This window comes from Amycolatopsis sp. NPDC051106 (assembly GCF_040682775.1).
GTDB lineage: Bacteria > Actinomycetota > Actinomycetes > Mycobacteriales > Pseudonocardiaceae > Amycolatopsis.
This window is the reverse complement of the sequence record NZ_JBFBBQ010000058.1, coordinates 1-54,052: the sequence shown is the minus strand read 5'-3', so window position 1 is coordinate 54,052 and position 54,052 is coordinate 1. Positions and strand designations below refer to the sequence as shown.

Below are 54,052 nucleotides of genomic sequence, written 5' to 3'. Positions count from 1 at the left end.
GTGGATCCTTGACCGGCTCGAGGTCGCCGGCGACCGTCGCGTCACGCGGTATTGGCAGTTGGTGGCCACCATCAACGGCCGGCCTCCGCTCCCGGACCTGGAACCGGTGTTCACCTGGTTCGGCCGGGCACTGCGCGCTCGTCTCGCGCGCTGACTCAGGCCTGGCCCTCGGGCAGGCAGACGTCGTCGCCCGCGTAGGTGGCGAGGCGTTCGTCGAAGCCGTCCGGGGCCCCGGGTCTCCGGAAGTCCGGCGCGTCCGGCTGCCCTGGATAGCCGTCGCCGTAGAGACCGCGAACAAACGCCACGACCGCGTCCGGCGTCGGCAGCACGTCTTCGCCGAGGTACGCGAGCACCACCGCGTCGTCGCCGGCCGCCGACTCCACCGCGGCGGCCCAGCCGTCGCGCTCGTCCCACAGCAGCGCCGTTTCGTGGTCCGGGAACCGCGGGAGCCGCTGCTCCAGCGCGAGGTACGCCGTGGCGGGCACGTCCACCTCGCAGAACCAGGCGGGCGAGTCCAGCTCGGCCGCGACGGCCAGCAAGTACTGTCTCAGCCCGCGCGCCGCCGCGCCGAGCCCGTCCCGTTCGATCACCACGAGCCTGTCCTCCGGTCGGTACCCCCGGCCGGGTGGTACCCCACCGCCTCCGTGGTCAACCCCGGTCCTCCCCCAGGTGGAGCAGCAGGTCAAGGACCTCTTCGTCACTCGTCTGGCGGAAATCCGCGTACCACTGACCGACCGCGCGAAACTCCGGCGGTTCGGCCACGCAGACGACGTCGTCGGCCTCGCTGCGCAACCCCGCCGCCGCGCCGGGGGCGCCGACGGGCGCCGCGAACACCAGTGATCGGGGATTCCGGGCCCGCACGTCGCGCAGCGCCGCCGTCGCGGTGACGCCGGTCGCTAGCCCGTCGTCGACGAGGATGACGTCCCGGCCGGCGAGACCGGGGGTGGGCCGGCCGTCCCGGTAGCGCTCGAGCCGCCGGCGCGCCTCCGCGCGTTCCCGGCGCTCCGCCCGCGCCATCCGCGCCGCGGTGAGCTCGAGCCCGCGCAGGATCGCTTCGTCGTAGATCGCCGGGCCGTCCGGGGTCACCGCGCCGACGCCGAACTCGCGCCGGCCGGGTGCGCCGATCTTGCGCGCCACCGCGACGTCCAGTTCGGCCCCGAGCCGCCGCGCGACGACGGCGGCCACCGGCACACCGCCGCGGGCCAGGCCGAGCACGAGCGGAGCGGACCAGCTGCGGCGGACCAGCTCTTCGGCCAGCCGCCGGCCGCCGTGCTCGCGGTCGGCGAAGACCCGCTGGCCGTCCATTGCCCGCTCCCTCCGCATCGGTCGCCAGGATAAACCCGCGCCCTTGCGAGCGACGTGCGTGATTTCCTGTCCGAAACCTGTCTTGGTAAGGACTGGACCAATATTATTAGGGCCCGAGAATGGAAGCATCTCCCTTCAGCGCGGAAGGTGACAGATGAGCTTCCTGATCCCCCTGCTGACCGTGGTCCTGGCGGCCACGCCGACACCGGCCCCGAGCCCGGCCGCGGCCGCTCCGCTCGCGGCGATCTGCGACAAGTACTGCGACGCCAGGGATCCCGCCCTCTCCCCCGGCGACCGTGAAGGCGCTTCGGCGTCCATCAGTGGCCGGCGGCTCTCCCTGCACCTCGACGACGGCGACGACATGGGCTGGGCGGCGATCACCGGGGGTGCGGCCGGCGACCACGTCTGGCTGGACCGCTCGTTCGACGCCGGACGGACCTGGGCGTCGGGCAGCAAGCTGGGCGACACCGCGACACCGTCGGGTTCGACCGGCTGGCGGACCCTGATGTACAACGCCGACGACTGGGCGAACAAGGGCGTCGGCCTGCTGCGGGCGTGCGGGCAGCCCGCGGGTTCGGGGAGCATCGCCTGCACCGGCTGGGCGCGCCCGACGTGGAACGCCTGGGACCGGCGCACCGCCGGCGCCACCGCGCTGATGGAGCGCTACAACCTCGGCACCGGTCTCTTCGACACGACCGGCTGGTGGAACTCGGCCAACGCGCTGACCGCGATCATCGACAACGCCCGGATCAGCGGGATGGGCAGCTACCGCTACGCGATCGACACCACCTACACGAAGAACCTCGGGGCCCAGGGCGGCCAGTTCCGCAACGACTACCTCGACGACACGGGCTGGTGGGGCCTGGCGTGGGTGGACGCGTACGACCTGACGGGCGACAGCAAGTACCTGAACACCGCGCGCGCCGACGCCGACCACATGTACGCGTACTGGGACGGCGTCTGCGGCGGCGGGGTCTGGTGGAGCACGAGCCGCACCTACAAGAACGCCATCCCGAACTCGCTGTACGTCCAGCTGAACGCGGCCCTGCACAACCGGATCCCGGGCGACACGGTGTACCTGGCGCGGGCCCGGGCGGGCTGGACCTGGTTCGCCGGCAGCGGGATGATCAACGGCTCGAACCTGGTCAACGACGGGCTGACCACGTCGACGTGCGCGAACAACGGCCAGGCGGTGTGGTCGTACAACCAGGGCGTGCCGCTGGCGGCGCTGACCGAGCTGAACCGCGCGACGGGGGACGCGAGCCTCCTGACGAAGGCCCGCGCGATGGCGAACGCGTCGACGACGAACGGCTCGCTGAACCCGGGCGGCATCCTCCGCGACCCGGGCGAGACGGCCGGGGGCGGCGGCGGGGACGGGCCGACGTTCAAGGGCGTCTACGCCCGGGACCTGGCGGCGCTGAACGCGGCGTTGCCGGACCGTCCGTACACGAGCTACCTGCAGCGCCAGGCGAACTCGGCGTACGCGAACGACCGCACCGGCGCGGACGCCTACGGGCTGATGTGGGCGGGCCCGTTCGACCAGTCCGACGCCGCGCGCCAGCAGAGCGCCCTGGACCTGATGAACGCGGCCCCCTGACCGCGTGATCCGGGCCGGAACTCGCGTGCTCGAGCCCGGATCCGGCGTGATTGGAGGCGGAACTCGCGAGTCACGGCTTCAATCACGCGAGTCACGGCTTCAATCACGCGAGTTCCGGCTTCGATCACGCGAGTTCCGGGCTGCCCGGGCGGGCGGACCCGCCCGGGCACCGGCTCAGAGGGTCTTCTCCAGGCGGCTCGCCAGGAGCTTGATGAACCGGGCCGGGTCACCCAGCTCGCCGCCCTCGGCCAGCAGCGCCATGCCGTAGAGCAGCTCCGCCGTCTCGGCCAGCCCGGCGTCGTCCGGGCGGGCGGTGTGCGCTTCCCGGAGGCCGGTGACCAGCGCGTGCTCGGGGTTCAGCTCCAGGATCCGCTTGATCGGCGGCAGCTCCTGCCCCATCGCGCGGTACATCTTCTCCAGCGTCGGCGACAGGTCGTGCGTATCCCCGACGATGCACGCCGGCGACGTCGTCAGCCGCGACGAGAGCCGGACCTCCTTGACGTCCTCGCCCAGCGCCGTGCCCATCCACGACAGCAGGCCCTCGAAGTCCTTGTTCTGCTGCTCGCGCGCGACCTCGGTGGCCTTCTTGTCCTCGTCCGACTCGAGGTCGACCTGGCCCTTGGCGATCGACTGGAACTGCTTGCCGTCGAAGCCCGGCACCGCGTCGACCCACATCTCGTCGATCGGGTCGGTCAGCACCAGCACTTCGTAGCCCTTGGCGCGGAACGCCTCCATGTGCGGCGAGTTCTCGATCGCGGACCGCGACTCGCCGGTCATGAAGTAGATGTGCTCCTGACCGTCCTTCATCCGCTCGACGTACTCGCGCAGCGAAGTCGGCTTCTCCGCGTCGTGCGTCGAAGCGAACGACGAGATCTCGAGGATGGCCTCGCGGTTCTCGAAGTCGTCGAGCAGGCCTTCCTTGACCGCGCGGCCGAACTCGCGCCAGAACGTCGCGTACTTCTCGGCGTCGGCGCTCATCATCGTCTTGACCGTCGAGAGGACCTTCTTGACCAGGCGACGGCGGATCAGCTGGATCTGCCGGTCCTGCTGGAGGATCTCCCGCGAGACGTTCAGCGAAAGGTCCTGCGCGTCGACGACGCCCTTGACGAACCGCAGGTACTCGGGGACGAGCGACTCGCAGTCGTCCATGATGAAGACGCGCTTCACGTACAGCTGGACGCCGCGCTTGCGCTCCCGCAGGAACAGGTCCATCGGCGCGTGCGAGGGCAGGAACAGCAGCGCCTGGTACTCGAACGTCCCCTCGGCCTGCAGCCGGATCGTTTCCAGGGGGTCCTGCCAGTCGTGGCTGACGTGCTTGTAGAACTCGTGGTACTCGGCCTCGGTGACCTCGCTCGACGAGCGCGCCCACAGCGCCTTCATCGAGTTGACGGTCTCGGTCTTCGGCTCTTCGCCCTCGCCGGCCTCGGCCGCCATGCGGATCGGCCAGGTGATGAAGTCGGAGTACTTCTTGACGATCTCCCGGATCTTCGCCGGGGACGTGTAGTCGTAGAGGTGGTCCTCGGCGTCCTCGGGCTTGAGGTGCAGGGTGACCGCGGTGCCCTGGGGCGCGTCTTCGACCGGCTCGATCGTGTACGTGCCTTCGCCGGTGGACTCCCAGCGGACGCCCTCGGTGGTGCCCGCCTTGCGCGTCACCAGCGTGACCTTGTCGGCGACCATGAAGCTCGCGTAGAACCCGACGCCGAACTGGCCGATCAGGTCCTGCGACGCCGCCGAGTCCTTGGCCTCCTTGAGCTTGGTCAGGAAGTCGGCGGTGCCGGACTTGGCGATGGTGCCGATGAGGGCGACGACCTCGTCGCGCGTCATGCCGATGCCGTTGTCCCGCACCGTCAGGGTCCGCTCGGCGGGGTCCGTCTCGAGCGCGATGTGCAGGTCACCGGTGTCCGCGTCGAGGTCCTTGTCGCGGTACGACTCCAGCCGCAGCTTGTCCAGGGCGTCGGAGGCGTTGGACACGAGCTCCCGCAGGAACGTGTCCTTGTTCGAATAGATCGAATGGATCATCAGCTGGAGCAGCTGACGCGCTTCCGACTGGAACTCGAGCGTCTCGATCGGGGTGGTCACTTCCAGTCCTTTCCGGGGCGGGGTGCCGAGTAGGCCGATCCTACCGAGGCGGTCCGACATTCCCGGTGCTCACCCGGTCGTGCACTTTATGAACGCAATGTAGGTGGGTCCCGCGTCGCGGGGTGATGCTGGCCACGCCCCGCTGCCGATCAAGGAGGATCGAGTGCCCGGACCCCTGCCCCGGTGGGCGGCCGCGTTCGCCGCGGCCTGTGCCCTGACCACCGCCTTCGCCGCTCCCGCCGCCGCGGCGGGCGTCGTCGACCACCCCGTGCGCACCACCGGCTGCGGCCGCGCCGCCCCCGTGCCGTCCGGGGTGACGACCACTCGGCACGTCGTCTCCGGCGGGCTCGAGCGCGAGTACACCGTGCACCTGCCGGCGCACTACAGCCCGCGCCGGGCGTACCCACTGGTCCTGTCGTTCCACGGGCACAAGCGCACGTCGCAGTACCAGGAGGAGCTGTCCGGCTTCTCGGCCCTCGACGCGATCTCGGTCTACCCGCAGGGCCTGATCGGCACCGACGGCGAGTCGGCGTGGACCGGCGCGCCCTACTCGGCGGCCGCCGACGACGTCCTGTTCACCAGCGACCTGCTGAACTCGCTGCAGCGCGAGCTGTGCGTCGACAACGACCGGATCTTCGCCGCCGGCAAGTCCAACGGCGGCGGGTTCGTCGGCGTGCTGGCCTGCCGGCTGCCGGGCCGGATCGCGGCGTTCGCCCCGGTGTCGGGCGCGTTCTACCCGCAGGGCGGTGACTGCCGCCCGAGCCGGCCGGCGCCGATCCTCGACTTCCACGGCACCGCCGACACGACCATCCCCTACACCGGCAACCCGGCGAAGGGCCTGCCGGCGATCCCGGATTGGCTCGCGGCTTGGTCCACAAGGGACGGTTGTTTCCCGGAACCCGTTTCGTGGACGCCGGTCCGGGGCGTGGTCGCGCAGAAGTGGCTCGGCTGCGACCGGTGGAGCACCCTCGAGCACTACCGCGTCGAAGGCGCCGGGCACGTCTGGCCGAGCACCGGGCCGAACAACGACTCGGCCACGCCGGCGGTCATCGACGCGACACCGGTCATCTGGCGGTTCTTCCGCACGCATCCCCTGCGGTGAAACACGATTGACGCACGTCGCGCCCCTCGGCGACGATGACGTGCACCAGGCAGAAGCCGCCCGCCGGACCAGCCGACGGGCGGCTTTCGCGTCATCGAAAGGGGTTCACCATGCGCGTACTGGTGCTCAACGCCGGCTACGAGCCGCTGCAGACCGTGTCCGTTCCGCACGCCATCCGGATGCTGGTGCGGCACGTCGCCGAGATCCACGAGGCCGAAGACGGTCTCGCGTACGGGTTGTTCCCGCGCCCGAAGATCGTGCGGTTGCTGCGGTACGTGGTCATGAAGTGGCGATATACGCAGCCGCCCCGCTGGTCCCGCCGCGGGGTGCTGACCCGCGACGGCCACCGCTGCGCGTACTGCGGCCGCCGGGCCACGACGATCGACCACGTGACGCCGCTCAGCCGCGGCGGCGCGCGGACGTCGTGGCTCAACACGGTCGCCGCCTGCGGGGGCGCGTCCCGCAGCTGCAACGCGCGCAAGGCCGACAAGCTGCCGGCCGAGGCGGGGATGACGCTGCGGTTCACGCCGTACGTGCCGACGTGGGACCAGCTGCACGCGCCCGGCGCCTGACGACCCGGCGTGGTCGGCAGGCAGGCCGGAGGTCGCGAACGACCCGTTCGCGACCTCCGGCGCCAGGGATGAGTCATTCGCGGTGCCCGGCGTTCGTCGGCGCCCCGGACCGCGGGTCGTTAAGCTCGAACCGATCGTCCCCCGCATCCGTGTGTTCCGGGGGAAGGCCGGGAGGTCGTGTGACCGACGCAGGACAGCTGATCGCCGGGCGCTACCGGCTGGACGAGCGGATCGGCCAGGGCGCCATGGGCGTCGTCTGGCGTGCCCGTGACGAGCGGCTCGACCGCGTCGTCGCCGTCAAGCAGCTGGGCTACGACCCGGCGATCGGGCAGGCCGCCGGCGACCAGGCCGCCCTGCGCGCGCTGCGGGAGGCCCGGCTGACCGCGCGGCTGCGGCACCCGCACGCGATCACCGTGCACGACGTCGTCGAGGAAGGCGGCGAGCCGTACCTCGTGATGGAGTACCTGCCGTCGCGCAGCCTCGCCGACGTCCTGCTCGACCGGGAGCGCCTGCCCGCCGACGAGGTCGCGCGCATCGCGGTGCAGGTCGCGTCCGCGCTGGCCGCCGCGCACGCCGAGGGCATCGTGCACCGGGACGTCACGCCCGCCAACGTCCTGCTCGCCGAGGGCGGGGTCGCCAAGATCGCCGACTTCGGCATCTCCCGCGCCACCGGCGAAGGCACCGTGACCGGCGGCGGCTTCATCGCGGGCACGCCGGCCTACCTGTCCCCCGAAGTCGCCGGCGGCGGCGAAGCCGGTTTCCCGGCCGACGTGTTCTCCCTCGGCGCGACGCTCTACCGCGCGCTGGAGGGCATGCCGCCGTTCGGCAACGACGACAACCCGATCGTCCTGCTGCTGCGGGTGGCCCGGGAGGAGCCGATCCCGCCGCGCCACAGCGGCCCGCTCGCCGAAGCGCTCGGCCGGCTCCTGCAGCGCGACCCGGCGCAGCGTCCGTCGATGGCGGAGGTCCAGGAGCTGTTCGAGGCGGTCACCGGCGGCCGTCCGCTGCCCCCGCCGCGTCCCCGCCCCCGCACCGAAACGCGCATGGTCCGCCTCCCCCGCCCGCGCCGGCGGGCGGTGCTGGCGTCCGCGGCCGGAGCCGTCCTGCTGGCCCTGGGCGTGGTGATCGGGACGGCGCTCGTGCCGGACGGGAACACCCCGGTCGCCGCGCCGGCGTCGTCCACGCCCCCGGTCACCTCGCCCCCGGTGACCACCACTCCGGCCGACCTGGGCTGCTCGGCCAGCTACGCGGTGACGACGTCGTGGCCGGGCGGCTACCAGGTCCAGGTGACGGTCCGCAACGACCACGGCGCCGGCCTGCGCGGCTGGAGCGTCCGCTGGTCCCTCCCCGACGGGCACCACATCGCGGGCCTGTGGAACGGGACGTTCACGGTCGAGGGCACGACGGTGACCGTGGACAACGCGGACTGGAACGCGAAACTCGACGCGGGCGGCTCGACGACGTTCGGCTTCAACGCGGTCACCGGCAAAGGCGACGCCACCGCACGACCGCAGCTCACCTGCCGGACGGTCTGACCATCAGAGCAGGCCCGCCTCGGCGAGCTTTTCCTTGATGCGCAGCAACTCCTCGTCGTCGAGGGGAAGCTGCGGCGGCGCCATGACGGCGTTGTCGATGAAGCCGCGCAGCTTCATCGCGGCCTTGAACGCGCCGAGCCCGGCCGAGCCGCGGCCCATCCGGCTCGGCGGCGCCACCGACGTGATCGAGAACAGCTTCAGCAGTCGTTCCTGCTCGCGGCGGGCCGCGGCGAGGTTGCCGGACTTGAAGTGGTCGTGGATCAGCACGTACCCGACCGGGTCGACGTTGCCGAGGCCCGGGACCGCGCCGTCGGCACCCATCGCCAGGGCCGCGTCCACGACGAGTTCGGAGCCGGTGAACACCGCGAAGGAGTCGAGGCCGCGTTCGCGCTTGCCGAGCAGCACGGCCCGGAACGCGGCTTCGTCACCGCTGGAGTCCTTGAGCCCGGCGAGGACGCCGTCGGTGGCCAGGTCGAGGACCATCCCGCCGTCGAGCTTCGTGTGCACCGCGACCGGGATGTCGTAGGCGACGATCGGCAGCGCCGTCCTTTCGTGCAGCAGCCGGAAGTGCCGGTCGACCTCGGCGACGTGCGTCCGCGTGTAGTACGGCGCGGTGACGACTACGGCGTCGGCCCCGGCGGCTTCGGCCGCCTTGATGTGCTCGGCGACCCGCAGTGTCGTCATGTCGATACAGCCGGCGAGCACCGGGACGCGCCCGGCGACCTGGTCGACCGTCGTTTCGACGACGACGCGGCGCTGGGCGTCGGGCAGGAAGGCGACCTCGCTGGAGGAGCCCAGGACGAAGACGCCGTGCACACCGGCGTCGAGCTGGAACTCGACGTGGCGGCGCAGCGAGTCGGTGTCCACGCTGAAGTCGTCGTTGAACGGCGTGCACAGCGGCGGGACGATTCCGGCGAACTTCGGCATCAGGCGCTCACTCCGGCAGGGATCTCGGGATGGATGCAGCGGTAGGTGTGGCCCCCGCCGGCCGTGGCCGGCGCGGGTAGCTCGGCCGCGCACTCGCCGGTCGCCTTCGGGCAGCGGGTGCGGAACGGGCAGCCGCTCGGCGGGTGCGTCGCCGACGGAACCGGCCCGGTGAGCACGATCGGCTCGGCCGGGTGGAGCAGGCTGGGCGTCGCGGAGAACAACGCCCGCGTGTAGGGGTGGCGGGCCTCGGCGCCCACCGGCGCCTCCTCGACGATCCGGCCCAGGTACATCGTGACGATCCGGTCGCTCATCTTCGACACCGTCTGGATGTCGTGGGAGACGAAGACCATCGCCAGTTCCAGCTGTTCGCGCAGGTCGAGCAGCAGGTTGAGGATCTGGGCGCGGACCGAGACGTCGAGGGCGGACGTCGGCTCGTCGGCGACCAGCAGCGCGGGCCGCAGGGCCAGGGCCCGCGCGATGGCGACGCGCTGACGCTGGCCGCCGGAGAGCTGGCCGGGCACCGCGTCGGCGGCGCTGGCGGGCAGGCCGACCAGCGCCATGAGCTCCCGGACACGCTCGTCGCGCTCGGCCGGCGTCCCGACGCGGTGCACGTCGAGGGGGTCGCGGATGATCTTGGCGACGGCGAGCCGCCGGTTGAGCGCGGTCGAGGGGTCCTGGAAAACCATGCCGACCTCGCGGCCGGATCCCTCGTCGAGGGGCTTCCCGCGGAACCGGACCGTGCCCGCGGTCGGGCGCTGCAGGCCGACGATGACCTTGGCCAGGGTGGACTTCCCGCAGCCGGACTCCCCGACGACGCCGATCGTCTCGCCGGGGTTCACGACCAGGTGGGCGTCGGTCAGGGCGTAGACGTGGTCGTGGCCGAACAGGCCGCGGCCGCGGATCTTGTGCACGACGTGGACGCCGTCGAGCTCCAGGAGGTTCACGCCGTCACCTCCTTCTCGCGAGCGACGTCGACCGCCGGGAAGTGGCAGGCGACGAGGTGGTCGACCGGCTCGCCGAAGCGGACCGGGGTCTCGTCGTGGCACTTGGCGCGGGCCGCCGGGCAGCGCTCGGCGAAGCGGCAGCCCGCCGGGAACTCGGCCGGGGCCGGGACGACGCCCTTGATCTGGGTCAGCCGGGCCTCGCTGGCCTCCAGCGACAACACCGCGCTGAGCAGGCCGCGCGTGTAGTGGTGCCGGGGCGAGCCGACGACCTCGGCGGTGGCACCCAGCTCGGCGACCTGGCCGCCGTACATGACGACGACGCGGTCGGCGATCTCGGACACCAGCGCGAGGTCGTGCGAGACGAGGACGAGCGCGAAGCCGAGCTCCTCCTGCAACCGCAGCAGCAGCGCCATGATCTGGGCCTGGACGGTGACGTCGAGCGCCGTCGTCGGCTCGTCGGCGACGATCAGCTTCGGGTCTCGCGAGAGCGCCATCGCGATCAGCACGCGTTGGCGCTGGCCGCCGGACAGCTCGTGCGGGTACGCGCGCAGCGTCCGTTCCGCGTCCAGGTTGACCAGTTCCAGGAGTTCGGCCGGGGTGCGGGTGCCGCCGCGGCGGGTGAACTGCTTGAGCTGGGCACGGATCGTCATCGCCGGGTTGAGGGAGCTCAACGCGTCCTGGTAGATCATCGCGATGTCGTGGCCGAGGTGCCGCCGGCGCTCGCCCGGGCGCAGCGCGAGCAGGTCCCGCTGGGCGAACCGGATCCGGCCGGACACCTGCGCCGTCGCCGGCTGGAGGCCGAGGATCGACAACGCCGTGAGCGTCTTGCCGCACCCGGACTCGCCGATGAGACCCAGGACCTCCCCGGCGCGGACGCTGAAGGACACGCCGTCGACGACGTCGACTCCCTCGTGGCGGCCGGGGAACGCGATCCTGAGCCGGTCGACCTCCAGGACCGTCTCGCGGTGGTCGAGGGACCGGGCGGTGCGGGCCAGCCGCTCCCCCGCTTCCCGCAGGCCGGCGATGGGCAGGACGGGCGCGGTGTCGGCGTCTTCCCGCTTCGCGACCGCCTTCGCGACTTCGGCCGCCTTGACGGCGCGGGCCGACGGCGCGGCCCAGGCGTCGGAGATCCGCTCGGACAGGATGTTCAGCGCGAGCACCGTGACCAGGATGAGCAGGCCGGGGAACAGCGTCGCCCACCAGCCGCCGGTCAGCACCAGGTCCTTGCCGTCGGCGAGCACCGAGCCCCACGACGGGTCCGGCGGCTGGATGCCGGCGCCGATGAACGACAGCGACGCCTCGAACACGATCGCGTCGGCCACCGTGACCGTGCAGTACACCAGCACCGGCGCCGCGCAGTTGATCGCGACGTGCCGGGTCAGCACGAAGAACCGCTTCGCCCCGATCACGCGCTCCGCGGCGACGTAGTCTTCGCCGTACTGGGCCAGGACATTCGCCCGGATCACCCGCGCCACCGGCGGCGTGTTGAGGAACCCGATGGCCAGGATCAGCACGAGGATGCCGTGGCCGAACACGGCAACGAGCACCGCGGCCAGCGCGATGCCGGGAAACGCCATGACGACGTCCAGCACGCGCATGACCACGGCGTCCACCCGGCGGTGCGACGTGGCGGCGAACGCCCCGATCACCGCCCCCGACACGAGCGCGAGCGCCACCGCCCCCAGGCCGATGGCGAGCGACCAGCGCGTGCCGGCGACGAGCCGGGAGAAGATGTCCCGGCCCGACGTGTCCGTGCCGAACCAGTGCGCACCGCTCGGACCGCCGGTGTCGGTGCTGAGCGCGTCCGGGTTGTGCGTCGCGACGAGCGTGCCGAGCACGGCGACCAGCAGGAGGACGCCGAGGATCGCGAGCGCGGGCCAGGCCGCGCGCAGGCGCCTCACGCGTGGCTCCGCAGGCGCGGGTTCGCGATCAGGTACAGAACGTCGACGATCAGGTTGACCAGCACGAACCCGATCGCGATCGTGATGACGAAGCCCTGCACCTTGGCGGTGTCGCCGTCGGTGACGGCCTGGATCATGTTCTGCCCCATCCCCGGCAGCGCGAACATCGTCTCGATCACGACCGCGCCGCCCAGCAGGTAGCCGACCCGCAGGCCGAGCACGGTCAGCGGCGTGACCAGGGCGTTGCGCAGCACGTTGCGCCCGACCACGACCACCGGCGGCAGGCCGCCGCCGCGCGCGGTGCGGACGTAGTCCTTGTCCAGCTCCTCGACCATCGACGTCCGGATCACCCGGGTCAGCTGCGCGGCCACCGGCAGGGCGAGGGAGACCGCGGGCAGCGTCAGCGAGTTCAGCCAGCCGCCGAAGGAGTCGGCCGGGCTGACGTAGCCGCTGGTCGGGAACAGGCCCTGGCCGACGGCCAGCCACTGGACCAGCAGCAGTGCCACCCAGAACGCCGGCGCGGCGACCCCGGCCAGGGTGACCACGCGGATCGCCTTGTCCGGCCAGCGGTCGCGGTACAGCGCCGACGTCACGCCGAGCACGAGCGCCGTCACCAGCGCGATGACCAGGCCGAGCAGGGTCAGCTGCACGGTCAGCGGCAGCGCCGTCGCGATCGTGTCGCCGACCGGCTGCTTGGTGATCACGCTGGTGCCGAAGTCGCCTTGGACCAGGTGCCAGACGAAGTGGACGTATTGCAGCGGCAGCGGGTCGAGCAGCCCGTTTTCGAGCCGGAACTGCTGGAGCTGCTCGGCGGTGGCGTTCGCGCCGTCGAACGCCGCCAGTGCCGGGTCGACCGGCGCGAACCGCATCACGATGAACACGAACAGGATCACGCCGAGCAGCAGCGGGATCAGGGCGAGGATGCGGCTGAGCAGCATCCGCACGACGACGGCCACGGGTGTTCTCCTCCTAGACCGGCTTGGCCTGGTTCAGGTAGATGCCCGGGTAGCCCTGGGCGCGCACGCCGGAGATCGCCTTCGGGTCCCACGCCGTGCCGAGCTGGGTGAACACCACCGGGTAGATCACGGCCTGTTCGGAGATCAGGTCCAGCAGCTGCTTGTTCAGCGTCGTCCGCTTGGCCTCGTCCGTTTCGGCCGCGGCCTGGTCCTGCAGCGCGAGGAGGGACTGCGCGTCGGGGCCGGTGAAGCGGGCGTACTTGCTGGTGAGGATCGACTTCGCGTCGTAGTAGTAGCGGATCATCAGGTCGGGGTCGTTGCCGAACTGCAGCGGGTTGTTGGTCGTGGCGACGACCTGGAAGTCGGTGCCCGCGTCCAGCTTGGAGAACAGTGCCTTGGTGTCCTGGGAGTCCAAGGTGGTCTGGACGCCGATCGCGTCCCAGCCCTCCTTGATCACCTTGACGCAGTCGGCGACCAGCGACGTGTTCGTGGTGGACAGCGTGACCTTGAGGTTGCTCACGCCGGCCTGCTGCAGCAGCTGCTTCGCCTTGTCCGGGTTGTAGACGAAGTCCTGCGACGCCGGCTGCGATGACGGGAGCTTCGGGTTGATGAAGGACGTGCCGGGCGAGCCGGCGCCCTTCAGCCCGATGTCGATCATCTTCTGCTTGTCGATGGCGTAGTGCAGCGCCTGGCGCACGAGGTTCTTGTCGAACGGCGCGTGCGCGGTGTTGAAGAGCAGGAAGAGGTTGTTGCCGCCGTCGGCGAACTCGACCGTGCGGCCGGCCTTGCGCAGCTGGTCGGCGTTGGCGGCCGGGATGTTCTCGGCGATCTGCGCGTCCGGCTTGGCGCCGGAGATCGCGGCGACGCGGGGGGCGGAGTCCACGATGGACTTCCACAGCATCTTGTCGTAGGCCGCCGGACGCGGGCCGTTGTAGCCGGCGAACTTCTCGAAGCTCGTGTGGCTCAGTGGTGCCTGCTCGACGACCTGGTACGGGCCGGAGCCGACGACCTTGCCGCCCTTGGCGTCGTCCCACTTGCCGTCGTAGACGTGCTTGGGCACGATCTTGCAGCACTGGATCCGCTGCAGCGCGTACGGGAACGGGAACTTGAGGACGAACTCGACCGCGCGGTCACCGGTCTTGCGGACTTCGGCCAGCCAGTGCGAGAAGAAGCTGTGGATCAGCACGTTCTCCTTCTCGTCGAGCGCGCGGGCGTAGGTGAAGACGACGTCGTCGGCGGTCACCGGCTGCCCGTCGTGCCACTTCGCGCCGTCTCTCAGCTCGAACTTCAGGCTGGTACCGCTCGTGTCGGCGGGCAGCGCCTTCGCCAGGCCGGGGAAGGGGGCGCGGGTGATCGGGTCACCCTCCACGAGGGACTCGTAGCAGTGCAGGATCGCGGCCATCGAGAACGCGGAGGCGGTCTGCAGCGGGTCCCACGTCTGGTTGTTGCCGTAGCCGATGACGGCGGTCAGCGAGCCCGCCGAGCTGCCGGTCTTGTTGGTGGACGCCGGCCCGCCGCACGCGGCGAGCACGGTCGGGAACGCCAAAGCCGCCCCGGCGAAGGTGGTGTAGCGCAGCAACTGGCGGCGGCTGAGCGACGGGCTCTGGGACATCGCTGTCTCCTGCGGGCCTCGAACGGTAGGACATGGGACGTCCTATGACCGGCGTGAGCCTAGGATGGCTTCGCGTGCCGGTCAACCCTTCTGGACGTATGACGTAGGATGTCCTCTCACGACGCATCCGGGGAGGACAGCAGTGGCCCGTCCGCAGCGCAGCGAAGAGATCACCAAGCGCATCATCGACCTGATCGTCGAGCGGGAGCTCCCGCCGGGCGCACCCATGCCCACCGAGCTGAGCCTGATGGAAGACATCGGCGTCAGCCGCAACTCCATCCGCGAGGCGATCAAGGCCCTGCAGGCCCTCGGCATCGTCGAGATCCGGCACGGCTACGGCACGTTCGTCGGCTCCGCCGGGTCGGAATCGCTGCAGACCTGGCTGCTGTTCCGCACCCGCGCGCGCGGTGCCACCGACGTCGGGCGCCTGCGCGACCTCCTCGAGGTGCGGGAGATGCTCGAGACCGAGCTGACCCGCCGCGTCGCCACCGACCACCGGCCCGGCCTGGTCGAGGAACTGCAGGCCTGCGTCACGCGGATGAAGCGCAAGGGCCCGGACGCCGCCGAGGCCGACCGCGAGTTCCACGACCTCATCTGCGCCGAGGCGGGGTTCGACCTCGCGCGCGAGCTCACCGGGCTGTTCTGGGACGTCTACCGGATCGCCGAAAGCGAGCTGGGCGGGCCGGCGTCGTCGGCGACGGCCACCGCGAAACGGCACCAGGCGATCGTCGACGCGCTTCTGCTCCGTGACGCCGACGCTGCTGCCGAAGCCGTGCACCGGCACTTCGACGAGGTCCGCAAGCGCGCGAAAGCCGGTCCGTACGGGGGTTTCGGCGTCGCCCGGCCGGTGCCCGCGACGCATTCCTGACTCTCGGTCGTTGACCCGTTCGGGGTAACTTCCGGAAGTTCGAGAACCGGGCTCAACGGGTCCGGCGTCTGGCTCGTCAGTGATGGTGATCAACCACCACACGGAGGTGCCAGTGCGAAGAACACTTTCGGCGTTCGCGGTCCTGCTCGCCGGTTCGGCGGGATTGGCCGGGCTCGCCCCGCCGACCGCGGTGGCCGCTACGACAGTGTCGTCAGCGGCAACCGCCACTTTGCCCACCGGTGACCGGGTCACCGTCCGGACCACCGGCGACGGCCGTCCGGCGTACGACGTCCAGCCGGCCGTGGAGAAAGGCATGGCACGGGCGCTCGTGCACCTGCGGCTGGGCGAACGCGACTACGAGGTGCCCGGAACCGCGCTCCCCTACCTGGGGCGCGGGCTGGACCTGAGCCTGTTCGACGTCCAGGCGCTCCTGGCCGGCGCGGCGGCCCCGGTCGACCCGGCGGCGTTCAGCGCCGCCCTGGCGAAGCAGTTCAAGGAGGACAACGCGAGGGGCCACTTCGGGGGTCAGGGGCTCTTCGCCGGGGGAAAGACTTTCGCGCTCTCGGGGGCGCCGACGCGGCGGGCCGTGCAGCCCCGCTCGGTGCTGCGCACGGTTTCGGTGGACGCCAAGGACATCGCGGGCAAGCCGGCCGACACCGGTGTCGCGTTCCTGTACAACACCGACGACGGCAACCTGCTCGACCCGAACGAGAGCCTCAACTACTTCTCGGGCGGCACGGCGAAGTTCAGCGCGCCGGACGGGAACTACAGCGCGCTCGGCCTGTTCTGGACCGCCGACGCCGACGGCAACCCGACCGAGGTGCGGTTCAGCGCGCAACCGGAGTTCGCGGTGAAGGCGGACAAGACCGTCCGCGTGGACGCTTCGCGCGCCTCCAGCAAGGTGACCTGGGTGACGCCGCGGCCGGCGCTGCTCGACGACACCGGCTTCCTGTTCCGCCGGGCCGCGAAGACCGGGCCGGCGCTGCTCGTCGACTTCGACGCCGGGCCCGGCGTGCCGATCTCCGTGTCGCCGACGGCGGTCCCGGTCCGGACCGGCGCGCTGCAGACGTACCCGTACAGCAGGCTGGTGTCCCCGCCGGGGCCGGGCACGCCGTACGAATACGTGCTTCAGAAGGCGAGCGTCGGCACGATTCCGCAGCAGCGGTACGTGATCACGGCGAAGGACGTCGCCGCGGTGAACGCGACCTACTTCAGTGAATACGCGACCCTCGGCCGGCGGCAGCGCAGCGGGATGTTCTCCTTCGAGGACATCAGCGGCCGGGTCTCGCACCCGATCGAGCTGCCCCGGAAGCAGACCGAGTACGTCTCCGCGGCGCCGGACCTGCGCTGGTTCGGCGGGTTCTCGAAGTACATGCCGCCGGGGCCCTTCCCGGCCTGGGCCGGGGGCCAGTACGAGCCGTTCCACGCCTACACCGGGGGCACCACGGTCACGGAGGACTGGAACAAGTTCCCGCTGCACCCGGCGGGCGGAGTGGCCCTGCTGCCGCTGTCCGACGGCAGCGCGCCGGAGATCCCGGCCGCGACGCGCGCCGGCGACCTGCTGCGGTTGTCGATCACGCCGTTCAGCGACAACCAGCCCGGGCACACCGGGTTCGGCTTCTCCGGCGAGCGGACGGACACGATCACCGGCCACTACACGCTGACCCAGGACGGCGCGACGATCGCCGAGGGCAGCCCGGTGGGGGCGACCGAACTGGCGCTGGAGCAGGAGGTCGCGGCCGGGCCGTCGACGCTGGGGCTCACGGTCGACGCGGGCCGCACCGGCCCGATGTACCACCAGAGCACGGCCACCCACACCGAATGGACGTGGAAGTCCCAGCACACCGACGGCACGCTCCCGCCGGCCCTCTACTGCGCGCGCGGCGCCGAGGGCCGGGACCGGTCGTGCGCGGTCGAACCGATGCTGACGCTGGGGTACGCGGTCGGCGGGCTGCGACCGGACGGGTCGACGCCGTCGGGTCCGCAGAGCCTGGACCTCACGGTGGGGCACCTGCAGCTGAGCGCGGGGTCTCCGGTGACGGCCGCGACGGTGCAGTACTCGACCGACGGCACGACCTGGCAGGACGCGACCGTCACCCCTCGCGGCGACGGCGTCTTCCACGCGGACTTCACCGCGGCCACGGACGAGTACCGCGGCACCGACGTCTCCCTGCGCGTCACGGCTTCCGACGCGGCCGGGGCGACCGTGGCCGAGTCGATCACCGCCGCCTACCACGTCTACGCGTCCTGAAGGGAAGGTCCACTGTGCACAGATCGATCATCGGCGTGCTGAGCGCCGTGGTGGTCGCCGTGGGGGCCTTCGCGCCGGCCGCGTCCGCCGCACCGGAACCGCGGGCGGCGTGTCCCGACCCGGGTGCCGGCCTGCTGCGCTGCCTGACCACGTACGCCCCGGTACGCGCCTTGGCCGACGGTCCGGTCGGCTGGGGCGCCGACGACCTGGCGTCGGCGTACCGGCTGCCTTCCGACGCGGGGCCGGACACGGTCGTCGGCATCTCGATCGCCTACGACGCGCCGAACCTGGAGGCGAACCTCGCGGCGTACCGGGCGCAGTACGGCCTCCCCCCGTGCACGACGGCGAACGGCTGCTTCCGCAAGGTGAACCAGCAGGGCGCCGCGGCTCCCCTGCCGGCCGCGAACTTCGGCTGGGCACTGGAGTCCACTTTGGACGTGTCGATGGTGTCGGCGGCGTGCCCGTCGTGCCGGCTCCTGGTCGTCGAAGGCAACACGCCCGGGTTCGCCGACCTGGCGGAGACGGAGGACACGGCGGTCCGGCTGGGCGCTTCGGTGGTCTCGAACAGTTACGGCGCGCGGGAAAGCGGCGCACCGCTGGCGTTCGCGAGCCACTACCGGCACCCGGGTGTGACGGTGGTGGCGTCCTCGGGCGACGCGGGCTTCACGGCGGCGAGCTACCCGGCGGTCCTGCCGACCACGGTGGCGGTCGGCGGGACGACGCTGGCCCGCGACCCGTCCTCGGCCCGCGGCTGGACGGAGTCGGCGTGGCAGTACGGCGGCAGCGGCTGCTCGGCGTACCTCGCGAAGCCGTCGTGGCAGAAGGACACCCACTGCGGCAAGCGAACGGTCGCGGACATCGCGGCGGCGGCGGAGGACATCGCGATCCACTACACGGACGCGGGCGGCTGGCTCCCGGTGAACGGCACCAGCGCCTCGGCCCCGTACATCGCGGGTTTGATCGCCCGTTCGGGCCACGCGGGAACGACCCAGCCCTCGACGATCTACGCGAAGAAAGGCTCATTCACGGACATCACGGCAGGCAACAACGATCCGACCGGCGGCGGGAAGAAGTGCGGCAGCGACTACCTGTGCGTAGCGGGCCCGGGCTACGACGCCCCGACGGGAGTCGGCGTCCCCCTCGGCCTCCGGGGCTTCTGAAGTCCGTGAAGGCCTCCTTACCGGCTCCTATGGCCGGTAAGGAGGCCTTCACGGCCGTTCGGTGCCCGGCCGGCACAACCCTCGCTCGTACGCCAGCAACCCCGCCTCGGTCCGGTGCGCACACCCCAGCTTCCGCACCACCTGAGCCACCAGCCCCCGCACCTCCGGCTCCGCCGCACCCAGCCGGCCCGCGATCTCGGCGTTCGTCAACGCGGACCCGATGCCGACCAGCACCTCCCGCTCCCGCGCCGACAGGCGATCCACCCCGGCCAGCCGCTCGTCCCGCGGTCCCGACAACCGCGTCGCCGCCGAGACCAGCCGGCGGGAGGCGTCCGGGGAGAGCACCACGTGCCCGTCCGCGGCCAGCCGGACCACCTTGATCAGCTCGTTGCGCCGGGCCGAGCGCAGCAAGTAGCCCGAAGCCCCGTCGCGCAGCGCCCGCAGGATCCCGGCGTCGGAGTCGAACGTGACCAGCGCCACCACGGCCGGGCGGCGGAAGACCGGCCCCAGCGGCGCCAGCCGCAGGTCCAGCAGCACGACGTCCGGCAGCCGGCTGCGAAGGGTCGTCCGGGCCGCCGCCGCGTCCGGGGCCGAGCCGACCACCTCGATGCCGTCGGTCTCGGCCAGCAGGGCGCCCAAGCGGGCCCGCACCGCCGGGTCGCGCTCGGCCAGCAGCACCCGGACCGGCGGCGGTGGCAGCACCCTCAGTCCTTGGGCCGCAGGCGGATCAGCGGCAGGTCGGTCCGCGACGCGCCCACCAGGTCACGCCCGCCCGGGCCGCGCAGCCGCAGTTCGCGGAACCGCACCGAAGACAGCTGCGCCGCTTCGATCGGGTACACGTCACCGTAGCGCTTGATCTTCTCGACCAGTTCCTTGCCCAGCAGCTCCACCAGGCCCGCGTGGCGGCTCGAGCCGCCACCGAGGGGTACGTCCAGCTGCCTGCGCACCTCGGGAAACCGCTGGTCCAGTTCGACGGCCAGCTGGTGGATCGTGACGTAGGCCGGGCCGAACTCGGACGCGTCCGGCCCCGGCGGGATCTCGGCCAGCACCTTGATGAGCTTGTCGTCCATTCCGAGTTTGTCCCACAGGGTCACGTTTTCCTCCTGTCGTGGCCGCCGCAGGTCTACCAGAGGACCGGGACGCGGTCCACTCCCCCGGTGACCCGGTTCGTCCGGACCGCCAGCTCCTCGGCCGGCACCGCGAGCCGCAGCCCCGGGAACCGGCGGAACAGCGAGCCGAACACGACACGCAGCTCCGTGCGGGCGAGACTCGCGCCGATGCAGAACCAGCCGCCGTAAGCGAACGCCACGTGCGCATTGGGCTTGCGCTCGGGGTCGAATTCCGCGGCGGCGGGGAACACCGACGCGTCCCGGTTCGCCGCTGCCAGCGAAAGGACGACCGCGTCGCCCCGGGCGAGGGTCACCCCACCCAGCGAGACGTCGTCGTGCGCGTACCGCAGCACGCCGAGCCCACCCGGCGCGGACAGCCGCAGGATCTCCTCGACGACGCCGTGCGTCCGGCCCTCGGGGTCGGCGGCCAGCGCGTCGCGCCGCGCGAGGTCGGTGAGCAGGTACAGGACGCCCAGGTCGATCCGGTTGGACGTCGTCTCGTGACCGGCGAAGAGCAGGCCGGCGGCCAGCCGGGCGAGGTCGTCGTCGGTGAACCCGGGGTCCTCGGCCTGCGCGCGCACCATGTCCGAAACGACGTCCTGACGGGGTGCGCGACGCTTGGCGTCCGCCAGCCGGCCCATGTACGCCGCGAACTCGTCGAGCGCCGCTTCGGCGCCGGAGCCGATGTCCATCCGGCCCATCCGCTCGGACAGCACGCGGAACGTGTCGCGGTCCTCGTACGGGACGCCGAGCAGTTCGCAGATCACCAGCACGGGCAGCGGGAACGAGAGGTGTTCGTGCAGGTCGACCGGCTCGTCCGCGCGCCGGGCGCGCTCCATGGCGGCGAAGCAGCCGTCGGCCAGCTCCTGGACGTGGCCGGCGAGCCGCCGGATCCGGTTGGCGGAGAAGGCCGGAACCAGTATTTTCCGCATCCGCGCGTGCTCGACGTGCTCGGTTTCGTGGTCACCCTGCGGCCGGCTGAGAATGGCCGCGTCCGACAGCGCCGACGCGGTTTCCGGCGCCGGGTGCGAGCGGCCGAAGCGCGGGTCGGTGAACACCGCGCGGACCTCTTCGAACCCGGTGACCAGCCACGCCGGGTCGCCGGTCGGGGTGGTCACCGCCACGACCGGCCCCTGCCGCCTTAGCACCTCGAAGAGCGGGGCGATCTCCAGGACGTTCGGCCGCTCGAACGGCAGGCGCGGCGTGCCGGTGGTCATCGGGGTCTCCTCCCGGGTGCGCGGCCGGTCGGCGCGGACACGGGCGGCCCGGTCACCGGCCGCTCCCCCCGGTCCCCCTGCGTTCCACGGTACCGAGAAACCCGCGCGACGGCGGGAACCGCGCGATTCCCCGCCCTTTCGGGCCAACGCCCGAAACTGTCGGTCCCCTCCGCTAGCGTGGATACCGGGGGCCGGAGGCACGACCTACGGCAGTTTCCAAGCCTGCGTAAGCGCGATCGGCAGGTCGCTCAGCTTGTCCAAAGTGGACCGGGACGCGTCGTCCCGGGAAAGCCGGGTCGTAACGGAGTAGCTCAGTCCTTCCCGCGGCCCTTCAGCTGGCGCAGGCCGACGACGATCACCGCGAGCAGCCCGACGACCCCGACCACAACCCAGATCCAGCCGGGGATGCCGCTGGTGTCGACCGCGGTCGGCGCGCTGGGCGCCTGGGCCTGGGCGGACGCCGTCGGTGCCGGGCTCGCGGAAGCCGGCGGCGAACTCTCGGCCGTGACGCTGAAGTGCACGGTGCCGGTGAGGTTGTCGCCGTCCTTGGCGATCACCTTCCAGGTCAGCGTGTAGGCCTGGGCCGGTCCGGACGGCGTCACCGGCGCGGTCACGACGGCGCCGGCCACCACCGGCGTGCCGACCTGCCAGGCCGTACCGTCGCGGCCGGTGACCTTCAGCGCCTCCGGCGGCAGGGTCACGGGCTCGCCGAAGGTCAGCCGGACCTCCGCCGGCGCGGCCGCGAGCGCGGCGCCTTCGGCGGGTGAGCTGGACTCCAGCTCGGTGTGGGCCGAGGCCGGCCCGGCGAGCACGACGAGCCCGATGAGGGCGGCGAGAACGGCTCCGAACGCACGACGCGGGATCATCCGGACATCCTGCCCTATCCGGCCGTGCAGTCTTCGTGTCCACCCGTGCACCCGGGTGGGGGTCCCTTCTCATCGCGGCGCGCATTGGCCAGGATGGACGCCTGGGTGGCAAGGGAAGGACCTCCATGGCGACTGTGCGCGACGAGGCCGACGCGCGGCGGCAGCTGCGTGCCGAGCACCAGCGTGAGAAGGACGAACCGAGGGAGCGCGCCTCGGGCGTCGAGAAGCCGCAGGGCGCCGGCGCGGCCGCGCTGGTCGCCGACGGCACCGACGTCCTCGAGCTGGACTACGCCGAGATCGACGCCGCCAAGAGCGCTCTCGACGCGCGGCACCAGGAGCTGTCCGGCTACCTCGAAAGCGCCCGCGAGCTGGGCACGCCGCTCGCCGACGGCAAGGGCCCGGTCTCCCATTGGATGCGCCGCTCGTTCGGGCTGCGCGGGGGCGCCGAGGCCGGCGGTGTGCAGGCCGCACTGGAGTCGTACCTGGCCGAGCTCGCTTCGCTGCGGCAGGCGCTCGACACCGTCGCGGCGTCGCACCGGAGCAACGACGAGGAGGCCGCCGCGTCCCTCCGGGTGGGTGAAACCGATGCCTGAGTTCCACTCCACGCACCACCAGCCGACGGCGCGCGAAAAGGCGAAGGCGCGGCGGGTGCGTCGAGAGAAAGCCGTCAACAACCGCGAAGACTCGTTCGGCAAGATCAACTGGGACAGCTACGACCACCGCGAGCTGTGGGACATGGTCCAGTCGGCCGACCCGCCGCGGCTCGGCGAGCAGGCGCACCGGTGGGCCGAGCTCGCCCGGGGCGTCGACACGGCCACCGGCGACGTCCACACGCTGGTGCAGAAGCTGCTGCTGTCGTGGCGCGGGCCGTCGGCGGCGCAGGCGGCGGACTCGGTGCAGCGCCTGACCGGCTGGGCGAGCACGGCGGGCGAGAACGCCCGGCACATCGGCGACGGCCTCGACACCTACACCTCGGCGATCGGCGAAGCCCGGCGGAAGATGCCGGAACCGGTGCACTACTGGGCCGAGCGCTGGTTCAAGGAGGGGTACGCGGTCAAGCGGCTCGACGGGCCCCAGGGCACGTACATGCTGGACGAGCTGCTCGACGACAAGCTGCCGACGAAGAAGCAGGCGGACGACGCGAAGGCCGAAGCGGTCCGCGTGATGGAGCAGTACGAGAGCGCGAGCCACGACGTCCGCCACCGCCTCCCCCCGGCGTTCGACACGGCACCGCAGGTCAGCGCGGCGGGCTCGGACCCGGTGGCGCCGCGGGTGCCTCATGCGCCTGTGGTCGAGGCACCGCCTCCCGACCGAGAGCCGGACGCCGTTCCGGACCGGGTGCCGGACGACTCGACGTCGACCGCGTCCGTGGTGCCGCCTGTGTTCACCGGCGCGGGGGTACTGCCCGCCGCCGGCCTCGACGGGGTGATCGGCGCGGGCGGGCCGGGGACGGTGTCCGGGCCGGGTTTCGCCGGCTTCGTCGGCTCGGGTCCGGCCGGTGCGGGTGCGGGTGGTGCGGGTGCCGCGGGTTCGCTGGGCGAAGGCGGGCGGGCCGGCGTGGGGCGCTTCGGGACGGCGGCATCGGGCTTCGGCCCGGGGCCGGCCGGTGGGCGCGGCGCAGGAACGGGGTACGGGATGTACCCGCCCGGCCAGGGTGCGCGGCGCGAGGAGGACACCGAGCACCGCGACAAGTACGCGGACGGCTACGACCTCCTCGACGACCTACCCCCGGCGTATCCCCCGGTGTTCGGCGAATGACCGGCGGCTTCCACGCGGACCCGGCGGCACTGGACGCCCTGGCCCTCCGCCTCGAGGACACGGCGGAGGAGTACGGCGCGGCAGCGAGCGAGGTCGAGACAGCGCCCGGCGACCTCGGCCCGCCGGCGGTGACCGGCGCGCTCGCGGTGCTGGCCGGCGAGTGGTCGGGCAGGATACGAGCGGTGGAAACGGACTTCGCGACGGCGGCGGGCAGCGTCCGAGCGGCCGCGAAGGCCTACCGGGCAACGGATGCGGCCGCGGCCGAGGAACTGGGCCGAGCCGATGGCTGACCACGTCGCGACCACTGGCCGCCCGCGTTTCGGCTTTCCCGCCGGGCTGCCGGTGCCGAGCCGCCGACCGGCCGGGCACACTGCCATCCACGAACCGGCCGAGCCGATGGCCGCCCACCCCGCGACCACCGCTCACCCCCATTTCGGTTCGTCCGCGCCACGGGAGCCGAGCCGCCGATCGGCCGACCACACCACCACCGAGCCGACCTCGCCAGCGGGCGACCCCACCGCAACAGCCGCCGACGAACCCGGCCATCCCCGTGTCGGCTCTCCAGCCGAGCTGTGGGTACGCAGCCGCCGATCGGCCGGGCACCCCGCCGCCGAGCCGAGCGCGCCTGCAGCCGACCCCACGGCAACGGCCGCCCACGACCACCGCCCACCGTCGGATCGGCTCTCCCCAGCGCTGCAGGTGCCGAGCCGCCGATCGGCCAGGCACGCCGCCGCCGAGCCGAGCGCGCCGACGGCGCACCCCGCCGCCCACGAACCCGGCCGTGCCGATGGCTGAGTTCCGCGGCCTCGGTTTCGACCCCGTCCCCGGCCGTCCCGACGCCGTCTCCGAAGCCGCCCGCCACTACTCCGCCGCGGCGACCCGACTCGGCGAAGCCCCTTCCCCGGCCGAAATCCCCGAATGGGCCGGCCGATCCGCCCAGGCACTCGCCGACCGCGCCGGACGCGCCGCGGCCGGCCTCGACGCCGTCCCCGAAGCCCTCCGCGCGGCCGCCGCGATCCTCGACGACTGGGCCGGCACCCTCGTCGCCCACCACCGCCTCGCCGACGGACTCGACCGCCGCGCCGCCGCCGCCCGCCAAGCCCTCACCACCGCCCAGGACGACGTCGACCACGCCGAAACCGAAGCGCAGTTCTCCCCCGCCACCCAGCCGAACCTCACCGCGGCCCGAGCCCGCCTCACAGGAAAACAAGACGCCCTCGACCGCGTCCTGGCCGAAGCGCGCGAGCTGGAACGCGCCCACACCACCGAAGCAACCCGCGTCGCCGACCGGCTCCGAGCCCTCGGCGACGGCGCTCCCCTGCCGAGCGCCCCGGACTTCCCGAGTGTCACCGCCCAGCTGGAGACGTACGCGGCCATCGGGCGCGAGCTGGGCGTGACCGTCGCGAAGACGCCCGTCGTGCCGGTGACGCCGCCCCCCGGCGCGGTCGGCGCCTTCGCCGCGGCCCTGGGTGGCCGGTGAAACTGCCCGCCGTTCCGGGGATCACCCCGGTGAGCCTGCACTCGGTCGAGCGCACCACCGCCGAGCTGCACGCGCTGATGGCGCGCCTGCGCGGCCCCGACGCCGCCCGCGACCTCGGCCTGGAGGCGGCGGCCGTCCAGTGCGCGGAGATCGCCCACGACCAGCGCGCCGGGCTGCTGGCCCTGGTCGAGCACCGCGACGCCGATCCCGCGGTGCTCATCGCCGGGGTCGTCCCGATCGACGGCACCCTCGACGAAGCCGCGGACCTCGGCCACTTCGTCGCCGACACGACCCCCGGCATCCGCGAGGTCAGCCACGCGCGGACCGGCCGCGGCTACCCGGTGGTGATCGTCGAGCGGATCGGCCTGTCCGGCGCGCAGCTGCAGGCCGTCGTCCTCGATCCGGATCGCCCGCGCGCGGCCGTGTTCACGCTGCACTCCCCCGGTGGCCGCGGCTGGCTGGAGGTCGCCGGCCTGGCCGGGACGCTCGTCGCCGGCGTCGACCTCACCCCCGCAGCGCCCGCTCCCGGAACTCGCGCGGCGTCCGGCCCGTCGCGAGACGGAACGTCCGTGAGAAGTGCGGGGCGCTGGTGAACCCGCAGTCGCGCGCGATCTCCGCGATCCCGCGCGCCGCCTTCGCCGGGTCCGCCAGCAACGCCTTGGCGCGCTCGACGCGCAGCCCCTTCAGCCGTTCCGACACGCCCTGGCCGTCGTCGAAGAGCTGGTACAGCCGCCGGCGCGAGATGTACAGCGCTTCGGCGATCTTGTCCGCGCTGAGCGACTGCTCGCCGAGGTGCGCACGCATGTACTCCAGAGCTTCGCGTCTTCGCGCCGCCAGAGCGTCGACGCGGTCGAGCTCGACGCGAAGCGCGCTACGCAGCACCAGTTCGGCCAGGCCGAGCAGGTGGTGGGCCAGCCCGTGCGGGTCGAGCCGCGGGCCGGCCGCCAGGACGTGGGCCACCGCGCCGGCGAACAGCGACCGCAACGGCGCGTCGACCTCGACCGGCCGGAACATCAGCGGACGCAGCTCGGCGAACGAGATCGACAGCTTCGCCGCGGCGACGGTCAGCATCACGACGCCGGACGGCAGCAGGTGCAGCGTCGCGTCGGCGTACGTGAGCTTCGCGCCGGATTCGGCCACCGCGCGCGGGACGGGACAGCGCAGCAGCAGCTGGATGCCTTCGGGGTCGCTGCTGCCGCCGAGGATCGCGGCACGCGCGGCCGCGGCACCGGAAGCGCGGACGACGAGGTACCCGCTCGCGGGGACGTCCATCGGCTGCGGCTCGACCATCGGCACCATCGTGCCCGATGGCGGCCGCGCACCACGGGAAGGGGGACCATGGCGCGGCGCACCGCGACGGCGGCCGGAGTGATCCTGTCGCATCTGGAATTCGATCTCCTCTGGGCGGATCTGGGACCGGGCGGGCCGCCGCCGTACCCGTTCGACGTGCCGGCGCACGGCGCCACCCACGCCGAGCGCGACGACCTGGGCGTGCGCGTCTTCGCCGGGCTGGCGGAGGCGGGTCTCACGGACGGCGACGACGTCGACCCGGGGCTGGCGGACCTGTTCGCGCTGCTGGGTTCGCCGTCGCTGAGCGTCGACGCGCTGGTGCTGGGCGAAGCGCCGTGGCGGCTGCTCGCGGCGGTGCGGGGCGCGGCCGGGGTGCTCGCCGTGCTGGACGAGCGCGACCTGGTGCTGGAGCCGCTGCGCCCGGCCGACCTGGTTCCCGCGGTGGCCAGGATGCTCGGCGACGTCGAGGCGGGCCCGGGCGACCAGCTCCGGCTCCCGCGCGCGGCGTACTCGGCGGCGATGGACGCGTACGCGCGCAGCGGGTATGACGCGTTCGAGCGGGCGCTCGGCACGGCCGGGATCACCGGCCGCGCGGTCCGGCCGCTGGCGACGCTGGTGACGGCGGAGCGGTACACGGCGGGCCAGCTGGCGGCGACCGGCCCGGCCGGCCGCACCCCGGTCCTGGCCTGGTTCGACACGGCGGCCGGTCGCTACGCGGTGACGCCGGAGGACGTGGCCGGCGAGCCGTGGGTGATGATCACGCCGGCCGACGGCGCCTGGCTGGCCGACCGCCTGGCCCGCATGGTCGACGACGCCCGCTGACCCGAGTCTGCCGCGCCGGTCAGGTCGCCCAGGTCGCCGGCAGGAACTCCTCGGGTCCGGGATCAGGCCGCGGCCTGATCCTCGGTCCGCCCACCGCGCCGGACGAGGTCGCGGGCCGCGCCCCGATCCGCGGGCCGGCGACCTCGTCCGGCAGCAGGCCGCCCAGCACCTCGCGTCCCTGCCGCAGGGCGTCCGCGCCCGCGTCCGAAGCCAGCCGCCGGATCACCCCGGCCAGCTCCCCCGGCGACCGGTTCAGCGCCCACCGGTCGAACCGCAGGTCCACGAGCGCCCCGTGCAGATCGACCACGACGGAAACCCCGTCCTCGGCCGCGGCCGCGCGGATCGCCGCCAGCCGCGCCCCGAATCCCGGATCCGGCGCCGCGAACGCGTCGTCGGCCAGTTCGAGCGCCGTCTTCTCGGGGTTCATTGCGCCCGCCAGCTGTCCGGCGTGGTCTCTTCCGCGGCTTCGCCCGCCGAGGGCAGGCCGAGCGCGTCCACCTCGTCATGGGTATGCCACAGCGAAGCCGTGGCCCGCGCCGACGCGGCCGCGGCCAGCACGAGGATCCGGCGCGCCAGCTCGTCCGGCTCCAGCCTCAACGCCGACGCCTCCAGCGTCAGCTCCTGCAACGCCCCGCCGGGCGCGACCTCGACGGCGACCGTGCGGTCGGCGGCTTTTCCGGTGATCACGGGTGGACCCCTCCGTAGAACGTCGACGCCGAGAGCGTGTGCGTGTTCCGGCGGACGGCGTCCCCGGAGTTGCCCTCGATCATCGTGACCTGGTTCCCCTCGACCTTCTCGACGATGCCGATGTGCGTGCTCGTCGCCGTGCTCTGCGGGCCGGTGCCGAAGATCAGCACGTCCCCCGGCCGCGCTTCGTGCAGCGCGTGCTTGCCGTACGCGTGCCCGTTGCGCTCGCCCCAGTGGAAGACGTCGCCGCTGAAGGGCAGCACCGGGATCTTCACGCCGGCCTTCCGCCACATCGCCGTCGCGAACGACGAGCACCAGGCGGCGGTCGGCCCGTACGGGTTCCGGTTGCTGCCCGGCGGGTTCTCCCGGACGCCGAGCTGCGTGCGCGCCGCGTGGACGATGTCCTTGCCGCGCCCCGAAGCCTTGCTCGGGTGCGTCGCCTTCGCCGGGTGCGCGGTCTTGTCCAGGACGCCGTCGTGGGCCAGGTCCTTCCGGAGTTCACGCAGTTTCTTCGCCGCCGCCTTCAGTTCCGCGTCGACGTGCCGCAGCGTCGACGCCGACTGCCGCGTGTACTGCGGTGCCAGGTCGGCGGCGTGGCCGACCGCGCGCATCAGCGCGGCCTGCGTCCCGGCCGCGACACCCGCGTCGAGGACTTGCTTCGCCTTCGCGGTGTACTCGTCGACCAGTCGCTGCACGGCCGTGTGCCCGGAGTCCACTGTGGACGCCACGTGGGCGACGACCTTCTCCGCGGCCGCCCCGGCCGCGCCGGTGATCCGAAGCTCCTTCGTCAGCTTCGCGCTGTTGTGGCGGAAGCCGTCGGCGCCGTGGCCGTGCCAGCTCTCGAGGACGGTGGCGCTTTCCCGGTGGTAGGCGTCGTGCTGGGCGTCCAGCGCGCCGGCCACCCGGTGCAGGGCGTACTCGGCGCGGACGGCGTCCTCGGCCTTCCCGGCGAGCTTGTTGCGGTGCGCGACGAGGTCCTTCGCGAAGGAGTGCGCGAGCGCGGTGGTGTCCATGTCAGCTCCGTCGGGCGTGGTCGTTCAGGGCGGCGGCGGTGGCCGTCTCGTGGTCGCGATAGGTCTTGGCGGCCTTCCGCGCGGCGGTGGCCAGCCCGTCGGCGTGCGTCCCGACGCCCTTGACCTGGTGCTGCAGGGCCAGCCCGAAGCCGGCGAGCGCGTCGGCGAAGCCCGACTCCTCACCGATCTTGCCGAAGCTCTCGCGGCCGATCTCCCGGACGTCGCGCAGCTGCCCGGTCGCGGTGCCGAGTGCGTCGGCGACGTGCCGGGTCCGGCTCACGTAGGAGTGCAGCACCGCGTCGTCGACCCGCAGCGGGTCGCCGCTCGCGCTGCCGGTCCCGGCGGACTTCCCGTGGTGTTTCGTGACGTCCTGGGCGGCCCGGCGAGCGGCCGTCAGGTGGTGCTTGTAGGCACCGTTCGTGTACGTCGACCAGGGCGTGAAGTCGTGTCCGTCGCTCGAGATGCTGTTCGCGACCCGGGCATTCGTGTCCGGATCGAACAGCTGGTCGTCCGACTTCAGGTGGTACTGGTGACGCCGCTCGGGGCCGAGCGCGCCCAGCATGTTGATCTGCCACAGGCCGTAGGAGTCGTCCGGCGGAGTGGCGTTGTGCGCGGTCGTCCGGCCGCCGGACTCGGCCAGCGCGACGGCGACCGCGGTGGTCAGGCCCTGGCCGCGGAACCCGGCCTCGTAGGCGTGCCGGGCGATCTGCTCGGCGCTCAGCTTCGTCATGGTTCGACCTTGACCGCCCGGGTACTCCCGGCGGTAGCCGCGGTGCACGCAGGGACAACCCGGGTGCACGCGCGGCTCAACCTCCGGGGCCGCTCAGCCGTACTGCTCTGAAGAGAGGTCCCGCGAGGAGGAACGCATGCGAAGCGCCGGGGTGCTGACCCTGCTGGGGTTGGCGCTGGTCACGGCGTCGTGCGCGGCACCGCGCACGACCACGCCGAGCCCGATCGCCGAACCCGCGCCGCTCGTGCGGGCGACCACCTCGGCTCCGCCCACCACCACCGCACCGCCGCCCGCGCCGCCGTGCGCGGTGACCACCGGCGCGTGCGTGAGCCTGGCGCAGCGCCTGGCCTGGCTGCTGCGCGACGGCGAGGTCGTGCGCGGTCCGGTCCCGGCCGGCTTCGGCCCGCCGGACCAGGCGACCCCGGCCGGGTCGTTCCACGTCGTGTGGAAGGACCGCGAGCACACCAGCAGCGTGTACGGCACGGACATGCCCAATTCGGTGTTCTTCGCCGCCGGCGGCATCGCCTTCCACGCCGGGCCGCTCGACGCGCCGTCGCACGGCTGCGTCCACCTCACCGACGCCGATTCGGCCGCGTTCTTCGACGGCCTGAAGGTCGGGGACGCGGTGCAGGTCCTGTAGCGTTCGTTCCTTGCTGGACACTTCGACTGTCGTTTCGCGGCTGCGCGCCGCGGGCTGCGTGTTCGCCGAGGACGAGGCGGACCTGCTGATCGCGGCCGCCGCGACGCCCACCGAACTCGACTCCCTCGTCGAGCGGCGCGTCGCCGGGCTGCCGCTGGAACACCTGCTCGGCTGGGCCGAGTTCCACGGCCTCCGGATCTCCGTGCGGCCCGGCGTGTTCGTGCCGCGCCACCGCACCGAGTTCCTGGTCGACGTCGCCGTCTCGCTCGCGCCGCCGCACCCCGTGGTGCTCGACCTGTGCTGCGGCTCGGGCGCGCTGGGCGCCGCGTTCACTGCCGCGCGGCGGCCGCGTGAGCTGCACGCGGCCGACGTCGAGCCCGCGGCCGTCGCCTGTGCCCGAGTAAACCTGCCCGATGCCTTCGTTTACGAAGGCGACCTCTACGACGCGCTGCCGTCGTCGCTTCGCGGGCGAGTCGACGTCCTCATGGCGAACGTGCCGTACGTGCCCTCGGACGCCGTGGCGACCATGCCGCCGGAAGCGCGGCTGCACGAACCGCGCGTCGCGCTCGACGGCGGCACGGACGGCCTCGACCTCGCCCGCCGCGTCGCCGCGGGCGCGTCGCGGTGGCTCGCGCCGGGCGGGACCCTGCTGGTCGAGTCGAGCGAGCGGCAGGCGCCCGTCTTGAGCGGCGTGTTCACCTCCGCCGGGCTGATGCCGCGCGTGCACGAGTCCGAAGAGCTGGGTGCCACCGTCGTCACCGGCACCGCGAACCCGTGATCTCACGTTCCGGCGTCCGCGGACGTCTACCGGGTGTGACCGTGAAACCGTTCGAGCAAGTCGTGGCCGAGCACGGGCCGATGGTCCTCCGGGTCTGCCGGGCCGTGCTGGGTCCGGCGGACGCCGAAGACGCCTGGTCGGAGACCTTCCTGGCCGCGCTCAAGGCGTACCCCGAGCTGCCCGCCGACGCGAACGTCCAGGCGTGGCTCGTCACGATCGCGCACCGCAAGGCCATCGACGTCACCCGCGCCCAGGCGCGCGGTCCGCTGCCGGTCGGCGAGATCCCGGACCGGCCGGGCCGCCCCGACTCGTGGACCGGCGACCTGTGGGACGCGCTCGCGAAGCTGCCGGACAAGCAGCGCAGAGCCGTCGCCTACCACTACCTGGCCGGGTTGCCCTACCGCGAGATCGCGGAGATCACCGGCGGCACCGCGGACGCCGCCCGCCGCGCGGCCGCCGACGGCGTCAAGACCCTGCGAGCCACCTACCCCTTGGAAGGAGCGCACTCATGATCGACGCAATCTGGTCGGTCCCGGTGGAGGCCCAGGTCCTGCCGCACCACATGCATGAACGGCTCACGGCCGAAGCGGAGCGCGAGGGCCTGCTGGACGTCGCCTACCGCACGCTCGACACGCCGGTCGGCTCCCTGCTGCTGGCAGCGACCGCCCAGGGTCTGGTCAAGGTGGCCTTCGACCGCCAGGACCACGACGCGGTCCTGGCGGAGCTCGCCTCGGCGATCAGCCCCCGGATCCTCCGGGCCCCGGCCCGCCTCGATCCGGTGGTCCGCCAGCTGGACGAGTACTTCACCGGCGGCCGCCGCTCGTTCGACGTCCCGCTGGACTTCCGCCTGGCCCGCGGGTTCCGCCTGTCGGTGCTGGAGCACCTGCCGGAGATCGAGTACGGCCACACCGAAAGCTATTCGCAGGTCGCGACCGCCGCGGGCAGCCCGAAGGCGGTCCGCGCGGTCGGCACGGCGTGCGCGCTCAACCCGCTGCCGGTGGTGGTGCCGTGTCACCGGGTGGTCCGCTCGGACGGCTCGTACGGCCAGTACGCCGGCGGTGAAGAGGCGAAGCGGGTGTTGCTGACGATGGAAGCGGCTTAGCTTCCGAACCAGTCCCCCGGCTGATCTCACGTTTCCCGCCTCCGCAGCGTCTACCGGGTATGAGCACTTTCGAAGAGCGCGTCGCCTCGGCCGACTGGGACGCGGTGGCCGCCGAGGTCGACGACTACGGCTGTGCACTCCTGCCGCAGCTGCTCACCCCGGCCGAGTGCGCGAAGCTCGTGGCGCTGTGGGACGAACCGGACCACTTCCGGGCAACGGTCAACCTGCGCCGCCACCGCTTCGGTGACAACGGCGACTACCACTACTTCGCCGCGCCGTTCCCGGAACCGGTGGAGCGGCTGCGGCAGGCGCTTTACCCGCGCCTGCTGCCAATTGCCCAAGACTGGTACACCCGCCTCGGCCGCGAGGCGGACTGGCCGTCCACTTTGGACGAGTGGTTGGCGGTCTGCCACGACGCCGGCCAGAAACGGCCGACCCCGATCCTGTTGCGCTACGAGACAGGCGGCTGGAACGCCCTGCACCGCGACCTCTACGGCGACAAGGTGTTCCCGCTGCAGGTCGTGATCAACCTCAGTGACCCGGGCACCGACCACACCGGCGGCGAGTTCCTGCTGGTCGAGCAGCGGCCACGGGCGCAGTCCCGCGGCACCGCGACCCTCATCCCGCAAGGCCGCGGCCTGGTGTTCACCACCCGCGACCGCCCGGTCCGCTCGGCCCGCGGCTGGTCGGCGGCACCGGTGCGGCACGGCGTCTCGGCGGTGCGTTCGGGCCGGCGACACACCCTCGGCCTGGTCTTCCACGACGCGACATGACCGACGCGGAACTGGAGGCGCTGGTGAAGGTGCTCGGCGAGGCCAGGCACGCCGTGATCGGCACCGCGGCCGACCCGGCTTCTCGAGCCGACGGCGCGCGGATCGCGGCCGCGTGGGGCGGTCCGGTCCTGGCGACGGTGACCTGGCCGGAAACGGCGGCGTCCTGGTTGCGCCAGGCCCGGCGGTTCGCGGCGCCGGACCCGGACATCTGGGTCGTGGCCGCCACTCCGGCCGGCTGGGCCGGTATGACGCGCCGGCTGCTGATGTCGACGAAGTGGAGTCCTCATCGGACGGTCGTCACAGCGGCTTTGACGGATTCCCGCCTGCCCGGCCTACGCGGCGTCCGGGCGGACGGCACTACTTGGGAGAACTGATGAAGCACACTCTGGTGGATTCCCCGATCGGCGAGCTCACCCTCGTCGGCGACGGCGACGGCGATGTCGTGACCGGCCTGTACTTCCCGCACCACTGGACCCGCCCGGACCGGAGCACGTTCGGCCCCTGTGACGCCTCGGCGTTCCCCGAGGCCATTCACCAGCTGAAGGAGTACTTCGCCGGACAGCGCACGGAGTTCGAGGTGCCGATGCGGGCCGACGGCCCCTCGCTCGACCGCGCGGTGTGGACGGAGCTGGCGACGATCCCGTACGGCTCGACCGCGACCTACGGCGACCTCGCGAACGCGGTCGGCGGTCTGCCGCACGAGGTCGGGGCAGCGGTCGGCCGGAACCCGTTGAGCATCCTGGTGCCGTGCCACCGCGTCGTCGGGAAAAACGGAAAGCTGACGGGCTACGCGGGCGGGCTCAAACGCAAACAGTTCCTGCTGGAGCTGGAGCGCCCACCGGCCTCGGAGCGCGGCCAGCTCTGGTGAGTCACAAGTGGCTCAGAAGCATGGTGGCGCCGAGCCCGGTCATGGTCACGGCGATGACGACGTCCAGAACACGCCACGCGACCGGCTTCGCGAACACGCCCGCCAGCTTCTTGGCACCGAAGCCGAGCGCACTGAACCACACGGCGCTGGCGACCCCGGCGCCAAGCCCGAAAAGCCACCGCCCATCGCCATGGGCGACGGCGACCGAGCCGAGCAACAGGACGGTGTCCAGGTAGACGTGCGGATTGAGCCAGGTGAAGGCAACACAGGCCAGCACGGCCTTCCGCAGCGGCGTCCGTTCATCGCCGACGGTCATGACCGAGCGCCGAAAAGCCCGCCGCGCGGCCAGCGCGCCATACCCGAGCAGAAAGACCCCACCCCCGACGGCGATGACCCCGATAGCGGTCGGCCACTGCTCGATCACGGCCCCGATCCCGCTGACCCCGAGCCCGATCAGCACCAGATCCGACACAGCACAGATGACGACGAGCGGGGTGACGGCACCACCGCGCAGCCCTTGCTGCAGGAGGAAGGCGTTCTGTGAGCCGATGGCCACGATCAGGGACAGACCGGTCCCGAAGCCGGCGAGGAGCAGTGGAAGCACCCGACCACGGTACGGCCGCCCCGTTGGATTACTCCAGCTAAAGATTCTTACGTAACATTAGCGCTCGTGATGTCAGATCTCCCGCTGGACCAGGTCAGAACCCTCCTAGCCGTAGTGGACGAGCAAAGCTTCGACGCAGCGGCATCAATCCTGCACGTAACACCCTCCGCGGTCAGTCAGCGCATCAAGGCCCTGGAGCAGCGCACAGGCCGCGTCCTGCTCCTGCGCACCAAACCGATCTCCCTGACGGAATCAGGCCAGGTCTTAGTCCGCTTCGCGCGCTCACTGGCCCAGCTGGAGCAGGACGCACTGTCCGAGCTGGGCCTGGACTCGTCAACGCGCACGCTGTCGATAGCGGTGAACGCGGACTCGTTGGCAACATGGTTCCTCCCAGCCCTATCCCGCCTCCCGGCATCACTCTCGATCGCCTTCGACCTCCAACGAGAGGACCAAGACCACACGGCGTCACTCCTCCGCGAGGGCCTGGTGATGGCAGCGGTAACGGCCTCACCCCAGCCGGTCCAAGGCTGCGCCTCAGTCCGCCTGGGCCGCATGCGCTACCGGGCAATGGCGTCGCCGGCATTCATCTCACGCTGGCTTTCCTCGGCTCCCCTGGCATCGTCCCTCCCCACCGCCCCAGTAATCATGTTCGACCGCAAGGACGACCTCCAGGACCGCTTCCTGCGAAGCTTGACGCGTCGCCGAACCTTCACGATGGTCCGCCACCACATCCCGGCATCGGAGTCTTTCGTAGACGCGGTAGCAGCCGACTTGGGCTGGGGAATGGTCCCAGAGATGCAGGCAGCACCCCGCGGTGACGCCTTGGTGGACCTAGCCCCGGATCGACCACTGGACGTACCGCTGCACTGGCAGCAGTGGAAACTGGACTCCCCAGCCCTCGCGGCTGTAGCGGAAGCAGTAGCCGAGGGCGCGAAGACCGCACTTCGCTAATTTGTCACATTCACCGCTGAAGCACCGCAGTAAGAACGACTATTTGATCTACGCCATCAACTGGCACCGAAGTTCGATACCAAGGATGTCCTGACCTCCGGCGACGCGCGCGAACGCCTGGCAGTGGTTCGACGGTTCGACGACGCCGGCTCCGAGTGCCACTGAGGGTCACCTAGCAGACTTAAACTGTCGCCGGTTCGCGATATACTGCGTCGCATGCCGAAGAAGCGTCGGAAACCGAGGAAGTCTCGACTCTCGGAGGCGGCACCGTACAAGAATCCGCCCATACCGCCAAGAATCGAACTCGGCCGGCCGCTGTGGCCCGCGCGAGGCGCAGGCTTCCAGGCGATCATCGAGCGCATGGTGGAAAGCGGCCACCATGTCCCAACCTTGACGCCTGAATTGCCCCAGAACTACTCGTCGCCGTTCGAGGCGGAAGTTGATTCACCGCGTGCACCACTACAGTCCGGTTGGTACCAGGACGACCGCTTTGCCGCACCCCTCTACGTGTGGGTACACGCTTTGGAAGAGTTGGCGTCCGAATACCCGGACGAGATCGATACCTATCGCCGTGGAATAGCGGCCTACCGAGCCCACTCCATCTGGACCTCGGACCGCGGCGAAGCAGCGCACGCGTCCGCCGAAGTAATTGCATCATGGACACCCATAGTGGCACCTGATCCCGCCGTCGTCGCCGCGGATCGCTATGCCCCATCGAATCCTCGCTATCGAACTCAAGCTTTTGAAGAGATACCTGCCGACATGCCAGACAGGATCGCTGTGATCGACGTCGACTATGGCCGAGTCAGAGGCCAGCGTATCCCTGAAAAGTGGGACATCGATGTCATCGGTGTGTTGACCGTGGCACGCCATACAGAATATCGCCCAGTCGAAGCGTCCTACTGGGAACAGACCGCCTTCCACACGATCAGGCCAAATGAAGTCGGCACACTGGCGACAATCACAGATGAAGTCGACCTGATCATTGGACACAACCTATTCGACGGTGATTATCGCTGCCTTCGAACTTATGCCGATCAACTGGACTTAGCACCTCTCGTTGCCAAGACCGTGGACACCCTTTACGCGGCACGCCAGATACTTTCCGGCGGCATGCGCAAGCCTGCGGGACTGGACCTCACTTCCCTTGCCGCGGCACATCACCTTCGAGCACGCGCAAAGAAGGAGTCTCGAACCGCCGCCCACCGCGGGATAAAAACGTATCTTGACGCCGAGCAGAGCTGGTTCTTCCAGCCCATCAGCGACGACTGCGAGTTGACCCTCGAACTCTGGCTCGACATGATATGCCATCGTCGCATCCGAGTACCATCGCCGGCAGAAGCCGACAGTGTTGTGGAACATCAATTCGACCAGGCAGCCACCAAGTCGCTTCAGAGCCCGCCATTGACGTTCGAAGAATATGTGCGACGACTCTCCACCACGGGAACCGTTTACCGAATGGAAGGCAAGGCAAGAGAGGAATCCGTAGCGCGCATCCATCGCCGGATCACCAATGATCTCCAGCTTGGGAAGTTCATCAGCGAACACGGCCCGGCTGTGACGACTCGGAGATGCATGGCCTTGCTTGCGGACGGAGTCGAGCAGTGTTCCATCCTTACGCACGATGACCAGCCGTACTGCCGAACCCACCGACTGCAGCGACCCTGTCGAGGAAATCTGGCAATCAATCAGCAATGCGCGGAGATAGTCCAGGGGGCGGACACGCATTGCCGATGGCATCGGATCACCGCCTTGTACGTACCCGAGGGTGCCAGGTTGTATCAAGACTTCCGCCTCGCGCTCGACATCCCCGGCTGGGAAGAAGCCAGCACTTGGGGCTACGACACCGGAATGATGACCTTCTTTGCTCAACTGTACCGAAACGGAGGTGATTATGACGACTCACCGACAATATGGCTCAGCGGCGTGAATCCAGTTTACGAAACGATCGTGGATCTCCGAGATGCTATCGCCAGAGCTGCACGTGTGCCGATCACCGCAGCCTCAGCCGCCCTCGCGGCGTCGCGGCTCTGAGCTGAGACAGCCAAGGCGTCCCCCCTCACGCCCAACGAACGTCTTCCCCTGTCCCACTTCAGCCGGACCCGCCCGGAAACCCTCCCACGCCGTGCTCGACCAGGTCGAAGGCCTGGTCAATAAACGCCACCTGCTCCCGCCGCACCACGTCGGCATCATCCCCAGCCACGATCCGCCCCATAGCATGGGAAAACACCGACGTGATCGCCGTGGTCAACAATCCCGCCACCACCCGAGAGCGGAACGCGTCCCCCGTCTCCGCGACGAACACCTCGGCGAACGCCTCGGCGATCTCCCTCTCCTGCTCGAACCACCGAGCCATCAACGCCGGACTGGACGTCAACACCCACCAGAACCCCGGCCCCCCGGCGATGGCCCCCGACAGTGGATGCCCGGAAGCCACCAGCGAGTGCTGGTGCGCACGCAATGCAGCAACAGGCGACACCCCCGCCGACCGGGTGCGGACCACCGAGACCAGCTCCGCCAGCCGGTCCGCGTGACGGTCCAGGAAGAGATCCTCCTTGCGCGGGAAGTAGTTGAACACCGTCATCTTGGACACGCCCGCCGCTTCGGCTATCTCGGCCACCGTCACCTCCTCGAAGCCTCGCTCGATGAACAAGCCCGAGGCCACGTTCGAGATCAGCTGGCGCGTGGCCCGCTTCTTCCGCTCGCGCAGTCCGTGATCCGCCATGAGCCGAGAGTATAGACCGAGCCCAAAGTTTGACTCGGTAAAAGTTTCGGTGCATCATCGGCGGCATGAACTGGGATGTGGTGATCTCCGGGGGCGGACCGGTCGGGCTGATGCTGGCCTGCGAACTCCGGCTCAAGGACGTGAACGTGCTCGTCGTCGAACGGCTCGCCGAGCCGGATCGGACGATCAAGGCCGGGTCGGTCAACCTGACGACCGCCGAGGCCTTCTACCGCCGTGGCCTGCTGCCCGCGGTGGACGCCGTCGTGCAGCAGAACTTCGCGCAGATTCAAGAGTTCCTGAAATCGAGGGGTGGGTCGAAGGCCGCGATGCCCGTCGGGCACTTCGCCGGGATCATGGTCGCTTCGAACGGCGTCGACTTCGGCGATCCGGCCTTCCGCGATGTCGGGCCCGCGGCGAAAGTCGTCGTCATCCAGCAGCAAGCCGTCGAGGCCATCCTCGCCGAACGCGCCGCCGAGCTGGGCGTCGAGGTCCGGCGGGGCGTCGAAGTGACCGGGTTCGACGCCGATGACGACGGCGTGGTCGTGCGGCTCGACGACCAGACCGAAGTAAGCGCCAAGTGGCTCGTCGGAGCGGACGGGGGCCGCAGCTTCGTCCGCAAGCACGCCGGGTTCGAGTTCCCCGGCACCGATCCCGCCATCACCGGGCGGCAGGCGCTCACCGAAATCACCGGCACCGACGCCCTCCCCGGCGGCTGGCAGCACGGCAACGGCGGCCTCTACGTCCACGGCCCGATGCCCGGCCGGATCCTCACCGTCGAGTTCGACGGCCCACCCGAGGACCGCGACGCCCCGGTCACCGCGCAGGAGCTCGAAGACAGCTTCCGGCGCGTCTCCGGCGCCGACGTCAAAATCACCGAGGTCCACAGCGCGACGCGCTTCACCGACAACGCCCGGCAGGCCACCACCTACCGCCGGGGCCGCGTACTGCTGGCCGGCGACGCCGCGCACGTCCACTCCCCCTTCGGCGGTCAGGGGCTCAACCTCGGCATCGGCGACGCCGTCAACCTCGGCTGGAAGCTCGCCGCGACCATCCGGGGCTGGGCGCCCGACAGCCTCCTCGACACCTACACCACCGAACGCCACCCGATCGGCGAGTGGGTCCTCGAGTGGACGCGGGCGCAGGTCGCGCTGATGCGCAGCGACGTCCGGACGAAGGCGCTGCGCCAGGTCGTCACCGATCTGCTGCTGACCGACGACGGCGCCACGTACCTGGCCAAGAAGCTCTCCGGTGTCCTGCACCGGTACCCGATCGAGGGCGAGCACGACCTCACCGGCCGCGGCGCGCCCGACTTCGCGCTCGCCGACGGCACGCGGCTCGGCGAGCACCTCCAGGACGGCAATGCACTCCTGCTCGACCTCGCCGACCACGCCGGACTGCGTGCGACGGCGTCCGGCTGGGCCGGCCGCGTCACCACGCTGACCGCCAAGTGCGACAGCGAGCCGGCCCTGACCGGCGTGCTGATCCGGCCCGACGGGCACATCGCCTGGGCCCGCGAGGACGGCGCGACGACCGGCCTCGAAGCCGCGCTGCACCGGTGGTTCGGCGAACCCGCCTGACGCCGGGAGGGGCGCGCCGCGAGGCCGGCGCGCCCCGGAACCTCAGTAGGCGACCGCGAAGGCGTGGCTCATCGCGTCGTTGTGCGTGGTCGTCGAGCCGCTCGCGTCCGGCAGGCCGCTCGCCGCCATCTGCACCGCGCCCGTGGATCCGCTCACCCAGTCCGTCTTCACGTAGAAGTTGAACCTGGGCACGCAGCCGTTGCCCGTCGCCGCCGCGAAGTGGGTGTTCAGCGGGACCACCAGGTGGTGGACGTCGCGGCGGACGACCGCCGTCACGCTCGACGACGAGTCCGACTTGCACAGCGTGCCGTCGGCCTTCCACTGGTTGACGAACAGCGTCACCCGCGCCGTCATGCTGTTCACCGGGCAGTCGTAGTTCGCCGGCTCCGGGTAGCACGCCATCAGCTGCATGTCCCCGAACACGCTGAGCCCGGTCACCGGCGCCGTCTCGAAGACCTCGGTCGCCGGCTCGCGGACGGTCGGAGCCGCGGAACTCAGGCCGATGACGCGACCGGTGGGCGTGTCGCCGTCGTCGGCCTGCGGCGGCGTGCCGGCGGTCGTGTTCGCGACGCTGGTGTCCGCGAACTTCAGCTCGCCGCTGACCAGGCTCACGGTCGAGTTGCCCAGCCCGAGGTTCGCGCTGCGCAGGTACGTCGTACACGTGACGGTGCCCGCCGCGCCCGGGTGGACCAGGAACCGCGTCGTGACGCCGATGTCCCGCAGCGAAGCCGGGGCGCTGGTGGCACTCGCGATCAGGACGTTCTGCCCGAGCACCTCGTTCTTGGTCCAGCCGCTCGTGCTCGCGCAGCGGACCTCGTTGTCGATCAGCGTCGTATTGGATGCGTTGTTGGCCCGCAGCGTCGAGTAGACGTACGCCGTCTGGGTCGCCGTCATCGACAGCTGCACCGAGCCGAGCGCCGCGACGTACTGGTGGTCGTGCGGCGAGGTCACCGTGCGCGGGGCGAACGTCACCGACGTCGCCGCCTGGGCCGCTCCGGCGGTGCCGAGCAGCCCCGCCACCGTGACCGCGCAGGCCACGGCCGCGGCGAAGATCCTGCGTTTCATCGAATTCCCCTCGGAAGTGGGTCCGGTCCGGAAAGATCACCGGCGCGACCGAATTCTGACGCGCTCCCGGCGCGGCCGGACCGGTCTCTTCCGGACATTGACCGAAGGTGGCCACCCGATGCCCGAGCTGTACCCGCCGATCGAGCCCTACGACCACGGCCTCCTCGACGTCGGCGACGGGCACCGCGTCCACTGGGAGACTTCGGGCAACCCCGGGGGCAAGCCCGCGGTGATGCTGCACGGCGGGCCCGGCCAGGGCAGCGCGCCGGGCATGCGGCGGGTGTTCGACCCCGCCCGCTACCGGATCGTGCTCCTCGACCAGCGCGGCTGCGGCCGGAGCGTGCCGCACGCGACGACGTCGTTGCGCGACAACACGACCGAGCACCTCGTCGCCGACCTCGAACGGCTGCGCGAGCACCTCGGCATCGAGCGCTGGCTGGTGACCGGCGGTTCGTGGGGTACGACGCTCGCGCTCGTGTACGCGCAGCGCTTCCCGGAGCGGGTCTCGGAGATCGTGGTCAGCGCGATCAGCACGACGCGCCGCTCGGAGATCGACTGGCTCTACCGCGGCCTGCGCCGCTTCTTCCCCGAGGAATGGGCCCGCTTCACCCTGGGCGCCGAGGACGACGTCGCGGCGTACGCCCGGCTCATGGACGACCCCGACCCGGAGGTCCGGCACCGGGCAGCGGCCGCGTGGCGCCGGTGGGAGGACGTCGTGCTGTCCCTCGAGCCCGGCGCTCCCCCGGTCCGCGACGAACCGGTCGACGCCGCCACGCTCGCGTTCGTCCGGCTCACCACGCACTACTACGCGCACGCCGGCTGGCTGGACGAAGGCGCCGTGATCCGGGACGCCGGCCGGCTGGCCGGCATCCCGGGCGTGCTGATCCACGGCCGGCTCGACCTCAGCTGCCCGGTGACGACCGCGTATGAGCTGGCCGAGGCCTGGCCGGGCGCCGAACTGCTGGTCGACGACCGGTCCGGACACCGGGCCAGCGACCTCAAGCGCGGCTGGAAGCTCGCGGCACTGGACCGGTTCGCGGACTAGCCTTCCGCCGCCAGCGTCACCGCGACGTCGATGATCATGTCCTCCTGGCCACCCACCAGCGCCAGCTCTCCGCACCGGCGCAGGATCGCCTGCGCCGGGACGCCGTAGCGCTCCGCCGCGCGTTCGGCGTGCAGCAGGAAGCTCGAATACACCCCGGCCCAGCCCTGCACGATCGCGTTGCGGTCCATCTTCGGCCAGCGGTTCAGGTACGGGCGGACGACCTCCTCCGCCCCGTCGAGCAGGGCGCCGACGTCGAGGCCGGTGTCGATGCCCAGCCGGTCGAACACCGCCGCGAGGACCTCCGTCGGCGAGTTGCCCGCGCCCGCGCCGAGCGCGCAGAGCGACCCGTCGATGTAGCGGACGCCGGCTTCGTACGCCAGCACGGAGTTCGCGACGCCGAGCGAGAGGTTCTGGTGGCCGTGGTAGCCGACCCACGCCGTGTCGCCGACTTCGGCGACCAGCGCTTCGAACCGTTCGCGGGCTTCGTGCATCAACAGCGCGCCGGCCGAGTCCGTCACGTACGCCGCCTGGCAGCCCGCGTCGACCATGATCCGCGCCTGCTTCGCGAGGTCCTCCGGCGGCGTCCGGTGCGCCATCATGAGGAACCCGGCGGTCTCCATCCCCAGCTCGCGCGCCAGCCCGAAGTGCTGCGGCGAGACGTCGGCCTCGGTGCAGTGCGTCGCCACCCGGACCATCTCCGCACCCGCGTCGAACGCGCGACGCAGGTCCTCCGCGGTGCCGATGCCCGGCACGAGCAGCACGGCGATCTTCGCCTGCGTCGCCTCTTCGCGCGCCGCGGCGATCAGCTCGAGCTCGTCGACGGCGGAGAAGCCGTAGGTGAACGACGAGCCGCCGAGGCCGTCGCCGTGGGTCACCTCGATCACCTCGACACCGGCGCGGTCGAGCGCGCGCACGGTGTCGCGCACCTGCTGCTCGGTGAAGCGGTGGGCCATCGCGTGGCTGCCGTCGCGCAACGTCGTGTCGACGATCCGGACGTCGTGCTTCAGCTCCGGGCGAGTCATGCGAGCACCTCCTGCTTGGCGCGGGCCATCAGCTCGCCCACGCGGGCGGCCGCGGCCGTCATGATGTCGAGGTTCCCGGCGTACTCCGGCAGGTAGTCGCCGTTGCCGCGGACCTCGAGGAAGATCCCGACCCGCGCGTTGCCGTCCCACTCCTCGCGCGCGTCGTCGAACTGCGGGTCGGCGCGCAGCGTGTAGCCGGGGACGTACTTGCGGACCTCGTCGGCCATCTCGTGGATCGACTCGGTGATCGCGTCGCGGTCGGCGTCGAGCCCGATCGCGCAGAAGACGGTGTCCCGCATGATCATCGGCGGCTCGACCGGGTTGAGGATGATGATCGCCTTGCCGCGCCCGGCGCCACCGATCTCGGCGACGGCCTGCGACGTCGTGCGCGTGAACTCGTCGATGTTGGCGCGCGTCCCCGGGCCCGCGCCGCGCGAGGCCACGGACGCGACGATCTCCGCGTACGGCACCGGCGTCACCCGGGAAACCGCGTGCACCATGGGAATGGTGGCCTGGCCGCCGCAGGTGATCATCGAGACGTTGGGCGCGTCGAGGTGCGCGCCGAGGTTCACCGGCGGGCACACCATCGGGCCGAGGTGCGCCGGGGTCAGGTCGATCGCCTGGATGCCGGCCGCCTCGTACCGGGGGGCGTTGGCCGCGTGCGCCTTGGCCGACGTCGCCTCGAACACGAGCTCCGGCAGGGGATCCTGCCGCAGCAGCCAGTCGACGCCCTCGGCGGACGCCGCGATCCCTTGCGCGCGGGCGCGCTCGTGCCCGTCGGACTCGACCACGCCGACCACGTAACCGATTTCGAGAACTTCACTGCGTCGCAGCTTCGCCAGCAGATCGGTGCCGATGTTGCCGGGGCCGACGATCGCCGCCATCACGGGAGCCATGTCCACGACGGTCGCACCGCGACGGGCGGCGGCACAGTCCCGCGTACCGTCCAGCGGAACGTCGGCGGCCGGTTTGATCGCCACCCGTTCGGGGCAAATCCGGGGAGAGATCCCGACGGAGGAGGTCCGATGGCCGAGCGGCGTTGGCATGTCATCCCGAGCACGGCTCCGCTGTGCTGGCTGAACCTGGGCGTGGGGGCGGTGCTGTTGCTGTCGAGCATCCTCACGCTGGCGAGGACCGACGCGCAGGCCCCGGTGCTGCCGGTGATCGCTGCCGTGGCGGCGGTGGCGCTGATCGTCTTGGCGACGGTCGGCCTGACGCGCCCGCGGCTCCGTGGGCGCTGAGGTCAGGAGCGTTTGCAGCGATCGGTTTCGGCGTCCCAGGTCCCGCCGTTGTCGAGGCAGTCGGTGAACTCACGCTGCCCGTCGACCCAGGCTTTGTGGCCGGCGCAGACGTCGTACTTCGCTTCGTCCCCGTCCCGGCACTGGTAGCCGAACTGCGGAGGCTTCCGGGTCGGCGTCTTGCGGACCGGCTTCTTCTTGGTGGCGGCGGGGGCCGGCGTGGTTGCGCTGGAGGTCGGCGGCACGGTGATGGTCACGGTGGGCGTCGGCTCGATGGTGAGCACCGTTGCGGTGGTGACCGACTGCTCCGGGGCGCGTGCCGGCGACGGCGAGGCGCCGCACGCCGCGGTCGCCAACCCCACGGCGAGCAGCGTTCCCCACAACCACGTCTTCATCGGCACGCCTTCGACGAGCAACCGGACCATGGTTCAGTCGCGGCCGACGCGGCGATGGTTACCGTGGCTGGGACGTTGTCGCCGGATCGCAATGCGCGCTCTGGCTTGGTCCGCGAGTGCTCAGCGCGGGCGTCGCCGGGTGGTGGGGCGGTGCGGAGTCGTCGGCTTCCTCGGGGTGGCTGTCGGCGCGTGAGCTCTCGTCCGGGTGGCCGTCGGGGTCGTCGTGGCCGCCGGGGATTCCGTCGTCACCGGAGATCCGGTCGTGGCCGGAACGTTTGCCGTGGCCGGGAAGTCCGTCGTGGACGGTGACGGCGGGACCACTCGCCCGCTCCCCGACCCGCCGGCCGTGCACGCGCCGAGCAGCACGACCGCGCTCAAGCCCAGGCCGCACCACCACACTCGCACCGTCCGGACGCTAGCAGCGAACCCCGCGCGAGACCGGCGAAACGCGGGAACCTGCAGCTCTTGGTGGTCCGCGTGCTCCACCCGGGCCTCTGCCACCGTCAGCGAAGCCGCTTCGCCCGGTGTCACGCGGAACACGCTGGTGTCACTCGGTTTCCCCGGGTGCCGTAACACCCGCGGTGCCACCGTCGACTCTGGGCACGAACGCCGGCGTGACTGGGAGGGGACGCCATGGACCACCGCGACCTCGCGGACGCGGCCGTCCGCGCCATCGCCGACCACTTCGGCGCTGCCCGCTCGGGAGCCCCGGATTCGGCGGCGGCGTCGCAGATCGTCTCGGTGGTCACCTCGGTGTGCGGCGTCGGTTCGCCCGTCCTCGAGGACCTGCGGCGGAATCCGGCGAGCTGCGGCGTCCGCACCCACGCGGCGGCGCTGCTGTGGCGGGCGCTCGACGAGGACGAGCGCGCCGGCCCGGCCCTCGGCAGGGCACTCGGCGACGTCGCCTACTGAACCCGGCCCGCGCGCGACCGCATCACGAGGGCGGCGACGTGGTACTCGCACGGCTCGTCACCTCGGTTCGCGTACGAATGCGGTGCGTCGGCGGGAAAGTAGACCGAATCCCCCGCCTGCAGCACGTACTCGGCCGAGCCGACCCCCAGCGACAGCGTGCCCGACTCCACCGCGACGAACTCGTGCGAACCCGGGGCGTACGCGGGGAACTCGCCGGCGTCGCACCGCGGCGGCAGAGTCGTGCGGATCCACTCGAAGTTGACCCCCGGCACGACCGGCGTCAGCACCGTGCGGTGCCAGCCGCCCGGCTCGGCGACGTGATCCTGCTCCGCCGCGCGGCGCACGACCACCGGGTCGATCTCCAGGCCGGCCAGCAGCCGGGACAACGACAACCCCAGGCCGTCGGCGATGCGGGACAGCACCACCACCGTCGGGGTCTTCTCGCCGCGCTCGATGGCCGACAGCATGCTCACGCTCACGCCGGCTTCCCGGGCCAGCGCGCTCAACGCCAGGCCGCGGTCGGTCCGCAGAGCGTGCAGGCGGCGGCCCAGGTTCGCCGGATCGATCATTCCTCTATGATAGTGACCGTGTCCACTATAGCGGAAATCAGGGTCGCCACGGAGGCCGACGCCGAAGGCATCGCGGCCGTCTTCGCGCCGTACGTCACCGGCTCGGTCGTCACCTTCGAGACCACCCCGCCGACCTCGGACCAGTGGCGCGCGAAGATCCGCGAAAGCGACCTGCCGTTCCTCGTCCTGGCCGGAGCGAAAGTCCTGGGTTACGCGCTCGCCGCGCCGTGGCGGCCGAAACCGGCCTACCGGCACACCGTGGAGACGACCATCTACCTCGCGCCCGAAGCCGCCGGCCAGGGGTACGGGCGGCGGCTGCTGGACGAGCTGCTCGAGCGGTGCACCGAGGCGGGCGCCCGGCAGGCGATCGCGGTCGTCGTCGACTCCGGCAGTCCCGCGTCCCGGAAGCTGCACAGCGCCGCCGGGTTCACCGAAGCCGGCGTGCTGCGGCGCGTCGGGTTCAAGCACGGCCGGTGGCTCGACACGGTGCTGATGCAGCGCGAACTCGGCCGGAGGTAGCCCCGCCTGTCCGCGACGCGCGAAGATGAGCCGGTGGACGACCGCCCGGACGACCTCACCTCGATCCTCCTCGCCGAGTACGCGGCGCTCCGCAGCGAGACCGAGCGCCGCGCGACGATCCAGTGGAACGTCTTCGCCCTGCAGATCGCTTCGGCCGGCGCGATCATCAGCCTGGCGATCGCGTCCGCCACGAACTCGGCGCTGCTCCTGGTGGTTCCGCTCACGTCGTACATGCTGGGCAACCGCTATGTCCTGCACGCCTTCCACCTCAAGCTGATCCACCGGTACGTCCGGGACTCCTTGAGCGACCGGTTGGCCGGGAACCTGCAGTGGGAAGCCTGGCGAGAGCGGGAACTCGACCGGGAAACGGCTCCCGGGCGGAGGTTCACGGCGACCGGGTGGAACTCCCTCCACCCGACCCGGCTCGCCTTCGTCGGAGTCGCCGCGCTGGCGCTCGCCGGGGCGCTGGCCGCCGGGATCTTCCTGTGGGTCACCCGGTCACCGGGCTGGTACGTGATCACCGCGTTCGGCCTGGGCTGGGTGGTGGACGCGCTGGCCACGGCGCGCCTGCACCGGATCTTCACGGACGCCCGCGGACCGGGCGCTACCGGGACTTCGCCCGCAGGTGCAGCCGCTCCCCCTGTTTCCCGAACAAGCTGAGGATCTCCGCCGGCCGCCCCACCGCGCCGAACCAATGCGGCAACCTCGTGTCGAACTCCGCCGCCTCGCCCGGGCCCAGGGTCATGTCGCGGTCGGCCAGGACCAGCCGGAGGCGGCCCGACAGGACGTACAACCACTCGTACCCCTCGTGGACCTGGGGATCCGGCTCGCCCGTCTCCGGCTCGAGGATCATCTTGAACGCCTGGGGCGCGCCCGGCTGGCGGGTCAGGGGCAGCACCGTCATCGACGCTCCGTTGGCGCGCGGGAGGCGGCGGGGCGTCAGCCGGACCCGGGGGTCGCCCACCTCGGGCGCGCCGACCAGCTCGTCCAGCGGGACCTGGTGGGCCTGGGCGATCGGCAGCAGGAGCTCGAGGCTCGGCTTGCGCTGGCCGGACTCCAGCCGCGACAGCGTGCTCTTCGAGATGCCCGTCGCCGTCGAAAGGTCGGCCAGCGTGACGCGCCGCTGGGTGCGGACCCGCTTGAGCCGGGGGCCGACCTCGGCCAGGGCGTGGGTGATGGCGTCCGTCATGCCTCCAGGAAACGCTCTCGTCCCGGAAATGGCAACATTTGTTGTCGGAATCGCGAAGCCGGGCGCAGGGTGGCGGCATGACCGAAAACAGCTATGACGTCCTGGTGGTCGGAGGCGGCGCCGCGGGCCTGAGCGCCGCCCTGATGCTGGGCCGCGCGCGGCGGCGCGTCGTGGTCGTCGACGGCGGCTCGCCGCGCAACGCCCCCGCCGAGCACATGCACGGCTTCCTCTCCCGGGACGGCCTGCCGCCGTCCGAGCTGCTCAAGATCGGCCGCGAGGAGCTCGCCGGCTACGGCGTCGAGATCGTCGAAGACCAGGTGAGCGCGCTCGAACCGGGTTTCACCGCGCGGCTCGCGAGCGGCCGGGAGCTGACCGCCCGGCGCGTCCTGGTCGCGACCGGCGTCCGCGACGACCTGCCGGCCATCCCGGGCCTGCGCGAGAGCTGGGGCACCGACGCGGTGACCTGCCCGTACTGCCACGGCTACGAGGTCCGCGACCAGCCGCTCGGCGTCCTCGGCACCGAACCCGCGAGCGTCGAGCACGCGCTGCTCGTGCGCCAGTGGTCGCCGGATGTCGTCTACTTCGCCCACACCGCACCACCGTCCGAAGAGGACCGTGAACGGCTCGACGCGCGGGGCATCGAGATCGTCGACGGGACCGTCACGGCCTTGCGCCGCGAAGCCGGCCACCTCACCGGGCTCGAGCTCGGCGCGCGGTTCGTGCCGCGGACCGCGCTGTTCGTCCGGACGCAAACCGTCCCGCACGACGAGCTCATGCGCGGGCTCGGCTACGAGGAGACCGACGCGATGGGCAAGACGAACGTGCCGGGCGTGTGGGCGGCCGGGAACGTCGTCGACGCGCGGGCGACGGTGGTCATCGCCGCGGCCCAGGGCGCGGCCGCCGGCGGCGCGCTGAACCACGACCTCGTGACCGAGGATGTCCGCCGGGCGGTCGACGCGTTCGGCGGCTTCACCCCCGAAGCGGAACGCGCCGCCGCGAAGGCACGCTGACGTCCTGGCGTTCGGCGCCCGCCCGTGCCAGGCTCGGCGGGTGCGTCCGACGCTGTACGAATTCGCCGGCGGCGACCCCGCGTTCCGCGCGCTGGCCGCCGCCCACCACGAGCGCTGCCTGGCCGACCCCGAGCTGAACCACCCGTTCTCGCACCCGGGGCAGCACCCGCAGCACGTCGACCGGCTGGCCCGGTACTGGGCCGAGGTCATGGGCGGGCCGCCGCGGTTCTCCGAAGAGTGCGGCGACCACTCGGCGATGCTGCGCATGCACGCGGGCAACGGCGACATGAGCGACCTCGGCCGCCGGTTCGTCGAGTGCTTCGTGCGGGCCGCGGACGACGCCGGCCTGCCCGCCGATCCGGAGTTCCGCGCGGCCCTGCGCTCCTACATGGAGTGGGCGGTGGCCGAGGTGCTCACCTACCCGGGGCCGGCCGGCGAGGTGCCCGCGGGGCTGGCGATGCCGCGCTGGTCGTGGCACGGGTTGCAGCCGGTGTAACGCCCGGCGCGGCCGCCGCGTCTTGTGGGCAACGACCGGCTGTGGAGGTCCGTCGCAGAGCCGGTCCGGGCTCGTTTCCCCCAACCTGCCCCGGGCCGGCTCGTCCACGGCGTCCGAAACCCGCCTGCGCCGCACCGCGGGCCGGGCCAGAGTGGACCCATGCTGATCGACCGTTTCCTGCTCGCGAGTGAAGGCTTCGAGCACCACCTGCGCGCGGTGCCGCCGGACGGCTGGGACGCCCCGACCCCGTGCACCGCCTGGGACGTGCGGGCGCTGGTGAACCACATGACCCGCGGCAACCTCAACTACATCGGGCTCTTGCGCGGCGCCACCCGCGAGGAGTTCCTCGCCGCTCGCGACGCCGACGCGCTCGGGGACGACCCGGTGACGGCGTTCACGGACTCGGTCCGGGCCTGCGCTGCGGCCTTCGCCGAGGCGGGCGCGCTGGACCAGGTCGTCGACTACCCACTCGGCAAGCTGACCGGCCGGCGCGCGCTGGCCGTCCGCACCACCGACAGCACCGTGCACACCTGGGACCTCGCCCGCGCTCTCGGCGCTGACGAAACCCTCGATCCCGGTCTCGTCGCGTGGATCGACGAAAACCACGACGACATCTTCGCGGGGCTGGAGCTGAACCCGCGGGTCTTCGCCGACCCGCCGCCGAGCGCCCCGGGCGCGTCGCGGCAAGACCGGCTGCTCACGCGCTTCGGCCGCGATCCTCGCTGAGGCCGCAGCCCAGCCGCCCGGCCAGCTCGGTCAGTGCCCGCCCCAGCGGCAGGTCGGCCCGCACCGAGGCGTAGCGGTCGCCGCGGGTCTCGCCGTGGTTGACGATCACCACCGGCTTGCCCGCGGCCGCCGCGTGGCGGACGAAGCGCAGGCCCGACATCACGGTCAGGGAGGACCCCAGCACCAGCAGCGCGGCGGCCTCGTCGACCAGGCGGTAGCACTGCTCGACGCGGGGGCGCGGCACGTTCTCGCCGAAGAACACGACGTCCGGCTTGAGCACGCCGGCGCACTCCGCGCAGGGCACGGGGGTGAACCGGCGCACGACGTCCTCGGGCAGCTCGACGTCGCCGTCCGGGTTGATCCGGGTGGCCGCGCCGCCGAAGCCGGGGTTGGCGGCCCGCAGCCGCCGGTCCAGCTCGGCGCGCGGGCTGGTGCGGCGGCAGTCCAGGCAGATCACGCGGTCCAGGCTGCCGTGCAGCTCGACGGCGTCCGCGGTGCCGGCCGCCTGGTGCAGGCCGTCGACGTTCTGCGTGATGACGCCGCCGAAGTACCCGCCGTCGCGCAGGGCGGCGACCGCGCGGTGGCCGTCGTTGGGATCGGCGCGGGCGATGGTGCGCCACCCGAGGTGGCTGCGCGCCCAGTACCGCTGCCGGCCCTCGGCGCTGGTGACGAACTCGTCGTAGGTCATCGGGGTGTGGCGGCGCAGGCTGCCGCTTTCGCCGCGGTAGTCGGGGATGCCGGACTCGGTCGAGAGCCCGGCCCCGCTGAGCACGGCGACGCGCCCGCGGGCGACGACGCCGGCGACCTCGTCGAGGCTCGACGTCCGGGGCAGCGGCGCGTCCGAGGACGTCCAGGTCAGGGTGGGGCGGGTCCGCACCAGCTCAGGGTACGCACGTGCCGCGACGGCGTGCTCGTCTCGGGCCCGGTCCGGGAGGGCGTCCTCGGGGAAAACGCTGTAACGCGCCCCGGCTTGCGGCAGACTTCCCGGTGTCTGCGAAGGGATGAGCGTGAGCTGGCAGTTCGGGCCGTACCGTGTCGAGTCGCTCATCGCCCGCGGGGGCATGGGCGAGGTCCACCGCGCCTACGACACGCGCCACGACCGCGCTGTGGCGCTGAAGCTGCTGTCGCCGGACTTCGCGGCCGACCACGAGTTCCAGGAGCGGTTCCGCCGGGAGGCCCACGCGGTGGCGCGGCTGCGCGAGCCGCACGTGATCCCGATCCACGCCTACGGCGAGATCGACGGGCGGCTCTACCTCGACATGCGCCTGGTCGACGGCGACGACCTCGGCACCCGGCTGGCCGCCGGTGGCGCGCTGGCCGCGGCCGAAGCAGTCGACGTCGCCGGCCAGGTCGCCCAGGCCCTGGCCGCCGCGCACGCCGAGGGGCTGGTGCACCGGGACGTCAAGCCGTCGAACGTCCTGGTCGGCGCGACCGGGTTCGCCTACCTGGTGGACTTCGGCATCGCCCGCGCGGCCGGGACCAGCACCGGGCTCACCGTCACCGGCGGCGCCGTCGGGACGCTCGACTACATGGCGCCCGAGCGCTTCACCGACGCGCCGGTGGACCACCGCGTCGACGTCTATTCGCTGGCCTGCGTGCTGCACCAGTGCCTGACCGGCAGCAAGCCGTTCGCCGCGTCCACCGCCGCGTCGCTGATCGGCGCGCACCTGCACCAGCCGCCCCCACGCCCGAGCGCGCTGCGGCCCGGGTTGCCCGCGGCGTTCGACGCCGTGATCGCGCGGGGCATGGCCAAGAACCCCGGAGAGCGTTTCGGCAGCGTCACCGAACTGACGGACGCCGCCCGGGCCGCGCTCGGCGGCACCAGCCCGGTCCCCGCCGCCGCTCCCCCGACCCGGCAGGCCACCCGGATGGCCCCGGCCGCCACCGAGGTGCGCCGCCGGCCTTCGAAGGCGCCGTGGGTGGTCGCCGGCGTGGCGCTGCTCGCGCTGATCGGCGTCGTCGGGTGGTTCACGATCTTGAAACCGTCTTCACAGGCCCAGCCGGCCGCGACCTCGTCCTCGTCTTCGGCCCCGACCTCGACGCCGCCGGCTTCCTCGTCCACCGCCGCACCGCCGGTGAGCGCCCCGCCGGTCATGACCACGCAGGTGAGCGTCCGGACGACCGTCGCGAGCGGCGCCGACCTCGGGTTGGCGACCGCGATGAGCACGCCGGCGTGCGACGGCTCGTACGTCGTCGTCCTCGGCTCGGCCATCACGCCGGCCCGCTACCGCGCGGACGTCCAGGGGTTGCTCACCGCCCACCCGGGCGCGCGGTACCTGCACACACCGAGCACCGGCTGCGGCTCCCTGCGGCAGCAGGTGAACGGCGCCGACGTGTACGCGGTTTACGACGGGCCGTTCGCCGCCAAGGAGTCTGCGTGCGCGCGGCGCGGCGGGAACGCGTACGTCAAGCGGCTGGACAACACGACCTCGCCCGCGCAGGTCGTCAGCTGCTGAGCCCGTTCCAGACGGAGTCCTTGTCCACAAAGGACGCCAGCAGGCCGGTGAGCCGGGGGTCGCCGCGCCCGTTGAGCGCGTCGGAAGCGATCCGGCGGGCGACGCCGGCGAGGAAGTCGGCGACCTGCACGCGGGCGTCGGACCGCGAATCGACGAACCGGACGCCGGCCAGCCGGTGCCCGAGGATGACTTTGAGCTGCAGCACGCGCTCGCCGGTGAGGGCGAGCTGTTCGTCGTGGACCAGGGCGACCGGGGTGCCGCCGGTGCTGAAGTGCCGGACCGTGTGGATCACCGCGGGCACCAGCGGGTCCAGCACCGGCACCAGGCCCGGGTCGCTCGCCAGCCGGGCCCGGTAGGCGGCCACGCGTTCGGCGCCTTCGGCGAGCTGGGCCATGATCTCGCCGGCTTCGCCTTCGCCCGCGAGTTCGGCGGCCAGGGCGAAGAACTCCGCCGGCGACGTCGTCACGCCGCGGCGGGGCTTCAGGCGCAGGACGCTGGTGAACGCGGCGAGGAAGTAGGCCCAGCGGCCGGGTCCGAAGGCGGCGGGGCCGGCGCGGTGGAGGGTGCGCGCCATGGCGTCGGTGCCGTGCTCGGCCAGCAGCGTGACCGCGGCGCGGACGGCGAAGAAGGTCTTGTCGGTCAGGTGCACGTGCCCGCGGCCGGCGAGCGGACCGGCGGGGTCGAGCAGCCACTCGAGGACGGCCCGGTGTTTGCCCCGCAGGAGGTGGTTGGCCTTGTACTCCTCGGCGGGCGAGCCGATCCGGGCGCGGATCTCCTGGACGCAGCCGCGCGCTTCCTCGGGCGTCAGCCGGACCCCGGCGTGGGCGAAGACGTCGGTCTCGCCGCCGACGAGGTTTTCGCCCTCGGAGCCCGACTCGTCGCAGGCGATCTCGACCGGGCTCACCGGTCCGATGGTGCCAGACGGGCCCGGGGGCGGCGACCGGTTACCCGGGTGGCCGCCGGCCGTCACGGTTGGGCCACGACGGCTAACGGCCACGACCGGTCCGGTGACTAGGAGGGAGTAGGCGCTCTGGAGGCTCCGATGGCCACGACCGACCGGCCCGCCCGGCTCGCGCTGACGGCTGCCGTGCTCGTCCTGCTGCTCGGCGGCGCCGGAGTCCTGGTGCAGCAGCGGTTCACGGCCGGGCCGGGTGGGACGGTCGCCGTCGGCGGGATCGAGGTCGACGCTCCCGCCGGCACTCGCGTTTCCGTGCGGCCCGCGCCGGAACCCGGGGTCACGGCCGCCTTCACCCGGCGGATCGGCGGTGGGGCCGACCTGAGCTTCGACGGCGGCCGGGCGCCGCGGGTGCGGATCGCCGTCCCCGCCGCGCCGCCGGCCGGGTTCGCGCCCGTCGTCGTCACCGGGAGCCGGCTCGTCCCGGCCGCCTACGACGCCGCGACGCGGAGCATCGTCGCGGACCTGAACCGGCCGGGCCCCTTCTGGGGCGGGCTCTTCGACTTCGCCGCGCTCGGCCGCGACGTCGTGCCGGAGCCGGCGCCGCGGCCGGACTGCGCCGGGCGCGCCGCGATCCTCGGTGCAGGCGAGGTGGACGTGCGGGCTACCGCCGAGGACACCATCTTCGGCTTCCCATTCGTAGGCGCGTAAGTGCG

General features: G+C 72.0%; 60 protein-coding genes and 1 pseudogene (1 of these 61 cut by a window edge). 33 read left to right on the top strand and 28 right to left on the bottom strand.

The genetic code is table 11. The features are described 5' to 3' along the window. On the top strand, positions 1-154 hold the 3' portion of the coding sequence (locus AB0M83_RS33500) for a MerR family transcriptional regulator (RefSeq protein WP_364523138.1). It extends 785 nt beyond the left edge of the window; 154 of the gene's 939 nt are visible here — the last part of the coding sequence; its start codon lies beyond the left edge, outside the window; it ends in the stop codon at positions 152-154. A gap of 1 nt (position 155) precedes the next feature. Here the strand turns inward: AB0M83_RS33500 and AB0M83_RS33495 are convergent, their stop codons facing one another. Beyond that, positions 156-590 carry a DUF6292 family protein gene (locus AB0M83_RS33495; protein ID WP_364523152.1) on the bottom strand — a complete coding sequence of 145 codons (435 nt, stop codon included), beginning with the start codon at positions 588-590 and terminating at the stop codon, positions 156-158. A 58-nt stretch (positions 591-648) separates the two neighbouring features. Beyond that, entirely contained in the window at positions 649-1,305 is a 657-nt protein-coding gene (locus AB0M83_RS33490; RefSeq protein WP_364523136.1) for a phosphoribosyltransferase family protein, read from the bottom strand. 154 nt (positions 1,306-1,459) lie between these two features. Between AB0M83_RS33490 and AB0M83_RS33485 the strand changes: the two genes are divergently transcribed. Then, positions 1,460-2,902: a glycoside hydrolase family 76 protein gene (locus AB0M83_RS33485; RefSeq protein WP_364523134.1), complete on the top strand. Its 1,443-nt coding sequence runs from the start codon at positions 1,460-1,462 to the stop codon at positions 2,900-2,902. A gap of 174 nt (positions 2,903-3,076) precedes the next feature. On the opposite strand, the gene htpG is transcribed toward AB0M83_RS33485, so the two are convergent. Continuing rightward, positions 3,077-4,981, bottom strand: a complete 1,905-nt coding sequence (gene htpG, locus AB0M83_RS33480; RefSeq protein ID WP_364523132.1) for a molecular chaperone HtpG — start codon at positions 4,979-4,981, stop codon at positions 3,077-3,079. Positions 4,982-5,144: 163 nt separating this feature from the next. Here htpG and AB0M83_RS33475 point away from each other — a divergent pair, with 163 nt between their 5' ends. The 3 genes from AB0M83_RS33475 to AB0M83_RS33465 all read left to right on the top strand — a co-directional run bounded on the left by AB0M83_RS33475 (position 5,145) and on the right by AB0M83_RS33465 (position 8,190). Then, a complete protein-coding gene (locus AB0M83_RS33475) occupies positions 5,145-6,083 on the top strand; it encodes a ferulic acid esterase (RefSeq protein WP_364523130.1) in 939 nt (312 codons plus the stop codon). A gap of 110 nt (positions 6,084-6,193) precedes the next feature. Continuing rightward, complete coding sequence (locus AB0M83_RS33470; RefSeq protein WP_364523126.1) at positions 6,194-6,655, top strand: HNH endonuclease; 462 nt, start codon at positions 6,194-6,196, stop codon at positions 6,653-6,655. A 179-nt stretch (positions 6,656-6,834) separates the two neighbouring features. After that, complete coding sequence (locus AB0M83_RS33465) at positions 6,835-8,190, top strand: protein kinase (protein ID WP_364523124.1); 1,356 nt, start codon at positions 6,835-6,837, stop codon at positions 8,188-8,190. Positions 8,191-8,193: 3 nt separating this feature from the next. On the opposite strand, the gene AB0M83_RS33460 is transcribed toward AB0M83_RS33465, so the two are convergent. The 5 genes from AB0M83_RS33460 to AB0M83_RS33440 are packed head-to-tail and all read right to left on the bottom strand — an operon-like array spanning position 8,194 to position 14,530. Beyond that, entirely contained in the window at positions 8,194-9,117 is a 924-nt protein-coding gene (locus AB0M83_RS33460) for a dihydrodipicolinate synthase family protein (protein WP_364523122.1), read from the bottom strand. Further along, positions 9,117-10,061 (bottom strand): ABC transporter ATP-binding protein, encoded by a 945-nt coding sequence (locus AB0M83_RS33455; RefSeq protein WP_364523120.1) that lies wholly within the window; start codon positions 10,059-10,061, stop codon positions 9,117-9,119. The genes AB0M83_RS33460 and AB0M83_RS33455 overlap by 1 nt, the downstream gene beginning before the upstream one ends. Then, a complete protein-coding gene (locus AB0M83_RS33450; protein WP_364523118.1) occupies positions 10,058-11,962 on the bottom strand; it encodes a dipeptide/oligopeptide/nickel ABC transporter permease/ATP-binding protein in 1,905 nt (634 codons plus the stop codon). Before AB0M83_RS33450 ends, AB0M83_RS33455 begins: the two co-directional genes overlap by 4 nt. Further along, positions 11,959-12,918: an ABC transporter permease gene (locus AB0M83_RS33445; protein ID WP_364523116.1), complete on the bottom strand. Its 960-nt coding sequence runs from the start codon at positions 12,916-12,918 to the stop codon at positions 11,959-11,961. Before AB0M83_RS33445 ends, AB0M83_RS33450 begins: the two co-directional genes overlap by 4 nt. A gap of 13 nt (positions 12,919-12,931) precedes the next feature. Then, entirely contained in the window at positions 12,932-14,530 is a 1,599-nt protein-coding gene (locus tag AB0M83_RS33440; protein ID WP_364523114.1) for an ABC transporter substrate-binding protein, read from the bottom strand. A gap of 142 nt (positions 14,531-14,672) precedes the next feature. On the opposite strand from AB0M83_RS33440, the gene AB0M83_RS33435 reads away from it, so the two are divergent. The 3 genes from AB0M83_RS33435 to AB0M83_RS33425 all read left to right on the top strand — a co-directional run bounded on the left by AB0M83_RS33435 (position 14,673) and on the right by AB0M83_RS33425 (position 18,809). Then, positions 14,673-15,398, top strand: coding sequence for a FadR/GntR family transcriptional regulator (locus AB0M83_RS33435; protein WP_364523112.1), 726 nt, complete (start codon positions 14,673-14,675; stop codon positions 15,396-15,398). A 112-nt stretch (positions 15,399-15,510) separates the two neighbouring features. Continuing rightward, on the top strand, positions 15,511-17,649 hold the full coding sequence (locus AB0M83_RS33430) for a hypothetical protein (protein WP_364523110.1): 2,139 nt from the start codon (positions 15,511-15,513) through the stop codon (positions 17,647-17,649). Positions 17,650-17,663: 14 nt separating this feature from the next. Further along, positions 17,664-18,809, top strand: a complete 1,146-nt coding sequence (locus AB0M83_RS33425) for a S8 family serine peptidase (RefSeq protein WP_364523108.1) — start codon at positions 17,664-17,666, stop codon at positions 18,807-18,809. 48 nt (positions 18,810-18,857) lie between these two features. On the opposite strand, the gene AB0M83_RS33420 is transcribed toward AB0M83_RS33425, so the two are convergent. The 4 genes from AB0M83_RS33420 to AB0M83_RS33405 all read right to left on the bottom strand — a co-directional run bounded on the left by AB0M83_RS33420 (position 18,858) and on the right by AB0M83_RS33405 (position 22,001). Beyond that, complete coding sequence (locus tag AB0M83_RS33420; RefSeq protein WP_364523106.1) at positions 18,858-19,511, bottom strand: response regulator transcription factor; 654 nt, start codon at positions 19,509-19,511, stop codon at positions 18,858-18,860. 2 nt (positions 19,512-19,513) lie between these two features. Then, positions 19,514-19,903: a hypothetical protein gene (locus AB0M83_RS33415; protein WP_364523104.1), complete on the bottom strand. Its 390-nt coding sequence runs from the start codon at positions 19,901-19,903 to the stop codon at positions 19,514-19,516. 29 nt (positions 19,904-19,932) lie between these two features. Further along, positions 19,933-21,135, bottom strand: a complete 1,203-nt coding sequence (locus AB0M83_RS33410; RefSeq protein ID WP_364523102.1) for a cytochrome P450 — start codon at positions 21,133-21,135, stop codon at positions 19,933-19,935. A 311-nt stretch (positions 21,136-21,446) separates the two neighbouring features. Next, positions 21,447-22,001, bottom strand: coding sequence for a copper resistance protein CopC (locus tag AB0M83_RS33405; RefSeq protein ID WP_364523100.1), 555 nt, complete (start codon positions 21,999-22,001; stop codon positions 21,447-21,449). 125 nt (positions 22,002-22,126) lie between these two features. Here AB0M83_RS33405 and AB0M83_RS33400 point away from each other — a divergent pair, with 125 nt between their 5' ends. The 5 genes from AB0M83_RS33400 (at position 22,127) to AB0M83_RS33380 (ending at position 25,832) form a co-directional block, all read left to right on the top strand. Then, complete coding sequence (locus AB0M83_RS33400) at positions 22,127-22,594, top strand: hypothetical protein (RefSeq protein ID WP_364523098.1); 468 nt, start codon at positions 22,127-22,129, stop codon at positions 22,592-22,594. Next, positions 22,587-23,759, top strand: coding sequence for a PPE domain-containing protein (locus AB0M83_RS33395; protein ID WP_364523096.1), 1,173 nt, complete (start codon positions 22,587-22,589; stop codon positions 23,757-23,759). The genes AB0M83_RS33400 and AB0M83_RS33395 overlap by 8 nt, the downstream gene beginning before the upstream one ends. Next, the gene (locus tag AB0M83_RS33390; RefSeq protein ID WP_364523094.1) at positions 23,756-24,049 is read left to right on the top strand and encodes a hypothetical protein; all 294 of its coding nucleotides are present in this window, start codon (positions 23,756-23,758) and stop codon (positions 24,047-24,049) included. Before AB0M83_RS33395 ends, AB0M83_RS33390 begins: the two co-directional genes overlap by 4 nt. Positions 24,050-24,540: 491 nt before the next feature. After that, complete coding sequence (locus tag AB0M83_RS33385; RefSeq protein ID WP_364523092.1) at positions 24,541-25,239, top strand: hypothetical protein; 699 nt, start codon at positions 24,541-24,543, stop codon at positions 25,237-25,239. Then, positions 25,236-25,832, top strand: a complete 597-nt coding sequence (locus AB0M83_RS33380; RefSeq protein WP_364523090.1) for a hypothetical protein — start codon at positions 25,236-25,238, stop codon at positions 25,830-25,832. The genes AB0M83_RS33385 and AB0M83_RS33380 overlap by 4 nt, the downstream gene beginning before the upstream one ends. Here AB0M83_RS33380 and AB0M83_RS33375 read toward each other — a convergent pair. Next, a complete protein-coding gene (locus AB0M83_RS33375) occupies positions 25,744-26,529 on the bottom strand; it encodes a helix-turn-helix transcriptional regulator (protein WP_364523088.1) in 786 nt (261 codons plus the stop codon). The genes AB0M83_RS33380 and AB0M83_RS33375 overlap by 89 nt on opposite strands. A 48-nt stretch (positions 26,530-26,577) precedes the next feature. Between AB0M83_RS33375 and AB0M83_RS33370 the strand changes: the two genes are divergently transcribed. Next, positions 26,578-27,351, top strand: coding sequence for an ESX secretion-associated protein EspG (locus AB0M83_RS33370; protein WP_364523086.1), 774 nt, complete (start codon positions 26,578-26,580; stop codon positions 27,349-27,351). Positions 27,352-27,370: 19 nt separating this feature from the next. Here the strand turns inward: AB0M83_RS33370 and AB0M83_RS33365 are convergent, their stop codons facing one another. The 4 genes from AB0M83_RS33365 to AB0M83_RS33350 are packed head-to-tail and all read right to left on the bottom strand — an operon-like array spanning position 27,371 to position 29,781. Next, positions 27,371-27,778: a hypothetical protein gene (locus AB0M83_RS33365; RefSeq protein ID WP_364523084.1), complete on the bottom strand. Its 408-nt coding sequence runs from the start codon at positions 27,776-27,778 to the stop codon at positions 27,371-27,373. After that, a complete protein-coding gene (locus AB0M83_RS33360; protein WP_364523082.1) occupies positions 27,775-28,038 on the bottom strand; it encodes a YbaB/EbfC family DNA-binding protein in 264 nt (87 codons plus the stop codon). The genes AB0M83_RS33365 and AB0M83_RS33360 overlap by 4 nt, the downstream gene beginning before the upstream one ends. Further along, positions 28,035-29,051 carry a CHAP domain-containing protein gene (locus AB0M83_RS33355; RefSeq protein ID WP_364523081.1) on the bottom strand — a complete coding sequence of 339 codons (1,017 nt, stop codon included), beginning with the start codon at positions 29,049-29,051 and terminating at the stop codon, positions 28,035-28,037. Before AB0M83_RS33355 ends, AB0M83_RS33360 begins: the two co-directional genes overlap by 4 nt. Before the next feature lies 1 nt (position 29,052). After that, positions 29,053-29,781: a transglycosylase SLT domain-containing protein gene (locus tag AB0M83_RS33350; RefSeq protein WP_364523079.1), complete on the bottom strand. Its 729-nt coding sequence runs from the start codon at positions 29,779-29,781 to the stop codon at positions 29,053-29,055. A gap of 136 nt (positions 29,782-29,917) precedes the next feature. On the opposite strand from AB0M83_RS33350, the gene AB0M83_RS33345 reads away from it, so the two are divergent. From AB0M83_RS33345 to AB0M83_RS33315, 7 genes are read left to right on the top strand one after another with little or no spacing between them, the layout of a single operon-like run. Then, positions 29,918-30,421, top strand: coding sequence for a L,D-transpeptidase (locus AB0M83_RS33345; RefSeq protein ID WP_364523077.1), 504 nt, complete (start codon positions 29,918-29,920; stop codon positions 30,419-30,421). A gap of 13 nt (positions 30,422-30,434) precedes the next feature. Beyond that, on the top strand, positions 30,435-31,199 hold the full coding sequence (locus AB0M83_RS33340; RefSeq protein ID WP_364523150.1) for a putative protein N(5)-glutamine methyltransferase: 765 nt from the start codon (positions 30,435-30,437) through the stop codon (positions 31,197-31,199). A gap of 35 nt (positions 31,200-31,234) precedes the next feature. After that, a complete protein-coding gene (locus tag AB0M83_RS33335; RefSeq protein ID WP_364523075.1) occupies positions 31,235-31,711 on the top strand; it encodes a sigma-70 family RNA polymerase sigma factor in 477 nt (158 codons plus the stop codon). Then, the gene (locus AB0M83_RS33330; protein ID WP_364523073.1) at positions 31,708-32,301 is read left to right on the top strand and encodes a methylated-DNA--[protein]-cysteine S-methyltransferase; all 594 of its coding nucleotides are present in this window, start codon (positions 31,708-31,710) and stop codon (positions 32,299-32,301) included. The genes AB0M83_RS33335 and AB0M83_RS33330 overlap by 4 nt, the downstream gene beginning before the upstream one ends. Before the next feature lie 59 nt (positions 32,302-32,360). Next, positions 32,361-33,074, top strand: coding sequence for a 2OG-Fe(II) oxygenase (locus tag AB0M83_RS33325; RefSeq protein WP_364523071.1), 714 nt, complete (start codon positions 32,361-32,363; stop codon positions 33,072-33,074). Then, a complete protein-coding gene (locus AB0M83_RS33320) occupies positions 33,071-33,448 on the top strand; it encodes a hypothetical protein (protein ID WP_364523070.1) in 378 nt (125 codons plus the stop codon). Before AB0M83_RS33325 ends, AB0M83_RS33320 begins: the two co-directional genes overlap by 4 nt. Further along, positions 33,448-33,942, top strand: a complete 495-nt coding sequence (locus AB0M83_RS33315) for a methylated-DNA--[protein]-cysteine S-methyltransferase (RefSeq protein ID WP_364523068.1) — start codon at positions 33,448-33,450, stop codon at positions 33,940-33,942. The genes AB0M83_RS33320 and AB0M83_RS33315 overlap by 1 nt, the downstream gene beginning before the upstream one ends. A gap of 1 nt (position 33,943) precedes the next feature. Here the strand turns inward: AB0M83_RS33315 and AB0M83_RS33310 are convergent, their stop codons facing one another. Then, positions 33,944-34,546, bottom strand: a complete 603-nt coding sequence (locus AB0M83_RS33310) for a LysE family transporter (RefSeq protein WP_364523066.1) — start codon at positions 34,544-34,546, stop codon at positions 33,944-33,946. A gap of 66 nt (positions 34,547-34,612) precedes the next feature. On the opposite strand from AB0M83_RS33310, the gene AB0M83_RS33305 reads away from it, so the two are divergent. After that, the gene (locus AB0M83_RS33305; protein WP_364523064.1) at positions 34,613-35,497 is read left to right on the top strand and encodes a LysR family transcriptional regulator ArgP; all 885 of its coding nucleotides are present in this window, start codon (positions 34,613-34,615) and stop codon (positions 35,495-35,497) included. Positions 35,498-35,713: 216 nt separating this feature from the next. Next, on the top strand, positions 35,714-37,531 hold the full coding sequence (locus AB0M83_RS33300) for a hypothetical protein (protein WP_364523062.1): 1,818 nt from the start codon (positions 35,714-35,716) through the stop codon (positions 37,529-37,531). A 58-nt stretch (positions 37,532-37,589) separates the two neighbouring features. On the opposite strand, the gene AB0M83_RS33295 is transcribed toward AB0M83_RS33300, so the two are convergent. Then, on the bottom strand, positions 37,590-38,222 hold the full coding sequence (locus AB0M83_RS33295; RefSeq protein WP_364523060.1) for a TetR/AcrR family transcriptional regulator: 633 nt from the start codon (positions 38,220-38,222) through the stop codon (positions 37,590-37,592). A gap of 65 nt (positions 38,223-38,287) precedes the next feature. On the opposite strand from AB0M83_RS33295, the gene AB0M83_RS33290 reads away from it, so the two are divergent. Then, on the top strand, positions 38,288-39,799 hold the full coding sequence (locus AB0M83_RS33290) for an FAD-dependent monooxygenase (protein WP_364523058.1): 1,512 nt from the start codon (positions 38,288-38,290) through the stop codon (positions 39,797-39,799). Between the two features lie 42 nt (positions 39,800-39,841). Here the strand turns inward: AB0M83_RS33290 and AB0M83_RS33285 are convergent, their stop codons facing one another. Beyond that, positions 39,842-40,864, bottom strand: coding sequence for a hypothetical protein (locus AB0M83_RS33285; protein WP_364523056.1), 1,023 nt, complete (start codon positions 40,862-40,864; stop codon positions 39,842-39,844). Positions 40,865-40,982: 118 nt separating this feature from the next. Here AB0M83_RS33285 and pip point away from each other — a divergent pair, with 118 nt between their 5' ends. Beyond that, entirely contained in the window at positions 40,983-41,909 is a 927-nt protein-coding gene (gene pip, locus AB0M83_RS33280) for a prolyl aminopeptidase (protein ID WP_364523054.1), read from the top strand. Here pip and dmpG read toward each other — a convergent pair. Together dmpG and AB0M83_RS33270 are read right to left on the bottom strand one after the other, a co-directional pair. Continuing rightward, entirely contained in the window at positions 41,906-42,931 is a 1,026-nt protein-coding gene (gene dmpG / locus AB0M83_RS33275; protein ID WP_364523052.1) for a 4-hydroxy-2-oxovalerate aldolase, read from the bottom strand. The two genes, pip and dmpG, sit on opposite strands and share 4 nt — an antisense overlap. After that, positions 42,928-43,827 carry an acetaldehyde dehydrogenase (acetylating) gene (locus tag AB0M83_RS33270; RefSeq protein ID WP_364523050.1) on the bottom strand — a complete coding sequence of 300 codons (900 nt, stop codon included), beginning with the start codon at positions 43,825-43,827 and terminating at the stop codon, positions 42,928-42,930. Before AB0M83_RS33270 ends, dmpG begins: the two co-directional genes overlap by 4 nt. Before the next feature lie 129 nt (positions 43,828-43,956). Between AB0M83_RS33270 and AB0M83_RS33265 the strand changes: the two genes are divergently transcribed. Further along, a complete protein-coding gene (locus AB0M83_RS33265) occupies positions 43,957-44,172 on the top strand; it encodes a hypothetical protein (RefSeq protein WP_364523048.1) in 216 nt (71 codons plus the stop codon). A 2-nt stretch (positions 44,173-44,174) separates the two neighbouring features. Here the strand turns inward: AB0M83_RS33265 and AB0M83_RS33260 are convergent, their stop codons facing one another. Next, positions 44,175-44,564 carry a hypothetical protein gene (locus AB0M83_RS33260; RefSeq protein ID WP_364523047.1) on the bottom strand — a complete coding sequence of 130 codons (390 nt, stop codon included), beginning with the start codon at positions 44,562-44,564 and terminating at the stop codon, positions 44,175-44,177. Between the two features lie 633 nt (positions 44,565-45,197). Here AB0M83_RS33260 and AB0M83_RS33255 point away from each other — a divergent pair. Further along, positions 45,198-45,476: a hypothetical protein gene (locus AB0M83_RS33255; protein WP_364523045.1), complete on the top strand. Its 279-nt coding sequence runs from the start codon at positions 45,198-45,200 to the stop codon at positions 45,474-45,476. Here AB0M83_RS33255 and AB0M83_RS33250 read toward each other — a convergent pair. Continuing rightward, positions 45,470-46,045 (bottom strand): XRE family transcriptional regulator, encoded by a 576-nt coding sequence (locus AB0M83_RS33250; RefSeq protein ID WP_364523043.1) that lies wholly within the window; start codon positions 46,043-46,045, stop codon positions 45,470-45,472. The two genes, AB0M83_RS33255 and AB0M83_RS33250, sit on opposite strands and share 7 nt — an antisense overlap. An 18-nt stretch (positions 46,046-46,063) precedes the next feature. Between AB0M83_RS33250 and AB0M83_RS33245 the strand changes: the two genes are divergently transcribed. Together AB0M83_RS33245 and AB0M83_RS33240 are read left to right on the top strand one after the other, a co-directional pair. Beyond that, a complete protein-coding gene (locus AB0M83_RS33245) occupies positions 46,064-46,564 on the top strand; it encodes an N-acetyltransferase family protein (RefSeq protein ID WP_364523041.1) in 501 nt (166 codons plus the stop codon). A gap of 33 nt (positions 46,565-46,597) precedes the next feature. Further along, positions 46,598-47,224, top strand: a complete 627-nt coding sequence (locus AB0M83_RS33240; RefSeq protein ID WP_364523039.1) for a hypothetical protein — start codon at positions 46,598-46,600, stop codon at positions 47,222-47,224. Here AB0M83_RS33240 and AB0M83_RS33235 read toward each other — a convergent pair. Continuing rightward, positions 47,169-47,753 (bottom strand): XRE family transcriptional regulator, encoded by a 585-nt coding sequence (locus tag AB0M83_RS33235; RefSeq protein ID WP_364523037.1) that lies wholly within the window; start codon positions 47,751-47,753, stop codon positions 47,169-47,171. The genes AB0M83_RS33240 and AB0M83_RS33235 overlap by 56 nt on opposite strands. 77 nt (positions 47,754-47,830) lie before the next feature. Here AB0M83_RS33235 and AB0M83_RS33230 point away from each other — a divergent pair, with 77 nt between their 5' ends. The 3 genes from AB0M83_RS33230 (at position 47,831) to AB0M83_RS33220 (ending at position 49,985) form a co-directional block, all read left to right on the top strand. Next, positions 47,831-48,763, top strand: coding sequence for an NAD(P)/FAD-dependent oxidoreductase (locus tag AB0M83_RS33230; protein ID WP_364523035.1), 933 nt, complete (start codon positions 47,831-47,833; stop codon positions 48,761-48,763). Between the two features lie 40 nt (positions 48,764-48,803). Continuing rightward, positions 48,804-49,259 (top strand): group II truncated hemoglobin, encoded by a 456-nt coding sequence (locus AB0M83_RS33225; RefSeq protein ID WP_364523033.1) that lies wholly within the window; start codon positions 48,804-48,806, stop codon positions 49,257-49,259. Positions 49,260-49,418: 159 nt separating this feature from the next. Continuing rightward, entirely contained in the window at positions 49,419-49,985 is a 567-nt protein-coding gene (locus AB0M83_RS33220) for a TIGR03086 family metal-binding protein (protein WP_364523031.1), read from the top strand. On the opposite strand, the gene AB0M83_RS33215 is transcribed toward AB0M83_RS33220, so the two are convergent. Beyond that, the gene (locus AB0M83_RS33215; protein ID WP_364523029.1) at positions 49,957-50,862 is read right to left on the bottom strand and encodes an NAD-dependent protein deacetylase; all 906 of its coding nucleotides are present in this window, start codon (positions 50,860-50,862) and stop codon (positions 49,957-49,959) included. The two genes, AB0M83_RS33220 and AB0M83_RS33215, sit on opposite strands and share 29 nt — an antisense overlap. Before the next feature lie 124 nt (positions 50,863-50,986). Here AB0M83_RS33215 and AB0M83_RS33210 point away from each other — a divergent pair, with 124 nt between their 5' ends. Further along, the gene (locus AB0M83_RS33210) at positions 50,987-52,441 is read left to right on the top strand and encodes a serine/threonine-protein kinase (RefSeq protein WP_364523027.1); all 1,455 of its coding nucleotides are present in this window, start codon (positions 50,987-50,989) and stop codon (positions 52,439-52,441) included. On the opposite strand, the gene AB0M83_RS33205 is transcribed toward AB0M83_RS33210, so the two are convergent. Together AB0M83_RS33205 and AB0M83_RS33200 are read right to left on the bottom strand one after the other, a co-directional pair. Next, entirely contained in the window at positions 52,431-53,345 is a 915-nt protein-coding gene (locus tag AB0M83_RS33205) for a DUF3800 domain-containing protein (protein WP_364523148.1), read from the bottom strand. The genes AB0M83_RS33210 and AB0M83_RS33205 overlap by 11 nt on opposite strands. A 627-nt stretch (positions 53,346-53,972) precedes the next feature. Continuing rightward, positions 53,973-54,052 (bottom strand): annotated as a pseudogene (locus AB0M83_RS33200) (cupin); the annotation flags it as partial.

Excerpts from the sequence above, each read along its gene's own strand:
- AB0M83_RS33490 (WP_364523136.1), bottom strand. The coding sequence starts at position 1,305 with ATGGACGGCCAGCGGGTCTTCGCCGACCGCGAGCACGGCGGCCGGCGG.
- AB0M83_RS33485 (WP_364523134.1), top strand. The coding sequence starts at position 1,460 with ATGAGCTTCCTGATCCCCCTGCTGACCGTGGTCCTGGCGGCCACGCCG.
- AB0M83_RS33470 (WP_364523126.1), top strand. The coding sequence starts at position 6,194 with ATGCGCGTACTGGTGCTCAACGCCGGCTACGAGCCGCTGCAGACCGTG.
- AB0M83_RS33460 (WP_364523122.1), bottom strand. The coding sequence starts at position 9,117 with ATGCCGAAGTTCGCCGGAATCGTCCCGCCGCTGTGCACGCCGTTCAAC.
- AB0M83_RS33440 (WP_364523114.1), bottom strand. The coding sequence starts at position 14,530 with ATGTCCCAGAGCCCGTCGCTCAGCCGCCGCCAGTTGCTGCGCTACACC.
- AB0M83_RS33410 (WP_364523102.1), bottom strand. The coding sequence starts at position 21,135 with ATGACCACCGGCACGCCGCGCCTGCCGTTCGAGCGGCCGAACGTCCTG.
- AB0M83_RS33405 (WP_364523100.1), bottom strand. The coding sequence starts at position 22,001 with ATGATCCCGCGTCGTGCGTTCGGAGCCGTTCTCGCCGCCCTCATCGGG.
- AB0M83_RS33400 (WP_364523098.1), top strand. The coding sequence starts at position 22,127 with ATGGCGACTGTGCGCGACGAGGCCGACGCGCGGCGGCAGCTGCGTGCC.
- AB0M83_RS33395 (WP_364523096.1), top strand. The coding sequence starts at position 22,587 with ATGCCTGAGTTCCACTCCACGCACCACCAGCCGACGGCGCGCGAAAAG.
- AB0M83_RS33390 (WP_364523094.1), top strand. The coding sequence starts at position 23,756 with ATGACCGGCGGCTTCCACGCGGACCCGGCGGCACTGGACGCCCTGGCC.
- AB0M83_RS33375 (WP_364523088.1), bottom strand. The coding sequence starts at position 26,529 with ATGGTCGAGCCGCAGCCGATGGACGTCCCCGCGAGCGGGTACCTCGTC.
- AB0M83_RS33370 (WP_364523086.1), top strand. The coding sequence starts at position 26,578 with ATGGCGCGGCGCACCGCGACGGCGGCCGGAGTGATCCTGTCGCATCTG.
- AB0M83_RS33365 (WP_364523084.1), bottom strand. The coding sequence starts at position 27,778 with ATGAACCCCGAGAAGACGGCGCTCGAACTGGCCGACGACGCGTTCGCG.
- AB0M83_RS33355 (WP_364523081.1), bottom strand. The coding sequence starts at position 29,051 with ATGGACACCACCGCGCTCGCGCACTCCTTCGCGAAGGACCTCGTCGCG.
- AB0M83_RS33350 (WP_364523079.1), bottom strand. The coding sequence starts at position 29,781 with ATGACGAAGCTGAGCGCCGAGCAGATCGCCCGGCACGCCTACGAGGCC.
- AB0M83_RS33345 (WP_364523077.1), top strand. The coding sequence starts at position 29,918 with ATGCGAAGCGCCGGGGTGCTGACCCTGCTGGGGTTGGCGCTGGTCACG.
- AB0M83_RS33330 (WP_364523073.1), top strand. The coding sequence starts at position 31,708 with ATGATCGACGCAATCTGGTCGGTCCCGGTGGAGGCCCAGGTCCTGCCG.
- AB0M83_RS33325 (WP_364523071.1), top strand. The coding sequence starts at position 32,361 with ATGAGCACTTTCGAAGAGCGCGTCGCCTCGGCCGACTGGGACGCGGTG.
- AB0M83_RS33320 (WP_364523070.1), top strand. The coding sequence starts at position 33,071 with ATGACCGACGCGGAACTGGAGGCGCTGGTGAAGGTGCTCGGCGAGGCC.
- AB0M83_RS33315 (WP_364523068.1), top strand. The coding sequence starts at position 33,448 with ATGAAGCACACTCTGGTGGATTCCCCGATCGGCGAGCTCACCCTCGTC.
- AB0M83_RS33300 (WP_364523062.1), top strand. The coding sequence starts at position 35,714 with ATGCCGAAGAAGCGTCGGAAACCGAGGAAGTCTCGACTCTCGGAGGCG.
- AB0M83_RS33295 (WP_364523060.1), bottom strand. The coding sequence starts at position 38,222 with ATGGCGGATCACGGACTGCGCGAGCGGAAGAAGCGGGCCACGCGCCAG.
- AB0M83_RS33290 (WP_364523058.1), top strand. The coding sequence starts at position 38,288 with ATGAACTGGGATGTGGTGATCTCCGGGGGCGGACCGGTCGGGCTGATG.
- AB0M83_RS33285 (WP_364523056.1), bottom strand. The coding sequence starts at position 40,864 with ATGAAACGCAGGATCTTCGCCGCGGCCGTGGCCTGCGCGGTCACGGTG.
- pip (WP_364523054.1), top strand. The coding sequence starts at position 40,983 with ATGCCCGAGCTGTACCCGCCGATCGAGCCCTACGACCACGGCCTCCTC.
- dmpG (WP_364523052.1), bottom strand. The coding sequence starts at position 42,931 with ATGACTCGCCCGGAGCTGAAGCACGACGTCCGGATCGTCGACACGACG.
- AB0M83_RS33270 (WP_364523050.1), bottom strand. The coding sequence starts at position 43,827 with ATGGCTCCCGTGATGGCGGCGATCGTCGGCCCCGGCAACATCGGCACC.
- AB0M83_RS33265 (WP_364523048.1), top strand. The coding sequence starts at position 43,957 with ATGGCCGAGCGGCGTTGGCATGTCATCCCGAGCACGGCTCCGCTGTGC.
- AB0M83_RS33260 (WP_364523047.1), bottom strand. The coding sequence starts at position 44,564 with ATGAAGACGTGGTTGTGGGGAACGCTGCTCGCCGTGGGGTTGGCGACC.
- AB0M83_RS33255 (WP_364523045.1), top strand. The coding sequence starts at position 45,198 with ATGGACCACCGCGACCTCGCGGACGCGGCCGTCCGCGCCATCGCCGAC.
- AB0M83_RS33250 (WP_364523043.1), bottom strand. The coding sequence starts at position 46,045 with ATGATCGATCCGGCGAACCTGGGCCGCCGCCTGCACGCTCTGCGGACC.
- AB0M83_RS33235 (WP_364523037.1), bottom strand. The coding sequence starts at position 47,753 with ATGACGGACGCCATCACCCACGCCCTGGCCGAGGTCGGCCCCCGGCTC.
- AB0M83_RS33230 (WP_364523035.1), top strand. The coding sequence starts at position 47,831 with ATGACCGAAAACAGCTATGACGTCCTGGTGGTCGGAGGCGGCGCCGCG.
- AB0M83_RS33220 (WP_364523031.1), top strand. The coding sequence starts at position 49,419 with ATGCTGATCGACCGTTTCCTGCTCGCGAGTGAAGGCTTCGAGCACCAC.
- AB0M83_RS33210 (WP_364523027.1), top strand. The coding sequence starts at position 50,987 with ATGAGCGTGAGCTGGCAGTTCGGGCCGTACCGTGTCGAGTCGCTCATC.